The sequence below is a fragment of the Exiguobacterium sp. SH3S1 genome (assembly GCF_004337105.1).
GTDB lineage: Bacteria > Bacillota > Bacilli > Exiguobacteriales > Exiguobacteriaceae > Exiguobacterium > Exiguobacterium aurantiacum_A.
The window spans coordinates 168,237-214,817 of sequence record NZ_SJUW01000005.1 but is presented as its reverse complement, the minus strand read 5'-3'; the positions used below and the strand labels follow the sequence as shown (position 1 = coordinate 214,817).

The window sequence follows — 46,581 nt, the reverse complement described above, 5'->3', positions numbered from 1 at the left end:
AGATGATTTTACTCATGGATGCGTTCCCCCGTCTGAATGAATAGGTTCATTATATCGATTCGACCGCACACAAAAAACCCTGAATGAGCACTTTTTATCAAGTGTCTATCATTCAGGGTTCAGTTCACCGTTAAACGTCAGCGCTTTTTTTGCGGAATAAAAAAAGACGACCGCAGTCGTCTTCGTAGTAAGTCAACATTAACCTGGGATTCCACCGAAAATCAATGTTGCGACGCCGAAGAATCCAAAGACGAGCGCGGTGATTCCGGCAAACGCAAGTGGAAAGAATTGGCGTTTTTTGAATGAACGGGCCATCCCCCAAAGTGCAACAAGTGCTACGATGAGTGAAATCCATCCAAATGGCTCATACAAATGCATGACGAGTTCCCCCTTTATTATACGTCATGAAATTCATAAAAATTTCACTGAAATATCACTATTATTTTATCCGAAATAACACACGCTGTCGAGCAAAGGTTGCCACCGCTACAATTTTGCCACAATATCGTTTAGAATGGTTGTGGAGGTGTTTTAGATGAATATTGTAAAAATCACATCGGGCCTTGCCCAAGAGAACGGATACGTGCTCGAACAAGACGGAACGGTCGTTATCGTCGACCCGGGCACGGACGACCCGAAATTCTTTGAGGCGGTGGAACGTTTCGGCGGATTGAACGCCATTTTGTTGACGCATGCCCACTTTGACCATATCGGCGGAATCGACGCGCTGCGCGATCGCTATCCGGTGCCGGTCTATGTTCATGAAGCCGAGCGGTCATGGCTCGCCGACGGCGAAAAGAACGGGGCGGCGAAATTCCATCTTCCGCACTCGTCGATGCGACCGGCCGAACGGATTTATCAAGGTAAGAAGCTGGAGATTGGTGCGTTTACAATCGAGTTGCACCACACGCCGGGCCACTCACCAGGGAGTGTCACCTTGCACATCCCGAGCGAACGTGTCGCCTTTTGCGGGGACTTGATCTTCAAACAATCGGTCGGCCGGACCGATCTTTTCGGCGGCGACCAATCGACGCTCCTCGGGTCGATCGATCGGATGCGTCAATTATTGCCGGCCGAGACGGTGCTCTATTCAGGTCACGGACCGAAGACGACACTCGAAGCTGAAATTCGTTCAAATCCATTTTTTGAGCGGTGAACATAAAAAAAGATTGTCTCGACGAGAGACAATCTTTTTTACATTTGGAAGTTACTCCAATACGTGAAGACGACGAAGAAAACAGTCAAATAAGCGCCGAACACGTATACATACGTTTTTTCAGTCAGTTTCAAGTAGCCTAGTGCGACAAAGAAAATTGTTTGAGCTAAAAAGACAAGACCCATTACGACGAAGTCACCAGTATGTTCGCTACTGCTTTGATCTCCACCGAGTGCGCCCACGAAAGCCAGCGCCGCGATCAACCCAGTCCAAAAGCCTAGGACACGGAACATTCTCGCCATGTTAATCCCCCCATACGTACATTATTCCATTCTCATTCACTATTTTACCAACACATTCAGAAAAATGCTATGAAAACGTGTGAATTGAGCAAAATAATCGTGAAAAATATGTGAAATCAAGATGTTGTACAAAGTTGTACAAAAAACCAAAAAAAGTTGTACAAACTATGTACAAAGTACAGGATAGGTTGTATAATCAACTTACAAGCATTGAACGGAACAGGTTGTCAAATAAAAGGAGGCGCTGAAAGTGGCAAGTGAACTTATGTTTTATACGTATCCAAGCTGTACGTCGTGTCGAAAAACGAAAGCGTTTTTACAAGAGCAACAACTTGACGTGAACGAACGCCATATTTTCCGAGACGCTCCGACGGTAGACGAACTCTTGACGCTACTTGCACTTAGCGAAGACGGAGTCGATTCACTCCTAGCAACGAGAAGTCAAGCGTTCAAACAGCTCAACGTTGACGTCGATGAATTGAAACTGAGCGAATTGCTGAAGTTGATGAGCGAAAATCCGAAGCTGTTGAAACGCCCGATTTTGACAGACGGTAAAGAAGTTATTGTCGGCTACGACAAGGCGTCAATCGAGACGTATGCCCGCCGCCATGATTTGACTTCGGTAAACGTTTCATAAGACAAGTCCACTTTCCTAAGAGTGGGCTTTTTTTTATGCTCATTTATGAGGTGGGGACAATGAAACTGGTGATTGATCGATTGATTAAAGCGGCGCGACGGCTCGAGGCGAGCGATGTCCATTTCATGCCAGGCAAAGACGCCGTTATCGTACAGGCGCGTCACGGGACGTCGATCACAAAGCTTGAGACGATACCACGTCCAGACTACGAACGGCTCACATTACATATGAAATATTGGTGTTCATTGGCTGAAACGGATCATCGGGTTCCGCAATCCGGGATATATGATCGGAACGAAGAAATGATCCGGGTCACGTTTTTGCCGTCATTTACTGATGTGCTCATGTCATGGCGTCTGCCGAACGTCTCGTTCCAACTTCAAGAGTTGTTATCTGAAGTGGATGTGTTGCGTTTTCAAGGCATGGCTGAGCTGCGGCACGGCTTGTTTTTAATCGGTGGCGCGACCGGGGCCGGAAAAACGACAGTCCTCTATGCTTTTCTTGAAAGTTTGAAGAACCACCGGATCGTGACGATCGAAAACCCTCCCGAACAGCAATTGACAGGTGTGATCCAGCTCGAGGTGAATGTATTGGCAGGACTGGATCATAAACGTTTGTTGAAAGAAACGTTGCGAGCCGACCCGGATATCATCGTTGTCGGGGAGGTGCGGACGAGTGAAGAACTGCGTGTCGCGCATGATGCGGCACTGAGCGGACATTTGACGATCGCGACGTTTCATACGGCGAGTATCGAAGACGGTGAACGCCGTCTCGAACAGTTGATCGGCAAAGTAGAGGTGCCGCGCCATTGGTGTGTGTTGCAGCGGAGAGAGGAGGTGACTTGCTCATGGTCGATGTCCGTTCCAGTAGGGAGCTGAACACGATCCGGCGCTTCCTGCGACTGCAAGCACGAGGGGTCGGGTTGAAAAAGACGTTCGAGACGCTCGAGTTGCATGAGCGGGGGAAGCAAAAACAACTGATTCGTGTGATGCGGCAAAAGCTCGAGAGTGGTCTGGCACTCGCCGACGTGTTCTCTGAACTCGTCACGGATGCCCGCATGCGAGACATGCTTGTCACGGCGGAACGGGGACATCATTTCATTGAAGGTCTAGAACAAGTGCTTGCCTTATCGATGATGCGTCGAGGCCTGCAGCAAGAGTTAAAACAACTGGCGAGGTATCCGCTCGTCATCTTGACGATGCTTTTAGGGCTTGGTGCCATTTATGCGCTGTACATCTTTCCGAAATTGCTCTCGATGGTGCAGGTCGACGATTTAGACGGAATCAGCACCATCCTCTTGTCACGAGGTTTTTTCCCGGGCTTGTTCGTCGCGCTCATCTTGACGGGCGGCGGGAGCTATTGGGTCGTGAAGCGAGGCCGGTCCGTCCCGATCCAATTCGTCGAGCGGGGAAGACGACTGTATGTCACGTATTTGTTTGTCAGCGAACTGTCCTTACTGAGTGAAGGGCAAATTTCGGTGCGTCACGTCATCGAGCGTCTCTCTTATGGAGAAGGGGAAGTGGCGCAAATCGCCCGGCGCATCCATGACCGGATGTCTGGTGGAATCGAGTTGGAGGCGGCGGCCCGAGAGGAACGTCTGCTCGACCATGAAGTCGTCAGCTTGTTCGGGGTCGGGACGGTGAGTGGAGACCTCGGATTGATTATGGCGTTACATCGAGACTTGATCTTTGAAGAGATGGAACTGTATTGGAAGCAACTGATCGCCAAGACGGAGCCGCTTTTGTACGGCTTCTTGACCGTCATGGTGACGATGATGTTCTATACGATTTATTTGCCGGTCAAACTAATTATGGCCCAACTATGAGGAGGAGAATTATCGTGGCAAAATTCAAATCAGACTGTCAGGCAGAGCAAGGATTCACACTCGTTGAAATGGCGGCAGTCTTACTAATCATCTCGGTCTTGTTGCTGCTACTCGTCCCGTCTATGTCGGACGGGAAGTCACGGGCGGATAGCGTCAGTTGTGAAGGGAGCGTACGGATTGTCGAATCTGAAATCAATTTATATTATGCGGAACATAAGGCGTATCCAGAATCGCTCGCCGTCATCAAACGTGCTTCGACCGAGAACCCGCTCGAATATAGCTGTCAGTCGATGACGTACACGTACACGCCGAGCACAGGTGCGTTGGCGCTGAAATGAGACAAGGCGGCTATACGCTCGTCGAGATGGCTTGGGTACTCGTCGTCCTGTCGTTACTCCTTTTAGTGGCGACACCTACCGTCCGTTCGATGGACCGACTCGCGCTCATCGACTTCACGGAGGCGCTCGTCCAAGACATCGCCGAGGTCGGTCAGTATCCGTACGTGGCCGCCAATGAAAAATGTGTCCCGCGCTTGAGATGGTATATGAAAGAACGGCGGTATCACATCACGTGCGGGACGACGTCGATCACTTCAGGCATCGTTCCCGACGGTGTCGAGATGAGCCTGCCGACAACGAACGAAATCGTCTTTTCAAAGTCGGCGGCGACGTATGCCGGACAGTGGAAATTTTACACAGGCCAAGTCGCGGTCACGTTGAAGTTCAGGATGGGCACGTATGAGCCGGAGGTGATCCATAGTGGGGGAGGATGAGCAAGGCATCACGTTTTGGGAAGTTTGTTTAAGTCTAGCCCTCCTGCTCGGATGGGTCGGTGTGATTGCGCCGTTCGTTACGGCGGGTACGGAGCGGGTGGAGCGTCTCGAGGCGACGGTTCGGACTTATGAACGGCTTCAAGGGGAGGTGTTGCTTGATGCGGCCGATCCAAGCGGTGAAGTCGAAATTTGTGAACAAGACATATGTCTGCCGACGCTCTGAGGGTGGCTTCACGTTGCTCGAGATGACGTACACATTATTGTTGCTCCCCTTGTTCATCGGGCTACTCGTCCACTTTTTAGCGCTCGGGGAGGCGTTTTACGAACAACCGCGCGGTCAAGTGAACACGACACCACAACTCATCGTTCGCAAACTGTTCGATAGTCGTGACTGTCAGGTGCGAGAGGGTATCCTCGTCGGTACGTACGTTCGACCCGATGAGACGACGTGGACGTGGACGCTCAAACAGATCAATCGGAATTTAGTCATGGTAGGCGAAGAGGGAGGGAACTTGTTATTTATAAGAGGAATCGATGGTTATCGTGTCGAACCGTTAGGAAACGGCTACCGGATTCAGTGGACCGACTCGATCGGCCCTCGGGAGAAGTCCGTGATGTGCATGCGCGCGGGTTCTTCGTCATCTCTACGTTAGTCCTCTTGACGTGGCTATTAGCTGCAGCTTTGTTTTGGTATACTGATATCGAACGAAGCACGGAACGTCTGACGCTCGAAATTTTGGCGATTCGCTTCGAATCCCATCTCATGGTCGCCAAACATTCGTGCCGGACAGAAGCAGAGATCATCGTCAAACCGACCGGTACGATTTTCTGCCGACCGCTCGGGCCAGGTACGACGGAGGTCGAGATCCGGTTGAAGACGGGAGAAAAGCATAAAGAGGTGATTTATTTCGATGACTAGACCGTTTTACATCATCGGGTTTATGGGTACAGGTAAATCAAGCTTAAAACGATATCTTGAAAAATCGAATCATGTCATCGATTTGGATGAAGCGCTCGAACGGCATCTTGGAATGGGTTTATCTGTTTATTTCGCCCGACACGGTGAGAGCGCGTTTCGGGCCGAAGAGACGGCGATGCTTCGAAACGTTCATGCGGACTATATCGTGACAGGTGGCGGAATCGTCGAGCGCTCAGAAAATATCGAATGGATGCGACGGCATGGGCGCATCGTTGCCCTTGAGTTGCCGTTCGAACTGTGTTGGGGGCGTATTAAAGACTCGGACCGTCCGCTCGTGCAACTTGGTAAAAGGAGCGTCGAGGCGCTATACGAGCGCAGGCGTCCGCTTTACGCTTACGCCGATGTGACAATCGACGCCTCATTGAGCTCGGAAGCGATTGCTTGTGAACTAGATCGGTTGAAGGAGGAAGACAGATGATTTGGATTAATCTTGGTATTATCGTGCTCGCACTCGTCGGGCTAGGTGGATACGGATTTTTATTGTATCGGAACAAAATGAAGACCGATCTGCGCCGTGTGAAACGGTTGACGGAACGGTTTACGATTCGAATGAACGTGATTCAAGGCTTGGTCGGTGAGATCAAACAGCACATCGACACGGTCAACGCATCGGTGAAGCAAATGAAGGCTTATTCGGTTAAAGTGAAAGACGAGTCGCTCGAACTGAAACAGGCAACGGTCGGCCTTACGAAGGAAATTAAGCGGACCGCTGGAATCGATCGTTCAGGCGTTTCCACTGAGACTGAAATATGAAATAATGAGGATGAAAACGTTTTCGTTTTCAATCCTCTTTATTTTTGCCCATTTTTGCTAGGCAGCGCGTCAAAAAATTGATAGAGTGGAATAGAAAACGAAATATTTCATCAAATGCATTACTTACGTTCGGGATTGGGGGATATTATGGAGAAGTTAACGTTGAAACGTACGCCTTTGTACGACCTGATTTCTACGAAGGCGAAGATGGTGGATTTTGCGGGGTTTGAGATGCCCATCATGTTCTCGTCAATCAAAGAAGAGCATCAAGCGGTTCGGGAGCGGGTTGGTATGTTCGATGTATCGCACATGGGGGAAATTCGGATTGAAGGTCCGGACGCGTTCGAAAACGTCCAACGTCTTGTGACGAATGACGTCTCGAAGCTGAATATCGGGCAAGCGCAATACAACTTGTTCTGTTTACCTGACGGCGGGGTCGTCGACGACCTGCTCGTCTATCGGCTCGATGAAGACGCGTATTGGCTCGTCGTCAACGCCTCGAATATTGAAAAAGACGCGGCCCACGTCCGTCGATACGTATCAGGGGACGTCACTGTGACCGATGAATCGGATGCGTACGGTCAAATCGCGATCCAAGGTCCGATTGCAGAAACAGTACTCGGACGAATCACGGACTTACCGCTACATGAGATCAAGTTCTTCCGGTTTTTGAGCGGCGACGTTGCCGGTGTGCCAGCAATCATCTCGCGGAGCGGCTATACAGGTGAGGATGGGTTCGAAGTATACGCCCGGGCCGAAGACGTCGCGAAGATTTGGACTGCGCTCGAAGCAGAACAAGTGACGCCGTGCGGGCTCGGTTCACGTGACACGCTCCGTTTTGAAGCTTGTCTGCCGCTGTACGGGCATGAGTTAGACGAGACGGTGACGCCGTTCGAGGCCAACTTGAACTTTGCGGTCAAGCTCGATACCGACTTCGTCGGGAAAGATGCCCTCGTCAAACAAAAAGAAGATATTCCGCGCCGTCTGATCGGCTTGAAGCTACTCGGCCGCGGGATTGCCCGACAAGGTGCGCCCGTCTTGTTTGACGGCGAGACGATCGGCGTCGTCACGACGGGAACGATGCCGCCAACCGTTAACGAATCGATCGCTTGGGCCCGGATCGATCGCCGGTTTGTCGAACAATCAAACTTCATCGTCGAAGTTCGGGGCAAACAAATAGAAGCCGAACGTGTGCCGACACCGTTCTATAAACGTAAATGATACAGGGGGATTCAGAATGAACAGAATGGAATTTCGTTATTTACCGATGACCGAGCAAGACGAACGCGATATGCTCCAGACGATCGGTGTCGAATCGATCGAAGATTTGCTTGAAGATATCCCGGCCACGCTCCGGGAGACGGCATCGTTATCTGCCATCGGCGCTCCGCTCCCAGAAGTCGATCTCGTCCGCCACATGACGAAGCTTGCCGAGAAGAACCTTCACACGAAATCACATCCGAGTTTTCTAGGAGCCGGCATGTACGACCACTTGTCGCCAAGCGTCATGAACCATATGTTGCTCCGTTCTGAGTTTTACACGGCGTATACGCCGTATCAACCTGAAATTTCACAAGGTGAACTGCAAGCGATGTTCGAGTTCCAGACGATGATTTGTGAACTGACGGGGATGGACGTCGCCAACTCGTCGATGTATGACGGCATTACCGCACTCGCGGAAGCGACGTACCTCGCGAGCGCTCATACGAAGAAGAAACGTGTCATCGTCTCCGGTGCTGTTCACCCGGAAGCGAAAGACGTCATCCGCACATACGCGGATGGACCGGGACTTTCAGTTGAATATACGCATGTTGCGGCCGGCGTGACGGATTTGACGGACGTCGATTTGACGGACGCCTCGTGTCTCGTCGTTCAGTACCCGAACTTCTACGGTCGCGTCGAGGACTTGGCGACGCTCGCGAAAGCGGCCCATGATGCCGGTGCGCTCTTTGTCGTATCGAGTAACCCGCTCGCACTCGGTATTTTAGAGTCTCCTGGTGCGCTCGGTGCCGACATCACGGTCGGGGATGCCCAACCGTTCGGGATCCCACAAAGTTTCGGTGGTCCATCGTGTGGCTACTTCGCCGTCAAAAAGGCGCTCATGCGTAAACTGCCGGGTCGTCTCGTCGGTCAGACGGTCGACGAGGACGGGAAACGCGGCTTCGTCTTGACGCTACAGGCACGAGAGCAGCATATCCGCCGCGATAAAGCGACATCAAACATCTGCTCGAACCAGGCGCTCAACGCGCTCGCCGCCTCGATCACGATGTCCGCGCTCGGGAAATATGGGATTCGTGACATGGCCGTCCGCAACATTCAAACGGCCCACTATATGAAAGAGGCACTGAAGTCGGCCGGTTACCCAATCATCGACGAAGGACCGATGTTCAACGAGTTTGTCGTCGATTTCGGTATCGATGCCGAAACCGTGTCACGCCGCTTGCTTGACAATGGGATCATCGGTGGATTGCCGCTCGGAACGTATGATGCTGATCGTCAAACACAGATGTTGCTATGTGCGACCGAACTGCGCACGAAAGAAGAGATTGACGGATTTATTGAAGTGGTTGGGGGGACGAACTGATGCAACACGAACAAACGCTCATTTTTGAAGTGTCACGTGCCGGACGTACCGGTTACAACTTGCCGACACCGACCGTACCAGAAGTTGATATCGAGGCGCTGTTACCGGCGTCGATGATTCGTCATGAGGTGGCCGAACTGCCGGAAGTGTCGGAACTAGATGTCGTTCGTCACTATACGTCGCTGTCGACGCGGAACCACGGTGTCGATTCCGGCTTCTATCCGCTCGGATCATGTACGATGAAATACAACCCGAAAGTGAACGAAGATATGGCACGTCTGCCTGGGTTCGCCCACATCCACCCGCTCCAACCGATCGAATCGGTGCAAGGGGCGCTCGAGATGATGGTCGACCTTCAAGACCAGCTCGCTGAAATCACGGGGATGGACGAAGTGACGCTCCAACCGGCAGCCGGTGCCCACGGGGAATGGACCGGACTCATGTTGATCAAAGCGTTCCACCAGCATAACGGCGATATGAATCGGACGAAAGTACTCGTCCCAGACTCGGCGCACGGGACAAACCCAGCTTCGGCCGTCGTCGCCGGATTCGAGACGGTCACGGTCAAATCGGATGAGCGGGGACTTGTCGACCTCGCTGACTTAAAAGCGAAAGTCGGAGCCGACACGGCAGCGCTCATGCTCACGAATCCGAACACGCTCGGGTTGTTCGAGGCGGACATTCTTGAAATTTCCAAAGTCGTCCATGAGGCAGGCGGTAAACTGTACTACGACGGGGCCAACTCGAACGCGATTCTAGGGATCGCCCGTCCTGGTGATATGGGCTTTGACGTCGTCCACTTGAACTTGCACAAGACGTTCACAGGACCGCACGGCGGCGGCGGCCCGGGCTCGGGACCGGTCGGCGTCAAGCGCGACTTGATCCCGTACTTGCCGACACCGATCGTAAACAGAGCGGATTCAGGCTTTACGCTCGATTACGATCGCCCGCAGTCGATCGGACGCATCAAACCGTTCTATGGAAACTTCGGCATCAACGTACGCGCCTACAGCTACATTAAGACGATGGGCGCCGAAGGGCTGACGCGCGTCTCACGCGAAGCAGTGTTGAACGCCAACTACATGTTCGCCCGTTTGAAGGACGCGTTCGATGTGCCGTACGACACGTACTGCAAGCACGAATTCGTCTTGTCAGGTAAACGTCAAAAAGCACTCGGTGTCCGTACGCTCGACATCGCCAAACGATTGCTCGACTTCGGATACCATCCGCCGACGATCTACTTCCCGCTCAACGTCGAGGAGTGCATCATGATCGAGCCGACCGAGACGGAATCGAAAGAGACGCTCGACGCGTTCTGTGACGCGATGCTCCAAATCGTCAAAGAGGCAGAAGAGAATCCGGAGATCGTTCAGACGGCGCCGCACACGACGGTCATCAAACGACTCGACGAGACGCTCGCTGCCCGTAAGCCGGTATTGAAGTATGAGCGACGTCAACCATCGTCAATCAACTAAGCCACAACCCGCTCGCAATTCGCGAGCGGGTTTTTGATTTGTGCCAAGATGAGTGGTTGTGACGATTGTATGAACTAAAAAATGTCTTAAATGTGAATAGTTGAATAAGTGTGTGGACTTGAAACTATATAACTAGCAAACTAGTTATATAAAGGAGGTGATGAAGATGGAATGGGCTTTGAAAACAGACGAAGAACTTCGTGAATCCTTACGTATCTGTCAATTTGATGAGGAAGAGCTCGAGCGACAAGCCGCCTTCCATAAAGGGCTGGCAGATCCAACTCGGTTAAAGATCGTCCGCCTGTTAGGCATAGTCCCGATGTGCTTATGTGAACTGTCAAGCGCGCTCGAGATGCCGAACTCTACGTTGACACATCACCTCCGTTTGCTAGAGCGTGGTGAAGTCATTCGCTCGACACGCTTGGGACGGAACACCGTTTTTCAATTGATAGAGAAAGAAGTGGGTGAACATGTTTGATCGGATTGGAGACTTTATCGCATACGACGTCCTTGATCTAAGTGGCCGTTTCGGTGAAGCTGTACAATTTTTCGTGATGGACGTCGTGAAAATAACCGTGCTGATGAGCATTATGATTTTTGTGATCGGATATATTCGCAGTTATTTCCCTGTAGAAAAAGTTCGCGACTATTTGAGTGGCAAGCGGAAAATTGGCGGATATATTGGTGCCGCTGGTCTAGGCGTCTTGTCACCATACTGTTCCTGCTCGACGATCCCCTTTTTCATCGGGTTCGTGGAAGCGGGTATTCCGCTCGGGATGACGTTCACGTTTCTCATCACGTCACCGATTGTGAATGAAATTTCCATCGTCCTTCTCATCTCGATGTTCGGTTGGAAGATCGCGTTCTTATATGTATTTGCAGGGGTGATGGTCGCATTGTTCGCTGGCCTGCTAATTGAAAAGTTACATCTTGAAAAGTATGTGCAAGACTACGTATATCGCATCAAAAGTCAACAAGTCGCGGTCACGGTTGAATTATCACAAGCAGATCGTTTAGTGACAGCGCTCAATGGCGTCTATGAGACCGTAAAAAAAGTGGGGCCTTATTTACTGATAGGGATTGCGATCGCGGCAGGGTTTCACGGGTTCATACCGGCTGAGTTCATTATGCGTGTCGCAGGGGGAGATAACTGGTATGGCCCAATCATTGGAACGTTGATCGGGGTTCCGCTCTATTCCAATGCGATCGGGACGTTGCCGGTCATCGAAGTGCTCGTTGGGAAAGGAATGGCGATCGGAACGGCTCTTGCGTTCATGATGTCGACCGTCGCTTTGTCTGTACCTGAAGGTCTATTGTTGAGCCGGGTGTTGAAGAAAGAGCTCGTCATCATTTTCTTCGTCATTGTGACGTTAGGGATCATGATAATTGGTTACTTATTCAATTTTATACTATGAGGAGGAGTCGAACATGAACATAAAGATTTTAGGAACCGGGTGTCGCAATTGTAAGACGCTGGAGCAAAACGTCGTAGAAGCGTTACGGCTAACTGGAAAGACAGCGACGGTTGAAAAAGTGACGGATATCGAACAAATCATGTCATATGGAATTATGAGCACGCCTGGCCTTGTCGTCAATGAGGAAATTAAATCGGTAGGGACAGTTTTAACACCAAAGTCAATCGCTAAATTCTTTTGAACGTTCAATCAAACAAGCGTTGCCCCAACGAATGTTGGAGCAACGCTTGTTTGTGAGGGTCAGTCTTTTTTGACTTTCCCTTTCCAGTTTTTAAATCCGCCTTCAAGCATATAGATGTCGGTGTAGCCATTTTTCATGAGCAGTTTGGCTGCCTGGTTCGTACGTGACTTGCCTTGGCAGTACATGAGGATCGGTTGATCTTTCCGTAGCTCTTTCATCCGAAGTTTCATCTGGCCGACCGGGATATTACGGGCCCCGATGATATGGCCTCCCTTGTACTCATTCGGTTCACGGACGTCAATCAGTTGTCCTTTGCGGAGCGAAGCACGAAATTCTTCTTGTTTCATTTTTTTCAAACCACGAGCCGGCATGAAGCGCCAGACGATATATGCGATGAGCGCAGCCCAGAGGATGATGACGAGGATTGTTTCGATTCCCATTGATGTTCTTCCTTTCTTTATTAAGTTTCACCAACATTCATTATAAAGAATTTAAGGTCATGAGACAATGATTGACTAGACGATTTGCCCGTTCTGCTTTCGGTTTTACACGGGTTACGCTAAAATGGAGATTGGAGAACGGAACATAAGGGGAGGCTACGCCCATGCCGACACCGAGTATGGAAGACTACTTAGAACGAATCTACTTACTGATGGTCGAGAAAGGATACGCCCGTGTATCTGATATCGCCGAACATTTAGGGGTGCATCCCTCCTCAGTCACGAAAATGGTGCAAAAGTTAGACCGGGAAGGTTATTTGGTGTATGAAAAATACAGAGGCCTGATGTTGACGAATAAAGGGCAGAAGATCGGCAAGCGGCTCGTCGAGCGGCATACGATGCTCGAGTCGTTCCTACGGCTGATCGGGGTCGATGAAGCGCACGTCTATGAGGATGTTGAAGGCATCGAACATCATTTGAGCTCGAACACGCTCGACTGCATGACCCAATTCGTCGAATTCTTTGAAGACAAACCCGAGCTGATGGAGCAGTTTCGACAGTTTCAGGAACTAAATATGACACGCGATGAGTGAAATCGACCGCGATCCGATCGTCGAATCGGGTAGCGGTCTTTTTATGCACCTGAACCGAAAACCGAACATTAACATCATGTTATTGAATTAAAGTCTATTTTTAGGGTGATTGTATGATAGAATAGTTGCTGGATAGATAAATGAGGGGGTGACGGCGAACGATCGCCGAAAAATGAACATTCAAATCAAAGGGAAGTTATTTGATGAAGCACAGATCAAACAGCGCGTCGCTGAACTCGCGGAACAGATCGAACGTGATGCGGCCGGGACGCCGATCGTCCTCGTCCCCGTGTTAAAAGGTTCACTCGTATTCGCCGCTGATTTGATGCGACAGATGAAAGGAAGCGTCCAACTGGACACGGTCGCGACTTCGTCTTACGGGAAAAAGTCGGTCTCGAGCGGGAACGTCCAACTTCGGAAAGATCTCGACCTCGACGTCGAAGGGAAATATGTCGTCATTATCGAGGACATCATCGATACCGGTCAGACGCTCAAATTTTTGTGTCAGCATATGAAGCTGCATCAACCGGGAGAATTGAAAATTTGCACGTTGCTAGATAAACCGGCTCGTCGCCTCGTCCAACTTGACGCGGATTATGTCGGATTCGAGATTCCAGATGAGTTCGTCATCGGGTACGGTATCGACTACGCGGAACAATACCGCAACTTACCGTATATCGGATTTGTCGATACAGACTAAAAGGAGCGCCTCGAGAGGCGCTCCTTTTACATGTTCGCTTTCTTTTTCTTCTTGCCTTTTTTTCCTTCGATGACGGTCAGGTGAGGGGCATCGCTGCGATGGACGCTCGTACGTTTCGACAGTTTGGTCACGTTCGAGCCTGGTTTGGTGTTCTTTTTCTTAGCGGCCGCTGCGGAAGGTTTGACTTTGGGGCTATTGCCTGGTCGCGCCATCCGTTTTTTCGACGCTTGCGCGGTCTTCCGGTAACGCACGTCTTCGGCCGAAATTTTAGGAGCCATGAAGACCCGGTAAATCACGTAAAAGATTAACCCGAAAATACCGATGAAGAGCAACTGTCTGAACAATCGACCAGGATCGGTCGCTAACATATGTCCGACTCCGATGAAGCCCAAGATGAACACGATGGTCGCCGCGGTCGAGCCGATTCTTTGTCTGATCATGGTGTTTTCCTCCTCTTTATCCCTCTCTTTGGACGTCTGGTTGACCGAGCTCGGAACGTTCCCACGTCTCGAACGCTTCGATGGCGACGCGGATCTGTTCGTCGTTCGGTTCGCGCGTCGTTAGTAGTTGCAAGGAAAGTCCTGGTTTACCGAGCACGGATAAGAACCGATGCTCCCGGAAGCGATTGGTGAATTGAAGCACCTCGAACGAGATGCCGATGACGACCGGCAACAGCGCGATCCGGCTGACGAGCCGGACCCAAAGTGGGTCGATTGGGACGACCATATAGACGCCGATGCCGACAAAAACGGTGAACAGGATGAAGCTTGAACCACACCGATAGTGGAGGCGTGAGCTTGAACGGACGTTATCAACGGTGATCGGTCGTCCGGATTCGTAGCAGTTGATAACTTTATGCTCGGCGCCATGATATTGGAAGACGCGTCTGATGAGCGGGGTCAATGAAATCAAGTATAGGTAGCTGAGCAGTAATACTAGTTTAATTCCCCCTTCGAGCAGGTTTTGAATCACGTGACCGGACAGTGCGGGCACGTTTTGGAACATAGCGGCAAGGAGCGCCGGGGTGACGTTGAAGATCAATTTGCCGAAGATGTAAGAAATGACACCGACGATGGCGATCATGATGACCATGAGGATGTTTTGCTTTTGCTCTGGCTTCTCCGTGACGTCTTCGCTCGGGTCGACGTCATAGCGATCGCTCGCGAAGTTCATGTGGGCCGAGCCGTTCTTTAACGACTCGTATAAAGCGACGATGCCGCGAAGGAACGGGACTTTTTTCAACGATTGGACCCACGGGACGAGGAGTCGAGGCTGTTTGAACGTCTCGATCGATCCGTCTTTACGCCGGATGGCCGAGGCGCTCTCGGTGCGTCCTTGGAACATGACGCCTTCGACGAGTGCTTGACCGCCGACGGGGATCAACTGTTTATTTTTCATAGGTTCTCCTCGATTCTGACAAGTATATAGTTGAATTATAACGTGATTTGATCGAAAAACGAAACCTCAGGTGACGCGATTATCGCTCTTCGCATAAATTTGTTACAATAAGAAAGACTTGACGAATGAGGGGGAAGGCTTGTGCATATACTTGTCTTGAATGGACCGAATTTGAACTTGCTAGGTAGACGGGAACCGGATGTGTATGGGGATGTCTCGCTGAAAGGCTTGACGGCAGAACTGTTGCTCGAAGCACCGGGAGATGTTCGTCTCACGTTCATCCAGTCCAATCATGAAGGTGAGCTGATCGATGCGCTGCATGAGGCGTATGATTACGCGGGCGTCATCTTGAACGCCGGGGCGTATACGCATACGTCGATTGCATTGCGAGACGCGATTGCCGCTATTTCAGCCCCGGTCGTCGAAGTACATATCTCGAACGTGCATGCCCGTGAGTCGTTTCGTCACGAATCGAAACTTGCCGGTGTCTGCCTCGGCGTCATCAGCGGCTTCGGATTGACGAGCTATACGCTCGCGTTGCATGCACTCATCGAACATTGGAGGAATCGACATGATTGAACGCGTCAACAAGCTACAAGCTCAGTTAGAAATGAACGGGATCGATGGATTGCTCGTGACGAAACGAGAGAACATTCGTTACTTGTCTGGGTTTACCGGGTCGAGCGGGGTCATCTTGATCACAGCGAAGGCGGCGAGTTTCATCACGGACTTCCGCTATACCGAGCAGGCGGCTAGCCAAGTAACCGGTTATGACATCATCGAGCTCGAAACATCGCTCATCAAGTCGGTGTCTGACATCGCGAGCCGAGAAGGGGTGAAGCGTCTCGGGATCGAACAAGATGACATGACGGTCGGGACGTATCGGACGTATGAGAAAGAGGTAGCGGCTGAACTGGTCGAGACGTCAGGGATCGTGGAAAAGCTGCGCTTGATTAAGGACGAGGCAGAGATTAAGATAATGAAGGAAGCTGCGGCGATTGCTGATGCGGCGTTTGCCCACATCCAGACGTTCATTCGCCCGGGACGCACTGAGAAAGAAGTCGCCAATGAGTTGGAGATGTTCATGCGCGGCCAAGGTGCGGATTCGTCTTCATTCGATATGATCGTCGCTTCTGGTCATCGTTCGGCATTGCCGCACGGTGTGGCCAGTGACAAAGTCATCGAAGCGGGTGAACTCGTGACGCTCGACTTCGGAGCGTACTACAAAGGGTACTGTTCGGATATTACGCGTACGCTCGCAGTCGGCGAGATCTCAGACAAATTGCGCGAGATTTATGACACGGTGTTACGTGCCCAACTGGCAGGCGTGGAAGGGACTCGGGCCGGCATCACCGGCATCGAGGCTGACGCGTTGACGCGTGACGTCATCAAAGAAGCCGGGTACGGCGAGTACTTCGGCCACTCAACCGGTCACGGACTCGGAATGGAAGTACATGAGGCGCCAGGGTTGTCGTTCCGGTCTGACACGGTGCTCGAACCTGGGATGGTCGTCACAATCGAGCCTGGGATCTACATCGCCGGCATCGGTGGCTGCCGCATCGAGGATGATGTCGTCATCACGAAGGATGGAAATGTCCGTCTCACGCAGTCGCCAAAAGAGTTAATCACGATTGAGGCTTGAGTCTCAGCTCATTTTTAGGAGGAAATCACTATGGTATCAGTAAACGATTTAAAGACAGGGTTAACAGTCAAAACATCAGACGGGTCGATTTGGCAAGTCATCGAGTTCCAGCACGTCAAACCAGGTAAAGGCGCAGCGTTCGTTCGTACGAAAATGCGCAACTTACGTTCTGGCGCGATTCAAGAGACGACGTTCCGGGGCGGCGAGCGGGTCGAACGCGCTCACATCGAACGTAAAAAAATGCAGTATTTGTATCCGATGGGCGACACGTACGTCTTCATGGATACAGAGTCGTATGAGCAGCTCGAATTGACGGGCGAGCAAGTGAAAGCGGCGCTTCCGTTCATGCTCGAGAACATGGAAGTGAGCATCGCTGATTATAACGGTGAGATCCTCGGGATCGAACTTCCGACGACGGTCGTCTTGACGATCACAGAAGCTGACCCAGGTGTTAAAGGGGATACGGCGTCGAACGTCAAAAAGAACGCTACGGTCGAGACGGGCCATATCATTCAAGTCCCGCTCTTCATCGAGCCAGGTGAAAAAGTGACGGTCGACACACGTACCGGCGACTTCATGGGACGTTATAACGGGTAATACGAGCAGTGTCCATTCAAACGAATGGGCACTTTTTTTGTCGTTGCATTCACTGGTCTGACCAGTTATAGTAGAGTAGAGATTAGTACCAGGTATAAATAGGGGGTTATTTCATGCAAATCGATCACATTAAAGAGCTGATTGAACTGCTCGACCAGACGTCTATCCATGAGATGGAGCTCGAGACGTCCGAGTTCAAACTGTCATTAAAAAAAGAAACGGCGCAACAAATCGTCACGAGCACACCGCTTGCTCAACCGAGTACTGCTCCGTTATCTGCACCAGCCGTAGACGAGAGCGAAGCGCCTCAAGCGGAAGTGAGCAACTTACGTACCATCACATCACCGATGGTCGGAACGTTTTATTCACGCCCGGCCCCGGATAAAGACACGTACGTCAAAGTAGGCGACCGTGTCGAGACGGGTCAGGTCGTCTGTATATTAGAAGCGATGAAACTGTTCAACGACGTCGAGGCCGAAATCAGCGGGGAAGTCGTTGAAATCCTCGTCGCCGACGGCGATTTAGTCGAATATGGCCAAGCGCTCTTTAGCGTGAAGTGAGGGTGCTATGAAATTACTCATTGCAAACCGCGGCGAGATCGCGGTACGAATCATTCGGGCAGCCAAAGAAATGAATATCCCGACAGTCGCCGTCTTTTCGGAGGCGGATCGTGAGGCGTTGCACGTTCGTCTCGCGGACGAGGCGTATTGTATCGGGCCGAACCCGTCGAAAGACTCTTATTTGAATATCCCGAACATCTTGTCGGTCGCTTGTGCGGTCGATGCGACGATGATCCATCCGGGGTATGGATTTATGGCAGAAAATGCCGAGTTCGCCGAGATGAGTGAAGCGTGCGGGATCCAGTTCGTCGGTCCGAGCAGCTATGCGATTCGGAAGATGGGCATTAAAGATGAAGCGAAACGGACGATGATCGAGTCAGGTGTTCCTGTCGTCCCGGGATCGAGCGGTGTCGTGACGGATGATGAGGCGATTGAACTCGCTCGAGAAATCGGTTATCCGGTCATTATCAAGGCGACGGCCGGAGGCGGCGGACGCGGCATTCGTGTCGCTTTCGACGAAGAAGAGCTCATCAAAGGACTCGTCGCGACCCGTAAAGAAGCGAAACAAGCTTTTGGGAACGGTGACGTCTATTTAGAGAAATATATCGAATCGTTCCGTCACGTCGAGGTGCAAGTGCTCGCTGACCAGTATGGGAACGTCATTCATTTAGGAGAACGGGACTGCACGATCCAACGCCGGATGCAGAAACTGATCGAGGAGGCCCCGTCGCCTGCGATCGACGAGGCGACGCGTCAAGCGATGGGAGAAGCGGCCGTCAAAGCGGCGAAAGCGATCCAATACTCGAGCGCCGGGACAATCGAATTTATTTACGTCCCTGAATCGAACGAGTTTTACTTTATGGAAATGAACACGCGAATCCAAGTCGAGCATCCGGTCACGGAGATGATCACCGGCTTTGATCTCGTCCAAGCGCAACTTGAAGTCGCGCTCGGGCATCCGCTCGCCATCTCACAGGCCGATATCGTCTTTAGCGGTCATTCGATCGAATGCCGCATTAACGCCGAAGACCCGTTCACCGACTTCCGTCCGATGGCCGGCAAGATCGATCAATATATCGTTCCAGGAGGAATGGGGGTACGGGTCGACAGCGGCCTGTTCGCAGGCGCCGTCATCCCGCCGTTTTATGACTCGATGGTGGCGAAGCTGATCGTCCACGCCCCGACGCGCGAGGAAGCGATCGCGAAGATGCTCCGTGCCCTTGACGAGTTCACGGTGTCGGGTATTCATACGACGATTCCGTTCCATCAACAAGTCATGGCGCACGAACATTTCCGCAACGGTGCGTTCGACACGAAATTTGTCGAAAAAGAAATGATACTGACGAAATGAGTCGAACGAGGAAGCCCGAACATTATTTCGGTCTTCCTCGTTTTTTGTACTGAATTTGTGAGTGCTTTATGCTAAACTATCACAGTCAACAACCCGCCACTTAACGCCTTGACGGTCCGTTTGAGGTGGGGGCTTGCGTCCATCGAGGACTCGACGGCGCCTCTACCCTCGTAGAGTACGGTTACGCTCGTTCCTGCCCGGTAGTGCGGACGGCGCTCATGCGCCTCCTACCTTCGCGTGGCGGAACATCGGGACGGTTGACCTCGCCCCTTCCATGGGGGTCATGCTCCCGTGGCACCTGTACCGATGTGTTCGATGCCTTTCCGATGCAGGTTCATCGCGCCGACGCGGTCATCATTCGATCGGTACCGGCAGTTCTTGCATTGGAACGTGTGCAGCTTCTTGTCCCGGTTCGCCTTCTCGGTGTGCCCGCATGTCGGACAGGTCTGGGAGGTGTGTCTCGGGTCGACGACGATCACCTTCTGACCGTTCAGTGCGGCCTTGTACTCGAGCATGCGACGGAACTGGTAGAACGCCCACGACACGGAGACGTAGCGGTTTCTCGCCCGCACCTTCTCTGTGGCGGCATGGATGCCGGTCAGGTCCTCCAACACGAACAGCGTGCCCGTTCGACTTCGCCGACTTGTACCGAGCGATCACCGTCTTCATGACCGACTGGGCCATCTGGCTCTTCAGGCCGAACCGTTGCCGGAGCTCGGCATAGTGCGAGTCGTTGAGGCTCGCCTGGTTCAGGTCCCTCGTCTCGAAGACGTGTCCCGACAGCCAGTCACAAGCCGACCGGTATGCGTCCATCGTTGCCCTCAGGATAGCCGCTTGAGGGGGCGGGACGAAGAGTTGGACCTTCGCAGTGATGGTGGACATTGGGTTCACCGCCTTTCACTAGAGATAATATTTTTTTCCCGTAGAGAACAGTTTACAAACGAACAACCGGAGAGGATGGGCAAGAGATGAGGCCGGTATCGATAGCGACGTTGTCTGCCAAAACGGACATGCGTGATTCAGTCCCGGCGGCAATTTCTCCCCCACTTATCGTCGGGCTGTGCCCGGAGCACGATTGAAGTAGGGGTATCCTTGCCGATTAAAGATGAAAGCAAGCAAAAGGAGAGTATCTGAATGAAACGTCATGAAGCACGGGAAAAAGCGATTCAAACGCTTTTTCAAATCGAAGTATCAAAACTTGAGGTAGACGAGGCTATCGAATTTGCCCTTGATGGCATGGACTCTGATCCATTCTACGAACAACTCGTCGTTGGAACGTTGGAGAAGAAAGATGAGATTGACGAATTGCTCATCGAAAACTTGAAAAACTGGAGACTCGACCGTCTCGGAAATGTCGAGCGGACGATTCTCCGCATGGCGACGTACGAGTTGCTCTACGTCGAGACGATTCCGGACAAAGTCACGATCAACGAGGCGGTCGAACTCGCCAAATCGTTCGCCGATGAAGAAGCGGCCAAGCTCGTCAACGGCGTGCTCGGTAACATCATTAAAGCGTAAGCGAAGACAAGCACACGGTCTGTTAAACAAATAGAGAAGACACCACACCAACTACAGAGAAACCTAAGACAATGGGGGATGAGAGAGATGGCAGTAGTGATCGACGGGAAACAAATCGCAGCATCGTATCGGGAAACGTTGAAAGAACAGGTGACGGCTCTTCGGTCACGAGGGATCATACCGAAATTAAAAGTCGTTTTAATCGGGAATGACCCGGCGAGCCACAGTTATGTTCGCGGGAAAGAGCGGGCGGCCGAAGAGATTGGCATCGACTCGCAAATACTTCGATTTGATGAAGACATGACTGAGGCAGAGTTACTAAAGCTGATTGATTTATTGAATGACGATCATGAGGTGCACGGGATTCTCGTCCAACTTCCGTTACCGAACCATATCGATGAATCCCGCGTCATCATGCGGATTTCTCCAGAAAAAGACGTCGATGGCTTCCATCCGGAGAACGTCGGCAAAATGATGCTCGGATTGAATACTTTGTTGCCATGTACACCGCACGGGATCTTGCATCTTGTCAAAACGCAGACCGATCTCGTCGGGAAGCATGTCGTCGTCGTCGGGAGAAGCCAGATCGTCGGCAAACCGGTCGGCATGCTGTTTTTGAACGAGTCAGCGACCGTCACGTATTGCCATTCGAAGACGGCTGACCTCGGAGCGATGACGAGACAGGCCGATATTTTGATTGTCGCGGTCGGACGGGCCGGACTCGTCACGGCCGACATGGTCAAACCAGGTGCGATCGTCATCGACGTCGGTGTCAACCGTGTCGACAATCGCCTCGTCGGGGACGTCGACTATGAAGGCGTCCGTGACGTCGCGAGCGCCATCACGCCTGTTCCTGGCGGCGTCGGACCGATGACGATCACGATGCTCATGCATAACACGGTCGAGGTCGCTTCGCGTGGCTAATCCGATTCAAGTGTCCGAAGTCGTCCGTTACGTCAAACGACAGCTTGACGACGATCCGATTTTACAACAAATCGCGGTCGTCGGTGAGATCTCGAACTTTAAACGTTACGCTTCGGGTCATTGCTATTTCACGTTGAAAGATGAGGCGTCTCGCATGAAAGCAGTCATGTTTTCACGTGACGCCAGAACACTCACGTTCGAACCGACAGACGGGATGAACGTCGTCGTCATCGCTCGCGTGACGATGTACGAGGCGACGGGTGACGTTCAGCTGTACGTTGAACTGATGCGTCAAGACGGTGTCGGTCTATTGTTTGAACGTTACGAGGCGAGAAAGCGCGAACTCGAAGCGAAGGGGTGGTTCGACGCGGAACGGAAGCGTTCGCTCCCGGCCTTCCCTGAACGGATTGGGATCATTACGTCCCCAAAAGGTGCTGCCTTGCACGACATCGCGACGACACTGCGGCGCCGGGCGCCACACGTAGCCATCACGTTCGCGCCGGTTGCCGTCCAAGGTGACTTGGCGGCCCCGCAAGTAGCGAGTGCGATTCGCTGGATGAACGAACGGACGGACTGTGACGTCTTGATCGTCGGCAGGGGCGGTGGCTCGATCGAGGAACTGTGGGCGTTCAACGAAGATATCGTCGTTGAAGCGATTTACAACTCGACGATTCCGGTCATTTCGGCCGTCGGTCACGAAACCGACTTCACGCTTGCCGATTTCGTCGCCGACTTACGTGCGGCCACACCGACGGCTGCGGCGGAACTCGCGACGGCGACGATCGATGCGCAGCGAAAAGACGTCGAGCGTTTGACGATGCAGTTGCAGCGTTCCGTCACGAATCAAATGACAGCTGTGCGCGACCGGCTCGAACGGGCGGCGAACAGCTACGGGTTGAAGTCGCCGCGGTTCACGCTCTCACAAAAGCGGGACCGGTTCGCTCAGGCTGAGATCCGTCTCGAGCAAGGTGTCACCAAACAACTGACGTTCGCCCGCCATCGTCTCGCTCAATCGCAGCAGCGGCTCGATGTCCGGAATTTGGCTCGGGCACTGCGGACGAACGATGAACGGTACCGTCAATTTGAAGGACGACTGAACCGGATCCGGCCGCTCGAACGGCCGACCGAACGCTTTACCGCGCAGGCCGGCAGGTTGCATGCGGTCAGCCCGCTCGCGGTCCTATCCCGAGGCTATACGCTTACCGAGCAAGACGGGACGTACGTGAAAGATGTCAAACAACTACATGACGGAGTCGTGACGATCCGTTTCCGTGACGGTCATGCCGTCGCGGAAGTGAAGGAGAGACATTATGGCGAAGAAACAAGAAGAACAGACGTTTGAGACGGCGCTGGCCCGACTCGAAGACATCGTGGCGAAACTTGAGACTGGAGAAGTCGCGCTTGAAGAAGCGATGACGCTCTACGAGGAAGGTGTTCGTCTGTCGGCGCTTTGTCAGTCAAAATTGACGGCTGCCGAAAAGAAAATGGACGAAATTTTAGAACTGGACGGTACGCTCCGTGACAAAGGAGGCGCCGTATGAGTCAGTTGATGCTCGATGAGTGGAAACGTGCGGTCGAACAGGCGATGAGTCGTCTCGTTGACGACGCGGCCATGCCGAAGCGACTGTTCGAAGCGATGACCTATTCATTAGAGGCAGGTGGGAAACGGATTCGTCCGGCCCTTCTTTACGCCGTCCTAGATACATACGGCCGACCGATTGAACTTGGTCACGAAGCCGCCGTCGCACTCGAGATGGTACATACGTATTCACTCATTCATGACGATTTGCCGGCGATGGACGACGACGATGTCCGCAGAGGCCGTCCGACGAACCATCGCCAGTTTGATGAAGCGACCGCGATCCTTGCGGGCGATGCGCTCTTGACGGACGCATTTCAGGTGATCACCCGCACGGACGCCGCGCCTGAAAAACTAGTGAGTTTGATTTCACGGTTCAGCGAGGCGGCCGGTAGCGCCGGGATGGTCGGTGGACAGCTAGACGACATGTTAGCCGAGAAACGACAACACGTATCGCTCGAGACGCTTCAGTCGATTCATGCCCGCAAGACCGGGGCGCTGCTCGTCTATGCGCTCGAAGCAGGCGCGATTTTGGCCGATGCGTCCGCAAGCGACCAAGCGGCATTGAAGCGTTTCGGAGCGCATCTCGGTGTTGCGTTCCAAATCCAAGATGACATTTTAGACGTCGAAGGCGACGAGGCGTTGATCGGGAAGCGCGTCGGTTCGGATGAAGGGAACGATAAATCGACGTATCCGAAGCTGCTCGGTCTTGACGGTGCGAAACAAGCGCTCGCTCAGGAAGTCGCGCAAGCTGAAGCTGCGCTCGCCGAACTGTCGGTCGCTTCACCTCGTTTGCATGAGCTACTTTACTTTGTCGTCAAACGCAATCATTGACTTTAGGTGACACGATGAGCACATCGTGTCACCTTTGTTTTTCTGTATGTATAGCATATATGGACACATTCTTGTAAAATGTAAGGTACGAATCAGTAATACGACAGGAGAAAGGATGGTCATCATGGACCTGACATCCATTCAAGACCCGTCATTTTTAAAGAAAATGTCGGTGACCGAGATCGAAGCGCTTGGCGCAGACATCAGACGGTTCTTGATTGAAAAATTGGCAGAAACGGGAGGGCATCTCGGACCGAACCTCGGCGTTGTCGAGTTGACGCTTGCCTTGCACCGTGTATTTGACAGCCCGAAAGATCAACTCGTATGGGACGTGGGGCATCAAGCCTATGTCCACAAAATTTTAACGGGACGGACGAACCAGTTCGACACGCTTCGCCAGTATAATGGCTTATGTGGGTTTCCGAAGCGCTGTGAGAGCGAGCACGATGTATGGGAGACGGGGCACAGTTCGACCTCGTTGTCGGCGGCAATGGGGATTGCCATCGCCAACGAGCTAAAAGGGCGAGCGAATGATCGCGCCATCGCCATCATCGGAGACGGTGCTCTCACGGGCGGAATGGCGCTCGAAGCACTCAATCACATCGGGGCCGAGAAACAAAACGTCATCGTCATTTTAAACGACAATGAAATGTCGATCGCGCCAAACGTCGGGGCGATGCATAATATGCTCGGCCGGATGCGCGCGTCACGTAAACTGAAGCATGCCCGCGAGGAAGTCGAAGCGCTCATCAAGCACATCCCGATTGTCGGAAGTTCGCTCGAACGCAGTGGCGAACGAGTCAAGTATATGTTGAAGTCGGCACTCATACCGGGTACGTTCTTCGAAGAACTTGGCTTCACTTACTTTGGACCGACGGACGGTCACGATTTGAAAGATTTGCTCGAGACACTCGAGTATGCGAAAAAAATTGATGGACCGGTACTCGTCCATGTCATCACGAAAAAAGGCAAAGGCTATCGCCCGGCCGAACTAGACGGCATCGGGACGTGGCACGGTCTCGGACCGTACAAGATTGAATCTGGTGAAGTCATTAAAGGGAAAGTCAAAGGACCGAGTTATTCAAAAGTCGTGGCCGAAACGATCACGAAAGTCGCGGAGACGGATGAGCGTGTGACGTTGATCACGCCAGCGATGAGCGTCGGTTCGAAACTGGACTGTTTCAACAAGCAATTCCCGGAACGCATGTTTGACGTCGGCATCGCCGAGCAACATGCGGTCACGCTCGCCGGAGGTCAAGCGACACAAGGTCTCAAACCGGTCGTTTCGATTTATTCGACGTTCTTCCAGCGCGCATATGATCAGCTCGTGCACGATATTTGCCGCCAAAACTTGAACGTCGTCTTCACGATTGACCGGTCGGGCCTTGTCGGCGCCGACGGGGAGACGCACCAAGGCGTGTTCGATATCGCCTTCATGCGCCATGTGCCAAATATTCGGATTTTGATGGCGAAAGATGAGGAAGAATTGCAACATCTCGTCTACACGGCGTTAAAATACGATGATGGACCGATTGCTGTGCGGTTCCCGCGCGGAGAAGGCATCGGTACCCCGATGAGTGAGACGTTGCGTGAACTTCCGCTCGATGAGTGGGAAGTCGTGGCTGACGGGACGGACGTGGCCATCTTGACGTTCGGGCCGCAAGTGCAAGATGCGCTAGAAGTGAGAACGCTCCTCGAAGGACAACGGAGCGTACGGGTCATCAACTGCCGTACGATCAAACCGCTCGACGATGCGATGCTTACCGCGCTCTATGAGGAAGGCATCCCGCTCGTCACGCTCGAAGAGGCCGTTCTTGCCGGAGGATTCGGAAGCAGCGTGCTCGAGCATGCGAGTGATGCGAGACAGTTCCCGCGCGTCCTTCGTCTAGGGATTCCGGACCGTTATATTGAACATGGCGCGGTCAATCAACTGCTAGAAGAAATCGGGCTCAGACCGTCTCAAATCGCGGAATCGGTAGAGCAGTTCATTCAAATGACAAATCGACAGAATGTGTGAGGAATTATGGAAAAACGAAATAAAACAAGATTAGATGTATTGCTCGTCGATCGCGGGTTAGCGGAGACGAGAGAGAAAGCGAAACGGGCCGTCATGGCCGGAATCGTTTACAGCGGGACCGAACGGCTCGATAAAGCCGGCGATAAAGTGTTTGACGACATCCCGCTCGAAGTCAAAGGGCAGACAATGCCTTACGTCGGCCGTGGCGGGCTAAAGCTTGAAAAAGCACTCCAAGTGTTCCCGCTCGACGTCTCCGGGCGTATCGGGATCGATATAGGCTCGTCGACGGGTGGTTTTACCGACTGTGCCCTTCAAAACGGGGCGACGCAAATGTATGCGGTCGACGTCGGTTACAATCAGTTGGCTTGGAAGCTTCGGAGCGACGAACGCGTCGTCGTCATGGAACGGATGAACTTTCGGCACGCGACGAACGAGCAGTTCCCGATTCAACCCGACTTTGCGACGATTGACGTCTCGTTCATCTCGCTTCGGCTGATGATTCCGCCGTTAAAACAAATTTTAAAACCGGACGGTGTCGTCATGGCGCTCATCAAGCCTCAATTTGAGGCCGGTAAAGCGGATGTCGGAAAAAAAGGCATCGTTCGGGACCGGTCGATTCATGAACGCGTCGTCAATGAGATGGTCCACTACTTCGCATCTGAAGGGTTCTGGGTCGAAGGGCTCGACTTCTCGCCGATCACTGGCGGTGACGGCAATATCGAATTCTTGCTGTTCGCCCGTTACACAGGGATCGGTGGGGTCGAACCAGCTCTCGACGTGTCAGCGGTCATCGACAAGGCACATACTCAACTGAAGAAAACCGTATGAACAGCTGCAGACGATTTGTCTGCAGCTGTTTTTGAAGGTGGTTGCTCACCATATCTTTCCTTTTCAACCTTGGAATGGTAGACCTTTTTTCGCCAATACTTTAGAATGATACTGTATATGTGAAACGAAAAATGAGGTGTCAGGTTGTATGAACAAAGGACAACGATTGATTAAAATTCGAGAGATCGTTACGAATCGTGAAATTGAGACCCAAGATGAACTCGTGGACGAACTCCATCGGTCTGGTTACCCAGTGACGCAGGCGACAGTGTCGCGTGACATTAAAGAACTTCATCTCGTCAAGGTGCCGCTCAATGACGGCCGCTATAAGTATAGTCTGCCGGCCGACCAGCGCTTCAACCCGTATGGCAAGATGAAACGGATACTCGGCGACAGCTTCGTCTCAGTCGACTCGGCCCAAAACTTGGTCGTCATGAAAGTGTTGCCCGGTAATGCGGACGCGATCGGCGTCTTGATTGACCACTTGTCATGGGATGAATTGATCGGGACAGTGTGCGGGGATGATACGATCTTGATGATTGCACGGGATGAGGACCAGGCGAAGCAGATCATCGAACGACTACTCGGAATGTTATGAGGTGAATTATCAGATGTTAGCAGAACTATCGATCAAACAATTTGCGATCATCGATGAATTGAACGTCACGTTCAAGCGCGGGATGACCGTATTGACCGGAGAGACGGGGGCGGGAAAATCAATTCTCTTGGATGCGATCGGACTGCTCGTCGGAGGACGAGGTTCGAGTGAATTCGTGCGTTACGGTCAAGATAAAGCGGAAATCGAAGGGCTGTTCGTCGTCGAACCCGATCACCTGATCATCGAGGCGGCGACGCAGTACGGAATCGAGATCGAGGAAGGGACCGTCATTTTGCGCCGTGATTTACATAGTAGCGGCAAGAGTGTGTGTCGTGTCAACGGCAAAATGATGCCGCTGTCGACGTTGCGTGAGTTGGGACGTCTCTTGGTCGATATTCATGGACAACACGAGCACCAACATTTGATGGATGCCGAGCACCATCTCGGCATATTGGACAGTTTCGGCGAAACGGATCTGGCCCCGTTGTTAGCGCGTTATCACGAGACGTACACCGATTGGAAACGTGTCGCTGATGAACTGAAACGACTCAGCCAGAGCGAGCAGGAATTGGCCCAACGAATGGACTTATTATCGTTTCAAACGAATGAAATCGACGCGGCCGAGCTCAAAGTCGGGGAAGAGCAGGCGTTGACTGAAGAACGGAACGAACTTGCAAACTTTGAACGGATTCATCAGCACGTCCGCTTGTCCTACGACGCCGTTGCGGACGAGGGGAAAGGGATTGATCAAATCGGCATCGCGATGCGGGAGATGGAGGAAGGTTCGGCGCTCACGGCGTCACTTGCGCCGATGGCCGAGACGATCTCGAACGCGTACTTCCTGCTTGAAGACGCCAAGTTCCAATTGCGCGACCAACTCGATTCGCTTGAATTTGATCCGATCCGGCTCGATGAGATTGAAACGCGCCTCGCGTTGTTCCAACAATTAAAACGGAAATACGGGGCGACGATTGACGACGTCATCACGTACGGAGAAAAAATCACAGAAGAGTTAAAAACGATGACAAATCGGGAAGAACATCTTCAAGAAATAACAGATCGACTCGACAGACTCGAACATTTGATGCGTTCGGCCGGCCTCGAGTTGTCGGCAGCAAGGAAACGAGCGGCCGGCGAGCTTGAGAAGGCGATTCAGCGTGAGTTGAAAGAGCTCTACATGGAGAAGACGAAGTTCGAGGTCCGGTTCAAAGAAGTGTCGTACAAGACGGACGGGCTCGATCAAGTCGAATTCTATATGATGACGAACGTCGGAGAGCCGTTCAAGCCGCTAGCGAAAGTCGCCTCGGGCGGAGAGCTGTCACGGGTCATGCTCGCGTTAAAATCGATTTTCTCAAGGACGGTCGGTGTCGCGTCAATTATCTTTGACGAAGTCGATACGGGTGTCTCGGGACGGGTTGCCCAAGCGATGGGGGAGAAGATTTTCCGCTTGTCGGTCGGTTCACAAGTGCTTTGTATCACGCATTTGGCCCAAGTGGCCGCCATGGCGGATCATCACTTGTATATTACGAAGACCGAGACGGACGAACGGACGAAGACAAACGTCGCCGCGCTTAACCATGAGGACCGCATCGATGAACTCGGAAGAATGATTGCCGGTGCGCAAATGACCGATCTGACGAAACAGCATGTGGAGGAGCTACTTGATATGTCCCTCCAATTAAAACGGAAGTTTATCGAAGGAGTGTCTTAATTGATTACATTATGCATTGCGGACGACAATCGTGAAATCGTCGACTTGTTGACTCGACAACTTGAGTCCGAGTCCGACTTGAAAGTCGTAGGGACCGCTTTCGACGGCGAAGCATGCTTAGACGTCGTCAAGACACACCAGCCGGACGTGCTACTGCTAGATATCATCATGCCGCATCTTGACGGGATCGGTGTGCTAGAACGGCTTCAAGTAGACTTGCCGCACACGAAGCCGGAAGTGATCATGCTCAGCGCTTTCGGGAAAGATGAAGTCACGAAACAGGCCGTTCAACTGGGTGCTTCTTATTTCTTGGTCAAACCGTTCAACATTCAACAACTGATCTCTAAAATCCGCGAGCTGGCCGCGGGTTCAAGCCGCGAGTTCGAGCCGATGTCGCCAGAAGAACTCGACATCTCGCTCTTGTTGCAACAGCTCGGCATCTCGCCGCGGATCAAAGGGTTTAAGTATATCCGCCAAGCGGTCGTCTATGTGAGGGAGCGGCAAGAACTTTTAGGGTTGATCACAAAGGAATTGTATCCGATGATCGCCAAAGAACATGAGACGACGTCGTCTCGGGTCGAGCGGGCGATGCGTCACGCGATTAAGACGGCTTGGGAAAACGGGATGCGGGATCACGAGATGTTTGACGGTCGTCCAGAGCGAGAGCGCAGCCCGAAAAACTCAGAATTTATTTCGTATTTCGTCACGTACCAATCGTTCAAACAACAATGAAGGAGTCAGGGGAATCCCCCTGATTTCTTTTCTTTTTTTATAAAGAAAGCGCTTGCATTTTTGATGATTCTTGTTATAATAAAGGTGTACCAAGTTACTTGGACGAGCGTCAGATGAACGCTTTCTAACATGTTCCGGAACAGGTTAGAGCAAGAAATCATCTCGGCTCGCTATCCGTTAATAGCTCAGAGGTGCGAACGACATCTCAAATCGTTATTGTTCCGACGAGAGGTCGCGACATTCGCTCATTTGCGAGACGATTCCGACATCGGTTCGAAGCTAGGGACCCATGTCAGGGTAAAACGAATCGTTCAGTTGACCAAAAGGAGTGTTGTCAATCGTTGAACATCTCATGGCAAGCGTTCGACTTCACAATGGATGGTTGGACATGACCCGATGAACATTTGTTAGTAACTCGAATGAGTACGTTTCCGTTCACGCAAGACGGCAGTTACTAATTTCTTTCAAACTTCTTCATTAAGAAGACCATTGGATCTCATGTCAAAGCAGTATAGCAAGTCTGAAAGGAGATCATCCGTAGTGATCACAATTCAATATGAATAAAAAGGTTCCGCACTTGAAATGAAGTCAAGTTAGGGAACCTTTTTTTGTGTGTTCAAGAATCTATTCGTGGGACTTTTCCTGTCTTCTTGTCGCGATTAAAGATATACCCTGCAACGAAACCGATACCGCCCATTGCCAGTAACAGACCGAACGTTCCTTGCAACATCGATGCTGCAGCAACCGACTCAATCCATGTGAACGGGGCACTCGTTTTTAAAAAGAAGCTGTCACGTAAAAGCTTGATGCCGTAGACACCGAATAGGCCTGGGATGATTAGGATCAGAAGCGCGATCGCACGCATAGTATCTCCTCCTTTTCCACTCATTATTTTAACAGAAAACGAGAGCGGAAACACTGCCTTTTTCGAAGAGTTGCGAAAAGGAAGGCGGTTGAGTAGCATGAATATAGATTAGGAAAATTGGGGGATTTTAAAAATGAATAAACGATTGTTGATTGTCGGAGCGGGGAAAGGCGGGACCGAGGTGCTCAAGATGCTCCTTGATTCCCCGCTCGTCACCGTCGCTGCCGTCATCGACTCGGACATAGCAGCAGAGGGGTTGAAGCTAGCACGGAGTTGGGGAATCCAGACTTCGAGCGATTGGCACGCGTGTGCTGACAAAAAAGTCGACTTTGTGATCGAGACGACCGGACAGAGCGAGACGTTCGTTGAACTGAAGGACCATTTTTCGGAGGCGGTCGTGCTACCAGGCGAGTTTATCCGGATCGTCGTCGAGCGGCTGAAGCAGAACCAACAGATGCTCGAAGCGATCATCGACTGTACGAGCGAGGCGATCTCGGTCGCCGACCATAACGGGAATACGATTTTAATCAATCCGTCCTATACCCGCCTGACCGGATTTAAAAAAGAAGATGTCGTTGATAAACCGGCGACGGCAGACATTGGAGTGCAGGAGAGCGTGCACTTGAAAGTTTTATCGACTGGTCAAGGCGTACGTGATATTCGGATGCAGATCGGGGCGACGCGCCGAGACATCCTCGTCAACGCCGAACCGATTGTGGTCGAAGGGAAGCTGCGCGGTTCCGTCGGCGTCATTCGCGACGTGTCCCAAATCCGGGCGTTGCGTGATGAGTTGAAGGAAGCGAAGACGCGGATTCGCAACTTGGAGGCGAAATATCAATTTACAGATATCATTGCGACGAGCGAAGCGATGCGCTTCGTCATCGAACAAGCCCGCCTAGCGGCACTCACGCCGGTCACCGTGCTCATACGCGGCGAGTCCGGCACCGGCAAAGAACTGTTCGCCCACGCCATCCACGGCGAATCGCCGCGGAAGTTTAAAAAGTTTGTCCGGGTCAACTGTGCAGCCATCTCGCCGACGCTGTTAGAGAGCGAACTGTTCGGGTATGAGGATGGTGCGTTCAGCGGGGCAAGGCGCGGCGGGAAAGTTGGCTATTTCGAGGAGGCGGACGGCGGATCTTTGTTTTTAGACGAGATTGGCGAACTCCCGGTCGACGTTCAAGTCAAGCTACTCCGGGTCCTCCAAGAACATGAAGTCGTTCGAGTCGGGGGCACGAACGCGATCCCGGTCGATGTCCGGATCATCGCGGCGACGAACGCGAACTTAGAACAGAAAGTGGCGGACGGGACGTTTCGCGAGGATTTATATTATCGGATCAACCGGATGCCGATCCACATCCCGCCGCTCCGTGACCGACTTGAAGAGATCGAGCCGCTTTGCGAGCGGATTATCCGTAAACTGAATCAAGAGTATGGTCGACTCGTCCATGGGGTCGATCAAGCTGCGATTGAACTATTAAAGAGTCAATACTGGAAAGGGAACGTCCGTGAGCTTGAGAATGTGATCGGCCGGGCGATGATTTATATGGCGAGTTCTGAGCAATGGATCGCTCCCCATCACCTTCAACTATCGACACGGACCGTCACGGCGCGATCAGTCGAAGCCGTATCGCTTCAAGACGCCGTCGCTCGCTATGAACGAGACTTGATCGACCGGGCGATCGCTGAAGCGGACGGGAACAAATCAGAAGCAGCGCGGCGGTTACACATCTCGATCCGGACGCTGTATAATAAACTTGAACGTCTGCAGTAATATGCATGCATAATTCTGCTTACTATGCAATGTATTGCAGGGTGACCCTTCGTTTAAAGCGCTTTCAAAAGCGGAAGCAAACTTGCATAATATAAAGTGTAGACAGGTTAGGGGGGACAACGATGAACTTTGACAGGATGCTTGAACGGGCAAAACGGTTAGATGGATGTACCGTGTCGATTGCCGGGGCGGCCGACGTGGAAGTGATCCGCGCCGTCAAGCTTGCGACCGACCATGGATTGTCACGATTTATCCTATTCGGGGATGCCCGGGAGATTAAACGCTTGTGTGATGAACATGACATTGCCGAGTCGACGATCGATATTTTACACGTCAAGGGAGAAGCCGATATCGCCAAACGAGCGACGCTCGCGGTTCGCAACGGTGAGGCTGATGTCCTCATGAAAGGAATGGTGTCGACATCGATCTTCATGAAGGCGGTGCTCAGCCGGGAGGCGGGACTAAGGACGAATCGCACGCTAAGCCACGTCGCCTTGTTCCAAATTCCAAATCGGGAGCGGTTGATCGGTGTGACCGACGCGGCGATCCATATCGCTCCGACGCTCGAAGAGAAAGTCGATATCATTCATAATGCGGTCGGCGCGATGCGAGATATCGGTTACGAGTTGCCACGTGTCGCTGCAATCGCGGCAGTTGAAGTGGTCAATCCGCAAATGACCGCGACGACCGACGCCGCGCTCCTTGCCCAGATGAACCGGCGCGGCCAAATCAAGGGTTGCGTCGTCGATGGACCGCTCGCACTCGACAACGCGGTCGACATGATTGCCGCCAAACAAAAAGGGATCGCTAGTGAAGTGGCCGGACAAGCCGACTTGTTGCTCGTCCCATACATAGAGGTCGGCAACGTCCTTTATAAATCGATCATGTACTTCGCCGGGGCCAGCGTCGCGGCGATCGTCGTCGGGGCCAGTGCCCCCGTCGTCTTGACGAGCCGGGCCGATACGGCCGAGGCGAAACTTTATTCGCTCGCGTTCGCGCTACTGCACGCTAAAAAATAAGTGATGACCCAGGAGGAATAAAAAATGATGGAAACAAACATGGAACCACGCTTTCGAATTTTTGACGTATTGCAGGCTGAAGACTATGAGCAGATTGTATTTTGCCAAGATCAAGCATCAGGCTTGAAAGCGATCATCGCGATTCATGATACGACGCTCGGACCAGCCCTCGGCGGACTGCGGATGTGGAATTATACATCAGAAGAAGAAGCGCTCACAGACGTGCTACGTCTCGCCAAAGGGATGACGTACAAGAATGCGGCGGCGGGACTCAACCTCGGCGGCGGGAAAGCCGTCATCATCGGGAACGCGAAGACGGACAAATCGGAAGCATTGTTCCGTGCCTTCGGCCGTTACGTCCAGTCGCTCAGTGGTCGCTACATCACGGCTGAAGACGTCAACACGACTGTCGCCGACATGGACTTCATCCATATGGAGACCGACTACGTGACGGGCGTCAGCCCAGCGTTCGGCTCGAGCGGCAACCCGTCTCCTGTTACCGCGTACGGTGTCTATCGCGGCATGAAGGCTGCCGCGAAGTGGAAGTTTGGTTCCGACTCGCTCGCCGGCAAGACGGTCGCCGTTCAAGGTGTCGGGAACGTCGCCTATAATTTGTGCCGCCACTTGCACGAGGAAGGCGCACATCTGATCGTCACGGACATTAACGAAGACGCGCTCAAACGGGCCGAGACGGACTTTGGCGCGACAGTCGTCAAACCGGATGAGATTTATGCGGTCGAGTGTGACATCTTCGCGCCATGTGCGCTCGGTGCGGTCATCAACGATGCGACGATCCCGCAACTGAAAGCTCAAATCGTGGCCGGTGCGGCCAACAACCAACTCGCTGAAGACCGTCACGGCGACGTGTTAGAGGAGCGAGGTATTCTTTACGCACCAGACTTCGTCATCAACGCAGGCGGTGTCATCAATGTGGCCGATGAGCTTGAAGGGTACAACCGCGAGCGGGCCATGAAGAAAGTCGACTTGATTTATGACAACATGCAGCGTGTATTCGAAATCGCTGAACGGGACGGGGTACCGACTCACGTCGCGGCAGAGAAGATGGCCGAAGAGCGCATCCAGATGATGTCGCGCTCGCGCAGCCAGTTCTTGAAAGTCGAAAAAAGCCTGTTAGGTGGGCGCTAATATGACGAGACAGCTCGTTCTAGCGATCAATCCGGGATCGACGTCAACGAAAGTCGGTTTATTTGAGGGCTCAGACGAAATTTTGTCGAAAACGGTCCGCCACGGAGAAGATGTCACAGGATTGTCACTCCCGGAACAATTGCCTCACCGGGAGCAAGAAGTACGGGACTTGTTAATTGAATCGGGCATCGCCGGCGAATCGTTGTCGGCGATCGTCGGTCGCGGCGGACTGCTCGCCCCAATGACTTCGGGGACGTATGCCGTCAATGAACTCATGCGCGAAGATCTTACGAGTGGGCGCTACGGCGTGCACGCATCCAACTTGGGCGGCTTGATCGCCTATAAGCTCGGAGAATTATTTCAAGTACCGAATTTTATCGTCGACCCGGTAGTCGTCGACGAGATGCATGACTTCGCACGAGCGACGGGCATGCCAGAAATAAATCGACGGAGCATCTTCCACGCCTTGAATCAAAAAGCCGTGGGCAAGCGCTTCGCCGCAGAAAATGGAAGCGATTACAACGAGCTCAACTTGATTATCGCGCATCTCGGGGGCGGCATCACGGTCGGGGCGCACGCGTCCGGGAACGTCATCGATGTGAACAATGGACTCGACGGCGACGGTCCGCTCGCACCGGAACGAGCCGGCTCGATTCCTGTTGGACAGGTAGTAGAACTATGTTATAGTACCAGGTATAATAAAGACGATATGAAACAGAAAATCGTCGGTCGCGGTGGATTGTATGCGCACCTCGGGACGGTCGACGCCATCGAGATCGAAGACCGGATGGCGGCAGGTGACGATAAGGCCGCACTTCTCTATGAGACGATGGCGTACCGAGTCGCCCAAGAGATCTCCAAGCACGGGGCCACGCTGTCAGGGAACGTCGATGCCATCATCTTGACGGGCGGGATCGCCTACTCGGATTGGATGACCGGGAAGATCAAAGACCGGGTCGGCTACTTGGCACCCGTCCACGTCTATCCGGGTGAGGATGAATTGAAGGCGCTCACGGAAGGGGCCCTCCGGATCATCCGGCAAGAAGAAGCTGTAAAAGCATATGAGGGGGATACACATGGCACGAGAATTTGATGTCATCGTCATCGGCGGCGGACCTGGTGGTTACGTCGCCGCGATCAAAGCGGCGCAGGCCGGTAAGCACGTCGCGATCGTCGAGGCGGAAAAACTAGGCGGGACATGTCTACATAAAGGCTGCATCCCGACAAAAGCGCTCTTGAAGGCAGCGCACGTCTATCAAACGGCGAAACATGGCGAAACGTATGGCGTAGAAGTCGGGACGGTCACGTTCAACATGGGACGGGCACAAACGTTCAAACGAGAGCTCGTCTCCGGCCTTGAGAAAGGCATCGAGCACTTGATGAAGCAAGGGAAAATCGAAGTGTTCCGCGGCAAAGCCTCGATCTTGGGACCGAGCATCTTCTCGCCCCAACCGGGAACGGTCGCGGTCGAGGATGAAACCGGCGAGTCGGAGCTGTTGTTGCCGAACCAGTTGATCATCGCGACGGGATCGATCCCCCGGGAGCTCCCAGGGTTGCCGTTCGATCATGAGCGCATCCTCAATTCAGACGACTTGCTCCAGTTCGAGCAGTTGCCGACGTCCATCGCCATCATCGGAGGCGGCGTCATCGGCGTCGAATGGGCGTCGATGCTGATCGACCTCGATGTCGACGTGACGCTGATCGAGGTCGGCGAACGTCTGTTACCGCTCGAAGACAAGGCCGTCTCGCGAGAAGTCGAGCGACTGCTCAAGAAACGCGGCGTGCGTGTGAAGAAAAATGTGACGGTCGACCCGGAACGCACGACCGTGTCAGCGGACGATGTCGCGCTCGCGGTCGGCGACGAAGAGATCACGGTCGACTGTGTGCTCGTCTCGATCGGTCGGATCGCGAATACGGAAGACCTCGGGCTGCAGAACACGTCGATCATCGTCGAGAACGGCGTCATCCAAGTCGACTCGCAATATCGGACGAAAGAACGTCACATCTTTGCGATCGGCGACTGCATCGGAAAACTCCAGCTCGCCCACGTCGCGTCAGCTGAAGGTGTCAAAGCGGTCGAAGCGATTCTCGGTCAAGAACCGACACCGCTCGACTACAACGTCATCCCGCGCTGTGTATATGGTGTACCCGAAGTCGCATCGGTCGGATTGACCGAAGAGGCGGCAAAAGCAGCGGGACACGTTGTCAAGACGGGGACGTACCGTTTCAACGGTCTCGGGAAAGCCCGGATCGAAGGACAGGCCGACGGATTCGTCAAGCTGATCTCAGATTCGGACACTGACGACCTGCTCGGAGTGCACATCGTCGGACCGAAAGCGACAGAACTGATCACTGAAGGCGGGCTCGCCCTCGTCTTGAACGCGACGGCTTGGGAGATGGGTCAGCTCGTCCACCCGCACCCGGCACTGAGCGAAGCATTCCAAGAAGCGGCGCTCGCCGTGGACGGGTTACCGATTCACGCCTAAGGAGGAAACAGAAAATGGAACAAATGACTGTGAATTCATATGAAGAGCTCGGTTTGTCGAAACAAGACCTCACCGCGATGTTTGAGACGATGGTCCGGGCCCGTAAAATCGATGAACGGATGTGGAAATTGAACCGAGCCGGGAAAATCCCGTTCGTCGTCTCGTGTCAAGGACAAGAAGCGGCCCAAGTCGGGGCGGCGTTCGCCCTCGAGAAAGGGACCGACTACATTCTCCCATACTACCGGGACGTCGCCGTCGTCTTGCATTTCGGTCAGACGGCGCGTGACTTGATGTTGTCGGCGTTCGCCAAAGCGGAAGACCCGAACTCGGGCGGCCGGCAAATGCCAGGTCACTTCGGCTCGAAACAACTTCGCATCGTGACGGGGTCGTCTCCGGTGACGACGCAAGTACCGCATGCGGTCGGTGTCGCACTCGCGGCCAAACTGAAAAAAGAAGAGCTCGTCACGTTCGTATCGTTCGGTGAAGGCTCGTCGAACCAAGGGGACTTCCACGAAGGGGCAAACTTTGCCGGCGTGCATAAGCTTCCGGTCATTTTGTTCTGTGAGAACAACAAGTACGCGATCTCGGTACCGCTGTCGAAGCAACTCGCTTGCGAGCGCGTCTCGGACCGGGCGAAAGGATACGGGATGCCAGGAGTGACGGTTGACGGGATAGACCCGATCGCCGTCTACGTCGCCGTGAAAGAGGCCCGCGCCCGCGCACTCCGCGGAGAAGGGCCGACGTTGATCGAGGCGGAAGTCGAACGGCTCGTGCCGCACTCGTCGGATGATGATGACAAGGCGTACCGCTCGTCAGAAGAACTCGCCGAACTGAAAAACCGCGACGGGATCCAGTTGTTCCGGAAGCGATTGCTCGAAGATGGCGTCGCAACCGAGGCCGAACTCACAGACATCGAGACGAAAGTCGACGTCGAAGTGAACGAAGCGACGACGTACGCCGACAAGGCGCCTTATGCGTCACCGGAATCGACGATGGACCACGTGTACGAGGGGGATAACTGATGAAAACGTTTATTGAAGCGATCAACGAAGCAATCCATGAAGAGATGGAACGCGATGAGAACGTGTTCGTGCTCGGTGAGGACGTCGGCGTCCGCGGTGGTGTCTTCCGGGCGACGCAAGGCTTGATTGAAAAGTATGGTGAGGACCGTGTCATCGATGCTCCGCTCGCTGAAAGTGCGATCGCAGGCGTTGGGATCGGTGCGGCCATGTATGGGATGCGGCCGATCGCCGAGATGCAGTTCGCCGACTTCATCATGCCGGCCGTCAACCAAATCGTGTCCGAGGCGGCGAAAATCCGTTATCGCTCGAACAATGACTGGACGTGCCCGATGGTCATCCGGGCGCCGTTCGGGGGCGGGATCCATGGCGCGCTCTATCATTCACAGTCGGTCGAGGGCATGTTCAACTCGACGCCTGGTTTGAAAGTCGTCATCCCGTCCGACCCGGTCGACGCCAAAGGACTGCTCAAGGCGGCGATCCGTTCGAACGATCCTGTCCTCTTCTTTGAGCATAAACGGGCGTACCGCTTGTTAAAGGCGGACTTACCGACTGACGACTATACGGTCGAGATCGGCAAGGCCGCCGTCAAACGCGAAGGCGACGACGTGACGATCATCACGTACGGCCTCTGTGTCCATATGGCCCAAGAAGCCGCGAAGACGCTCGAGGCGGAAGGGATCAGCACGCATATTTTGGATTTACGCACGGTCTATCCGCTCGATCAAGACGCGATCGTCGAAGCCGTTAAGAAGACGGGTAAAGTCCTGCTCGTGACCGAAGACAACAAAGAAGGTAGCATCATCGGGGAAGTTGCAGCCATCATCGCCGAGAAAGCGCTGTTTGAACTCGATGCGCCGATCGAGCGCTTGGCAGGGCCGGACGTGCCGGCGATGCCATACGCGCCACCGATGGAGAAGTATTTCATCGTATCCCCTGAAAAAATTGCGGAGCGGGCCCGTCAGCTCGCTGCGTTTTAAGGAGGGGTCTCATGGAACAGACAATCAAAATGCCACAACTCGGGGAAAGTGTGACCGAAGGGACGATCACGACATTCCTCGTCAAGCCGGGCGACCGGGTCGAAGAGTATGAACCACTCGCTGAAGTCATGACCGATAAAGTGACGGCCGAGATCCCGGCGACGAGTGCTGGGATCATTAAAGAGCTGTTGATTGGTGAAGGCGATACCGTTAGCGTCGGAACACCAGTCTTGACGATGGAAGTCGCAAGCGCTACCGATGAGCCCGCCGAAGTGACAACTGAAGACACGAAGCAGCCGGAACAGGCTGCGGTCGTCGCGACCGTTCCTGTTTCCGCGCCGCCGCGTAATAGAAGCGCGAACGGGCGTTTCTCACCGGCCGTCATCCGTCTCGCGAGTGAGAACGATATCGATTTGGATCAACTCGACGGCTCAGGACTCGGTGGCCGGATCACGCGGAAAGACGTCCTTCGTTACTTATCGGAAGGTCGTCCGCGCCAACCGGAACCGGCGACGCAAGTACCGGTCCAAGAGACGATGACGCAAGTGAAGCTCGATGTGCCAGAAACCGTCACGAAACCGTCCGTCGCGCCAATGACCGCATCGACACCGAATGAGTCGTCAGACCGCATCGAGATGATCCCGACGGCGGGTGTCCGTCAAGCGATCGCGAGCAACATGGTCCGCTCGAAGCACGAGGCACCGCACGCGTGGCTCATGATCGAAGTCGACGTGACGAACCTCGTCGAGGCGCGCGCCAAATTGAAAGATGAGTTCTTCGAACGGGAAGGCGTCAAGTTGACGTTCATGCCGTTCTTCATGAAGGCGGCGGTCGAGGGTCTGAAGAAACATCCGATGATGAATTCGGAGTGGGCCGGGGACCATATCAAAGTCCATAAAGATATCCATCTATCGGTCGCCGTCGCGGCGAACGATGCGCTCTACGTCCCGGTCATCAAGCATGCGGACGAGAAGAATATCAAAGGGCTCGCCGTCGCGCTTCAAGACGTCGCCGGCCGTGCCCGCGCGAACCGTTTGAAAGCCGACGAGATGCGCGGCGGCACGTTCACGATCAACAATACGGGTGCTTTCGGCTCGATCCAATCGGCCCCGATCTTGAACTACCCGCAAGCGGCGATCCTCTCGGTCGAGTCGATCGTGAAGCGTCCCGTCTGGGTGAACGGTATGTTCGCGGCACGCGACATGGTCAACTTGTGCATGTCGGTCGACCATCGCGTCCTCGACGGTCTCGTCGCCGGACAGTTTTTACAGGCGATCAAACAGTCGCTCGAATCAATCGACCCGAACACGTACACGCTTTATTGAGCCAAAAAGGAGCCACGGACACATGTCCGTGGCTCCTTTGGTTAAATTGACCGTTCAATCAATGACTCGATGTCGCGGCGAATGCGTTCGGGCGAAGATAAGTCGGCCTGTGAGTAGCTGAGCCGATGTGTCGACTCATCGGTCCCGGTTAAGTCGGCGAATAGACTGCCTAAACTATGAACGCTCTTGTCGACTTGGATCAACAAGTCGAGGTTCGTCTCGTCTTGGAGCAAGATGACCTCGAGTTCGTCGAGCCGACGTCCGAAACTTGTGCCGTTCGGCGAATACTCGAGCTCTTGAGCAATCGGGAGTCGTCCCGAGCGCTGTCTGGCCGGCAGCATCTCGGTATCGGCTTTTTTCAAGCGGAAACCGATATCGTCGAGCACGTCGAGGATGACTTGCTGCTGCCGATTCGGTTTGACGAGAATCGAATCCTCGTCTTTCGGGTCGACCGCTTGGGCGATATCGAGGCCGGTCTCGATCCATGTCTTCGACTGGCTGACGGAGATCGGTGTGTTGAACGGCACCTCGATCGTGAACGGGATCTCTTTCACTTCGTCCGGTCCGATCATGAACGGCGCCTCGTTCAACAAGATTTTTTCGATTGTGAACGTCGAATACGTCGTCTTGTCGTTGACCTCGTGCTTGTAGAGCGTATTGAAGAAAATGTAGATACGGTCGACCGATTGTTCGACGTTGCCGCCTTTGATGTGGACGACCCCGTCGAGCGTACCGCCGGGAACACAACTGTTCTCCGCAAGGCGCGTATCGACGGTCGCGGCCCCGATTCCAATCGATGAAAGTAACTTTTTAAACATATAATGATCCTCCTTTGACGTTTGCACGTGTTCGTGTAATAGTATGTACGGATGCACGTTTAAAAAGTTTCGAAACTACTTAAAAAAAGGATGAATCAAGTGGAATATACAGATTTGATGGAACGGCTCAACGGTCTGATCGAAGATGGGGAGCTCGTGACGGCGACAATCAGTCAACCACGTCAAAAATCGAGCGATTTACGCCGGGTGAAACTGAAGCCGGTATTGTTGAAAGATGAGTACCACATACAGTTTGAATACCAATTTGAGCGCGTCATGAAACATAAAAACTTACGTACGGAAGAAGCGATCGCAGAGCTTGGACAGCTGCTCGAAAACTTTCGGCAAGGACAGTTTCAGCTGAAAGCGACCGAGCTCCATTTTCAACTCTCGAAAAAGTTTAAAGTGACGTATAAAGAGCGGCCAACGGACGTGAAGCAAGTGAAACTGACGCACAACCGCGAAAAGCAGTACGTGCTGCCGGTCGATGAGCCGGTCCCGTTCCTGATTCGCCTCGGCGTCCAGTCGGCAGATGGGAAAGTGAAGCGTCAGAAGTACGATAAGTTTAAACAAATCAACCGGTTCCTCGAGTTCATCGAGGATTCGATCAAATACCTCCCGACCGACCGGACTGTCCGGATTCTCGATTTCGGGTCGGGCAAATCGTATCTGACGTTCGCCTTGTACCATTTCTTGCATGAGATGAAAGGGTATGACGTACACATCACCGGGCTCGATTTGAAGAAGGAAGTTATCGAGGAGTGCGCCGGAATTGCCCGCGACCTCGGCTATGAACGGCTCGAGTTTCTCGTTGGGGACATTAATGAATTTGAAGGCGAGTCGGCGGTCGATATGGTCGTCACGCTCCATGCCTGCGACGTCGCGACCGACATGGCGCTCGCGCGAGCGGTCCGCTGGGGGGCGAAAGTCATCTTGAGCGTGCCGTGTTGCCAGAAAGAACTGAACCGGCAACTCGAGGCGCCGAGCCTCGACGTCATGCTTCAACACGGCCTCGTCAAGGAACGGTTCGCGGCGCTCGCCACCGATTCGATCCGGGCCGAACTGCTCGGTCTCGTCGGCTATGAAGCGCAGTTGCTTGAATTTATCGATATGGAACATACACCAAAAAACATTTTGATCCGCGCCTATTTAACGAACCGTGAAGCGACCGAAGAGCAGCGCGTCCGCTACAAAGCGTTCAAGTCATTACTCGGCGCGGACCCGTTCCTTGAAGGTCAGTTGAGCGATAGACTTGTCCTAACCGATCCACAAGACGTAAAATAAAGAAGATAAGACGAAAGTCGAAAGGGGAAACAATATGGATTTTCAATTATACTTTCAAGATGTAGTCGAACAGGCACGCAATGAAGTACGGGCAGCAGGATACACCGAACTGACGACACCGGAAGAAGTCGATGCGGCACTGAAAAAAGAAGGCAAGACGCTCGTACTCGTCAACTCGGTATGTGGTTGCGCCGGTGGGATCGCTCGTCCGGCCGCGGCCTATGTGAACAAGATGGAAGGCACGAAACCGGATCAGTTCGTCACTGTCTTCGCCGGGCAAGACCGGGAAGCGACGGACCGGGCTCGTGAGTATTTCGAAGGGTACGCCCCGTCGTCACCATCGATCGCGCTACTCGAAGATGGAAACATCGTCACGATGGTCGAACGGAGCACGATCGAGTCGTCGACGGCTGAAGAGCTCGTCGAACAGTTACAGACGTTGTTCGATATTTATTACGCGTAATCAATGTGTGGGCGCAAAGGCTTTGCCTTTGCGCTTTTCCTTAAGAAGGGATCGATCGAATGGAACCAGTCGTTAAAATCATGAGTGAGGCGGAATATGCGATCGCCTTGTCGCGAGGTGAGATCAACGAAGAATCGCTCCAAACCGAAGGATACGTTCGTTGCTGCACCCCGCAACAGATCAGTAAAGTCGCGAGGCGCCACTATCACGGGGAGCGGGTCGTGCTCGTCTCATTCCATATTAGCCGCCTCGGCAGCTTGCTCCACTACGAGCTAGATGAGGACGGAGATCGCTATCCGCACGTATATAGCGCCATCCCGATCACGTCGGTAAAACGGGTTCAACCTTATGGGTCGACAGATAACGGTACGGTCACGTATTTCGCTTACGAGCGGATGTGACCGTATTTTTTTTGGATTTTATGCATGAATATACTTTACAATTAATAATTATGTGTATATAGTGGTTGAAGAACAAGTCAGACATATGAAGAGCGGAAGAACTATTGAGACAGAAAGACAAATATGTCATAATTTTGTTAAAGTTCTGACAATTCCATCTTATTGAAAAGGGGAAAATGAACATGAAAAAAAGTTTTCTAGCATTATGTATCGCAGCACTGGCTGCATTTTCGGTCGCCTGTGGCGCCGACGTCAATGAAGGCGGGTCATCGTCGACGAATGAGGAAGACGACAAAGTCCTCGTCATGGGGACGAGCGCGGATTACTTCCCTTATGAGTTCGTCGATACGGCGAGCGGTGACGAGATCGTCGGATTCGATATCGACATCGCCAAACAAGTGGCCGACAACATGGGCTATGAATTGAAAATTGAAGATATGGATTTCGGTAGCTTGCTCGGGGCATTGAACGCTGGACGTGTCGATTTCGTCATGGCGGGCATGACGCCGACTGAAGAGCGGAAAGAGAACGCTGATTTCACAGATATTTACTTTACGGCGAAAAACTTGATTCTATCAAAAGGCGACGCGATTCAAACGCTTGAAGACCTAGACGGGAAACAAGTCGGCGTCCAGCTCGGTTCGATCCAAGAAGGGATTGCCAAAGACCAGATCCCTGGTGCGGAAATCGTCGCCTTGAACAAGATCCCTGAGATCATTCAAGAAATCAAGACAGGCCGCATCGACGCAATGGTCATCGAAGACACGGTCGCGAAGAAGTACCTCGACCAAGACAGCGAGCTATCGACGTTTGAAATCGTTGACGAAGAAGAAGCCGGCTCGGCCGCGGCTTTCCGAAAAGACGATGAGCTCCGCGATCAGTTCAACGAAGAGTTGAACAAATTGATCGAATCAGGAGAAATCGAGAAGTTAGCTCAAAAATGGTTCGAAGAAGAAGCAGCACCAGCTGAATAATTATGGATCAAGGCTGACTGAAAACATCAGTCAGCCTTTTTTAGGAGGAACTTATAATGGATTTTAGTCGGATTTATGATTCTATGCCGTACATTCTTGAAGGGATCCCGGTCATGTTCCAAGTCGTGCTCGTCTCGGCGCTGTTCGGGATCACGTTCGGTGTCGTCGTGGCCACGTTCAAGATCGTGCCGAACCGTCTCGTCAACTTCATCGGACACGCCTACACGGCCGTGTTCCGGGGAACACCGCTCATCTTGCAACTCGCCATCATCCACTTCGGCTTGCCGCAGTTGACGGGCTTTATCACGACACCTTATCAATCGGCCGTCATCGCCTTCTCGCTCAACTCGGCGGCGTACATCTCGGAGATCATTCGGGCCGGGATTCAAGCGGTCGACAAAGGCCAGTGGGAAGCGTCTGACGCACTCGGTGTCCCTTACGTCAAACAGCTGCGCTCGATCATCTTGCCGCAGGCGTTCAAAAACATCTTGCCTGCACTCGTCAACGAGATGATCACGCTCACGAAAGAGTCGGCACTCGTCTCGACGGTCGGCGTCCTCGATATTATGCGCCGGGCCCAAATCGTCGGAGGACAGAAGGCGATCTACTTCGAACCGCTCCTGTTCGCCGGTGTGATATACTTTACGATAGTAATGGTGTTGACATACTTTGGTCAACGTCTTGAAAAACGGTTAAGAAAGAGTGATGGCAGATGATACAAGTAAAGGATTTATACAAACAGTTCGGTGACCTTGAAGTGTTGAAAGGGATTACGACTTCGATTGAAAAAGGAGAAGTCGTCGCCGTCATCGGTCCGTCGGGTTCCGGTAAGTCGACGTTCTTACGTTGTTTGAACATGCTCGAAGTGCCGACAAGCGGAACGGTCAGCGTCGCCGGATACGAGTTGACGAAAAAAGGGGCCAACGTCTCGAAGGCACGGCAAAATATCGGGATGGTGTTCCAACAGTTCAACTTGTTCCCGCATATGAACGTGCTCGACAACTTGACGTACGCACCGATCAACGTGTTGAAAGTCAGCAAGGCTGAAGCGATCGAACGAGCGAAGACGTTGCTCGAGCGTGTCGGATTATCGGAGAAGATCGATGCTTATCCGAGTCAGTTGTCAGGCGGACAAAAACAACGTGTCGCGATCGCCCGGGCGCTTGCCATGGAGCCGAACGTCATGCTGTTTGACGAGCCGACGTCGGCGCTCGACCCAGAGATGGTCAATGAAGTGCTCGACGTCATGAAAGGACTCGCCGATTCAGGGATGACGATGGTCGTCGTCACGCACGAGATGGGCTTTGCCCGTGAAGTGGCTGACCGTGTCCTGTTCCTTGATGAAGGCATCTTGATGGAGGAAGGCAAACCGGCCGACCTGCTCCTCAACCCGCAGACGGACCGGGCCAAACGGTTCTTAGAAAAAGTCTTGTGATGACACGTTCCATCTGACACTAGAAAGGGAGGGTTCGAATGAAGATCACTTACTATGGCCATGCGACAGTCCAGCTCGATATCGACGGGATGAGCGTCTTGATCGATCCGTTTTTGACGAGTAACCCGCATACAGACGTCGACCCGGCGACATTGAAAGTAGACTACATCTTGTTGACGCACGCGCATTTCGATCATATCGAGGACGTCGAACTGATCGCAAAGAAAACGGGCGCGACGATCGTCGCGACACATGAACTCGCGACCTATTACGAGAAAAAAGGCTATTCGGTCCACGGCATGAACATCGGGGGCGGGTATTCCTTCCCGTTCGGCCGTGTCACGATGACGCAGGCGTTCCACAGCTCGAGCCTTGACATGGGCGACGTCCCGGTCTATATGGGGATGCCGGGGGGCTTCATCATCGAGACGAAC

General features: G+C 52.9%; 56 protein-coding genes and 1 pseudogene (1 of these 57 cut by a window edge). 49 read left to right on the top strand and 8 right to left on the bottom strand.

The features are described from left to right. Positions 1-198: 198 nt before the first annotated feature. Positions 199-378: a DUF2759 domain-containing protein gene (locus tag EVJ26_RS07940; protein WP_070327033.1), complete on the bottom strand. Its 180-nt coding sequence runs from the start codon at positions 376-378 to the stop codon at positions 199-201. Between the two features lie 157 nt (positions 379-535). On the opposite strand from EVJ26_RS07940, the gene EVJ26_RS07935 reads away from it, so the two are divergent. Continuing rightward, a complete protein-coding gene (locus EVJ26_RS07935; protein ID WP_131470198.1) occupies positions 536-1,156 on the top strand; it encodes an MBL fold metallo-hydrolase in 621 nt (206 codons plus the stop codon). A 38-nt stretch (positions 1,157-1,194) separates the two neighbouring features. Here the strand turns inward: EVJ26_RS07935 and EVJ26_RS07930 are convergent, their stop codons facing one another. Continuing rightward, on the bottom strand, positions 1,195-1,458 hold the full coding sequence (locus tag EVJ26_RS07930) for a DUF2626 domain-containing protein (RefSeq protein ID WP_070327035.1): 264 nt from the start codon (positions 1,456-1,458) through the stop codon (positions 1,195-1,197). Positions 1,459-1,723: 265 nt separating this feature from the next. Here EVJ26_RS07930 and EVJ26_RS07925 point away from each other — a divergent pair, with 265 nt between their 5' ends. The 16 genes from EVJ26_RS07925 to EVJ26_RS07850 all read left to right on the top strand — a co-directional run bounded on the left by EVJ26_RS07925 (position 1,724) and on the right by EVJ26_RS07850 (position 12,139). Then, positions 1,724-2,095, top strand: a complete 372-nt coding sequence (locus EVJ26_RS07925) for a Spx/MgsR family RNA polymerase-binding regulatory protein (RefSeq protein WP_016510368.1) — start codon at positions 1,724-1,726, stop codon at positions 2,093-2,095. A gap of 59 nt (positions 2,096-2,154) precedes the next feature. Further along, the gene (locus EVJ26_RS07920; protein WP_236634047.1) at positions 2,155-2,973 is read left to right on the top strand and encodes an ATPase, T2SS/T4P/T4SS family; all 819 of its coding nucleotides are present in this window, start codon (positions 2,155-2,157) and stop codon (positions 2,971-2,973) included. Further along, positions 2,943-3,920, top strand: coding sequence for a type II secretion system F family protein (locus tag EVJ26_RS07915; RefSeq protein WP_131470197.1), 978 nt, complete (start codon positions 2,943-2,945; stop codon positions 3,918-3,920). Before EVJ26_RS07920 ends, EVJ26_RS07915 begins: the two co-directional genes overlap by 31 nt. 14 nt (positions 3,921-3,934) lie before the next feature. After that, positions 3,935-4,258, top strand: coding sequence for a prepilin-type N-terminal cleavage/methylation domain-containing protein (locus EVJ26_RS07910; protein ID WP_131458756.1), 324 nt, complete (start codon positions 3,935-3,937; stop codon positions 4,256-4,258). After that, positions 4,255-4,692 carry a prepilin-type N-terminal cleavage/methylation domain-containing protein gene (locus EVJ26_RS07905; RefSeq protein WP_131458757.1) on the top strand — a complete coding sequence of 146 codons (438 nt, stop codon included), beginning with the start codon at positions 4,255-4,257 and terminating at the stop codon, positions 4,690-4,692. Before EVJ26_RS07910 ends, EVJ26_RS07905 begins: the two co-directional genes overlap by 4 nt. Further along, positions 4,679-4,915, top strand: a complete 237-nt coding sequence (locus EVJ26_RS07900; protein ID WP_131470196.1) for a hypothetical protein — start codon at positions 4,679-4,681, stop codon at positions 4,913-4,915. The genes EVJ26_RS07905 and EVJ26_RS07900 overlap by 14 nt, the downstream gene beginning before the upstream one ends. Continuing rightward, positions 4,851-5,345, top strand: coding sequence for a hypothetical protein (locus EVJ26_RS07895; RefSeq protein WP_161567613.1), 495 nt, complete (start codon positions 4,851-4,853; stop codon positions 5,343-5,345). Before EVJ26_RS07900 ends, EVJ26_RS07895 begins: the two co-directional genes overlap by 65 nt. Next, positions 5,309-5,611: a hypothetical protein gene (locus tag EVJ26_RS07890; RefSeq protein WP_131470194.1), complete on the top strand. Its 303-nt coding sequence runs from the start codon at positions 5,309-5,311 to the stop codon at positions 5,609-5,611. The genes EVJ26_RS07895 and EVJ26_RS07890 overlap by 37 nt, the downstream gene beginning before the upstream one ends. Next, on the top strand, positions 5,604-6,089 hold the full coding sequence (locus EVJ26_RS07885; protein ID WP_236635531.1) for a shikimate kinase: 486 nt from the start codon (positions 5,604-5,606) through the stop codon (positions 6,087-6,089). Before EVJ26_RS07890 ends, EVJ26_RS07885 begins: the two co-directional genes overlap by 8 nt. Further along, a complete protein-coding gene (locus tag EVJ26_RS07880) occupies positions 6,086-6,424 on the top strand; it encodes a hypothetical protein (RefSeq protein ID WP_070327043.1) in 339 nt (112 codons plus the stop codon). The genes EVJ26_RS07885 and EVJ26_RS07880 overlap by 4 nt, the downstream gene beginning before the upstream one ends. A gap of 147 nt (positions 6,425-6,571) precedes the next feature. After that, positions 6,572-7,645, top strand: coding sequence for a glycine cleavage system aminomethyltransferase GcvT (gcvT, locus tag EVJ26_RS07875; protein ID WP_131458760.1), 1,074 nt, complete (start codon positions 6,572-6,574; stop codon positions 7,643-7,645). Positions 7,646-7,670: 25 nt separating this feature from the next. Next, positions 7,671-9,008: an aminomethyl-transferring glycine dehydrogenase subunit GcvPA gene (gene gcvPA / locus EVJ26_RS07870; protein WP_070327904.1), complete on the top strand. Its 1,338-nt coding sequence runs from the start codon at positions 7,671-7,673 to the stop codon at positions 9,006-9,008. After that, entirely contained in the window at positions 9,008-10,483 is a 1,476-nt protein-coding gene (gene gcvPB / locus EVJ26_RS07865) for an aminomethyl-transferring glycine dehydrogenase subunit GcvPB (protein ID WP_131458761.1), read from the top strand. The genes gcvPA and gcvPB overlap by 1 nt, the downstream gene beginning before the upstream one ends. Positions 10,484-10,649: 166 nt before the next feature. Continuing rightward, entirely contained in the window at positions 10,650-10,961 is a 312-nt protein-coding gene (locus tag EVJ26_RS07860; RefSeq protein ID WP_236634048.1) for an ArsR/SmtB family transcription factor, read from the top strand. Then, on the top strand, positions 10,954-11,898 hold the full coding sequence (locus EVJ26_RS07855; RefSeq protein WP_131458868.1) for a permease: 945 nt from the start codon (positions 10,954-10,956) through the stop codon (positions 11,896-11,898). Before EVJ26_RS07860 ends, EVJ26_RS07855 begins: the two co-directional genes overlap by 8 nt. 13 nt (positions 11,899-11,911) lie before the next feature. Then, a complete protein-coding gene (locus EVJ26_RS07850; protein WP_131458867.1) occupies positions 11,912-12,139 on the top strand; it encodes a thioredoxin family protein in 228 nt (75 codons plus the stop codon). A 59-nt stretch (positions 12,140-12,198) separates the two neighbouring features. On the opposite strand, the gene EVJ26_RS07845 is transcribed toward EVJ26_RS07850, so the two are convergent. After that, entirely contained in the window at positions 12,199-12,579 is a 381-nt protein-coding gene (locus EVJ26_RS07845; protein WP_016510373.1) for a rhodanese-like domain-containing protein, read from the bottom strand. 164 nt (positions 12,580-12,743) lie between these two features. On the opposite strand from EVJ26_RS07845, the gene mntR reads away from it, so the two are divergent. Together mntR and hpt are read left to right on the top strand one after the other, a co-directional pair. After that, positions 12,744-13,172: a transcriptional regulator MntR gene (gene mntR / locus EVJ26_RS07840; RefSeq protein WP_070327049.1), complete on the top strand. Its 429-nt coding sequence runs from the start codon at positions 12,744-12,746 to the stop codon at positions 13,170-13,172. A 172-nt stretch (positions 13,173-13,344) separates the two neighbouring features. Beyond that, positions 13,345-13,872: a hypoxanthine phosphoribosyltransferase gene (gene hpt / locus EVJ26_RS07835; protein WP_131458866.1), complete on the top strand. Its 528-nt coding sequence runs from the start codon at positions 13,345-13,347 to the stop codon at positions 13,870-13,872. A 26-nt stretch (positions 13,873-13,898) separates the two neighbouring features. Here hpt and EVJ26_RS07830 read toward each other — a convergent pair whose 3' ends face one another. Both EVJ26_RS07830 and EVJ26_RS07825 read right to left on the bottom strand, forming a co-directional pair. Beyond that, positions 13,899-14,312, bottom strand: a complete 414-nt coding sequence (locus EVJ26_RS07830) for an SA1362 family protein (RefSeq protein ID WP_016510385.1) — start codon at positions 14,310-14,312, stop codon at positions 13,899-13,901. 16 nt (positions 14,313-14,328) lie between these two features. After that, positions 14,329-15,270, bottom strand: coding sequence for a DUF1385 domain-containing protein (locus EVJ26_RS07825; protein WP_131458865.1), 942 nt, complete (start codon positions 15,268-15,270; stop codon positions 14,329-14,331). A 141-nt stretch (positions 15,271-15,411) separates the two neighbouring features. Between EVJ26_RS07825 and aroQ the strand changes: the two genes are divergently transcribed. From aroQ to accC, 5 genes are all read left to right on the top strand, one after another. Then, the gene (gene aroQ, locus EVJ26_RS07820) at positions 15,412-15,849 is read left to right on the top strand and encodes a type II 3-dehydroquinate dehydratase (RefSeq protein WP_070327052.1); all 438 of its coding nucleotides are present in this window, start codon (positions 15,412-15,414) and stop codon (positions 15,847-15,849) included. Next, positions 15,845-16,912 carry a M24 family metallopeptidase gene (locus tag EVJ26_RS07815; RefSeq protein WP_070327905.1) on the top strand — a complete coding sequence of 356 codons (1,068 nt, stop codon included), beginning with the start codon at positions 15,845-15,847 and terminating at the stop codon, positions 16,910-16,912. The genes aroQ and EVJ26_RS07815 overlap by 5 nt, the downstream gene beginning before the upstream one ends. Before the next feature lie 30 nt (positions 16,913-16,942). After that, positions 16,943-17,509, top strand: coding sequence for an elongation factor P (efp, locus tag EVJ26_RS07810; protein WP_070327053.1), 567 nt, complete (start codon positions 16,943-16,945; stop codon positions 17,507-17,509). A 113-nt stretch (positions 17,510-17,622) separates the two neighbouring features. Next, positions 17,623-18,069, top strand: coding sequence for an acetyl-CoA carboxylase biotin carboxyl carrier protein (gene accB / locus EVJ26_RS07805; RefSeq protein ID WP_131458864.1), 447 nt, complete (start codon positions 17,623-17,625; stop codon positions 18,067-18,069). Positions 18,070-18,076: 7 nt separating this feature from the next. Further along, positions 18,077-19,420: an acetyl-CoA carboxylase biotin carboxylase subunit gene (gene accC / locus EVJ26_RS07800; RefSeq protein WP_131470193.1), complete on the top strand. Its 1,344-nt coding sequence runs from the start codon at positions 18,077-18,079 to the stop codon at positions 19,418-19,420. Between the two features lie 281 nt (positions 19,421-19,701). On the opposite strand, the pseudogene EVJ26_RS07795 reads toward accC, so the two are convergent. Further along, positions 19,702-20,302 (bottom strand): annotated as a pseudogene (locus EVJ26_RS07795) (zinc ribbon domain-containing protein). A gap of 252 nt (positions 20,303-20,554) precedes the next feature. Here EVJ26_RS07795 and nusB point away from each other — a divergent pair. The 10 genes from nusB to spo0A all read left to right on the top strand — a co-directional run bounded on the left by nusB (position 20,555) and on the right by spo0A (position 30,161). Continuing rightward, positions 20,555-20,938 (top strand): transcription antitermination factor NusB, encoded by a 384-nt coding sequence (gene nusB / locus EVJ26_RS07790; protein ID WP_131458862.1) that lies wholly within the window; start codon positions 20,555-20,557, stop codon positions 20,936-20,938. Between the two features lie 87 nt (positions 20,939-21,025). Further along, positions 21,026-21,862: a bifunctional methylenetetrahydrofolate dehydrogenase/methenyltetrahydrofolate cyclohydrolase FolD gene (folD, locus tag EVJ26_RS07785; protein ID WP_131458861.1), complete on the top strand. Its 837-nt coding sequence runs from the start codon at positions 21,026-21,028 to the stop codon at positions 21,860-21,862. Then, the gene (gene xseA / locus EVJ26_RS07780; RefSeq protein ID WP_131458860.1) at positions 21,855-23,204 is read left to right on the top strand and encodes an exodeoxyribonuclease VII large subunit; all 1,350 of its coding nucleotides are present in this window, start codon (positions 21,855-21,857) and stop codon (positions 23,202-23,204) included. The genes folD and xseA overlap by 8 nt, the downstream gene beginning before the upstream one ends. Beyond that, positions 23,173-23,403 (top strand): exodeoxyribonuclease VII small subunit, encoded by a 231-nt coding sequence (gene xseB, locus EVJ26_RS07775; RefSeq protein ID WP_016510387.1) that lies wholly within the window; start codon positions 23,173-23,175, stop codon positions 23,401-23,403. Before xseA ends, xseB begins: the two co-directional genes overlap by 32 nt. After that, positions 23,400-24,275 carry a polyprenyl synthetase family protein gene (locus EVJ26_RS07770; protein WP_131458859.1) on the top strand — a complete coding sequence of 292 codons (876 nt, stop codon included), beginning with the start codon at positions 23,400-23,402 and terminating at the stop codon, positions 24,273-24,275. Before xseB ends, EVJ26_RS07770 begins: the two co-directional genes overlap by 4 nt. A gap of 124 nt (positions 24,276-24,399) precedes the next feature. Beyond that, entirely contained in the window at positions 24,400-26,292 is a 1,893-nt protein-coding gene (gene dxs, locus EVJ26_RS07765) for a 1-deoxy-D-xylulose-5-phosphate synthase (RefSeq protein WP_070327906.1), read from the top strand. A 6-nt stretch (positions 26,293-26,298) separates the two neighbouring features. Then, positions 26,299-27,120 (top strand): TlyA family RNA methyltransferase, encoded by an 822-nt coding sequence (locus tag EVJ26_RS07760; RefSeq protein WP_131467854.1) that lies wholly within the window; start codon positions 26,299-26,301, stop codon positions 27,118-27,120. Between the two features lie 148 nt (positions 27,121-27,268). Next, on the top strand, positions 27,269-27,718 hold the full coding sequence (gene ahrC / locus EVJ26_RS07755) for a transcriptional regulator AhrC/ArgR (RefSeq protein ID WP_016510386.1): 450 nt from the start codon (positions 27,269-27,271) through the stop codon (positions 27,716-27,718). Between the two features lie 13 nt (positions 27,719-27,731). Further along, entirely contained in the window at positions 27,732-29,429 is a 1,698-nt protein-coding gene (gene recN, locus EVJ26_RS07750; protein WP_131467856.1) for a DNA repair protein RecN, read from the top strand. After that, positions 29,430-30,161, top strand: coding sequence for a sporulation transcription factor Spo0A (gene spo0A, locus EVJ26_RS07745; RefSeq protein ID WP_084812906.1), 732 nt, complete (start codon positions 29,430-29,432; stop codon positions 30,159-30,161). A 616-nt stretch (positions 30,162-30,777) separates the two neighbouring features. On the opposite strand, the gene EVJ26_RS07740 is transcribed toward spo0A, so the two are convergent. Further along, complete coding sequence (locus EVJ26_RS07740; protein WP_131458857.1) at positions 30,778-31,026, bottom strand: DUF2627 domain-containing protein; 249 nt, start codon at positions 31,024-31,026, stop codon at positions 30,778-30,780. Between the two features lie 133 nt (positions 31,027-31,159). On the opposite strand from EVJ26_RS07740, the gene EVJ26_RS07735 reads away from it, so the two are divergent. The 8 genes from EVJ26_RS07735 to EVJ26_RS07700 all read left to right on the top strand — a co-directional run bounded on the left by EVJ26_RS07735 (position 31,160) and on the right by EVJ26_RS07700 (position 40,772). Next, positions 31,160-32,797, top strand: coding sequence for a sigma 54-interacting transcriptional regulator (locus EVJ26_RS07735; RefSeq protein WP_131458856.1), 1,638 nt, complete (start codon positions 31,160-31,162; stop codon positions 32,795-32,797). A 122-nt stretch (positions 32,798-32,919) separates the two neighbouring features. Further along, positions 32,920-33,816 (top strand): phosphate butyryltransferase, encoded by an 897-nt coding sequence (gene yqiS, locus EVJ26_RS07730; protein WP_201738348.1) that lies wholly within the window; start codon positions 32,920-32,922, stop codon positions 33,814-33,816. A gap of 24 nt (positions 33,817-33,840) precedes the next feature. Then, positions 33,841-34,962 carry a Glu/Leu/Phe/Val family dehydrogenase gene (locus EVJ26_RS07725; RefSeq protein ID WP_070327065.1) on the top strand — a complete coding sequence of 374 codons (1,122 nt, stop codon included), beginning with the start codon at positions 33,841-33,843 and terminating at the stop codon, positions 34,960-34,962. A 1-nt stretch (position 34,963) separates the two neighbouring features. Next, positions 34,964-36,055, top strand: a complete 1,092-nt coding sequence (gene buk, locus EVJ26_RS07720) for a butyrate kinase (protein ID WP_131470192.1) — start codon at positions 34,964-34,966, stop codon at positions 36,053-36,055. Next, positions 36,039-37,448: a dihydrolipoyl dehydrogenase gene (lpdA, locus tag EVJ26_RS07715; protein ID WP_131458854.1), complete on the top strand. Its 1,410-nt coding sequence runs from the start codon at positions 36,039-36,041 to the stop codon at positions 37,446-37,448. The genes buk and lpdA overlap by 17 nt, the downstream gene beginning before the upstream one ends. A 23-nt stretch (positions 37,449-37,471) precedes the next feature. Beyond that, complete coding sequence (locus EVJ26_RS07710; protein ID WP_070327907.1) at positions 37,472-38,470, top strand: thiamine pyrophosphate-dependent dehydrogenase E1 component subunit alpha; 999 nt, start codon at positions 37,472-37,474, stop codon at positions 38,468-38,470. Beyond that, positions 38,470-39,447, top strand: coding sequence for an alpha-ketoacid dehydrogenase subunit beta (locus tag EVJ26_RS07705; protein ID WP_070327068.1), 978 nt, complete (start codon positions 38,470-38,472; stop codon positions 39,445-39,447). Before EVJ26_RS07710 ends, EVJ26_RS07705 begins: the two co-directional genes overlap by 1 nt. Positions 39,448-39,458: 11 nt before the next feature. Further along, the gene (locus tag EVJ26_RS07700) at positions 39,459-40,772 is read left to right on the top strand and encodes a dihydrolipoamide acetyltransferase family protein (RefSeq protein WP_131458853.1); all 1,314 of its coding nucleotides are present in this window, start codon (positions 39,459-39,461) and stop codon (positions 40,770-40,772) included. 41 nt (positions 40,773-40,813) lie between these two features. Here EVJ26_RS07700 and EVJ26_RS07695 read toward each other — a convergent pair whose 3' ends face one another. Beyond that, complete coding sequence (locus EVJ26_RS07695; RefSeq protein ID WP_131458487.1) at positions 40,814-41,590, bottom strand: sporulation protein; 777 nt, start codon at positions 41,588-41,590, stop codon at positions 40,814-40,816. 99 nt (positions 41,591-41,689) lie between these two features. On the opposite strand from EVJ26_RS07695, the gene EVJ26_RS07690 reads away from it, so the two are divergent. The 7 genes from EVJ26_RS07690 to EVJ26_RS07660 form a co-directional block, all read left to right on the top strand. Continuing rightward, positions 41,690-42,874, top strand: a complete 1,185-nt coding sequence (locus EVJ26_RS07690) for a class I SAM-dependent methyltransferase (protein ID WP_070327071.1) — start codon at positions 41,690-41,692, stop codon at positions 42,872-42,874. Positions 42,875-42,908: 34 nt separating this feature from the next. Beyond that, entirely contained in the window at positions 42,909-43,337 is a 429-nt protein-coding gene (locus EVJ26_RS07685) for a BrxA/BrxB family bacilliredoxin (RefSeq protein ID WP_070327072.1), read from the top strand. A 59-nt stretch (positions 43,338-43,396) separates the two neighbouring features. Next, positions 43,397-43,738 (top strand): DUF952 domain-containing protein, encoded by a 342-nt coding sequence (locus tag EVJ26_RS07680; protein ID WP_131458485.1) that lies wholly within the window; start codon positions 43,397-43,399, stop codon positions 43,736-43,738. 182 nt (positions 43,739-43,920) lie between these two features. After that, positions 43,921-44,712 (top strand): transporter substrate-binding domain-containing protein, encoded by a 792-nt coding sequence (locus tag EVJ26_RS07675; RefSeq protein WP_131458483.1) that lies wholly within the window; start codon positions 43,921-43,923, stop codon positions 44,710-44,712. A 56-nt stretch (positions 44,713-44,768) separates the two neighbouring features. Then, positions 44,769-45,428, top strand: coding sequence for an amino acid ABC transporter permease (locus EVJ26_RS07670; protein WP_201738347.1), 660 nt, complete (start codon positions 44,769-44,771; stop codon positions 45,426-45,428). Further along, positions 45,425-46,147, top strand: a complete 723-nt coding sequence (locus EVJ26_RS07665) for an amino acid ABC transporter ATP-binding protein (protein ID WP_070327076.1) — start codon at positions 45,425-45,427, stop codon at positions 46,145-46,147. Before EVJ26_RS07670 ends, EVJ26_RS07665 begins: the two co-directional genes overlap by 4 nt. A 38-nt stretch (positions 46,148-46,185) precedes the next feature. Continuing rightward, on the top strand, positions 46,186-46,581 hold the 5' portion of the coding sequence (locus EVJ26_RS07660) for a metal-dependent hydrolase (RefSeq protein ID WP_131470191.1). It continues 279 nt past the right edge of the window; only the first 396 of its 675 coding nucleotides appear in the window; it begins with the start codon at positions 46,186-46,188; its stop codon lies off the right edge, out of view.

Bases quoted from the DNA above. Each gene is read 5' to 3' on its own strand.
- EVJ26_RS07940 (WP_070327033.1), bottom strand. From the start codon at position 378: ATGCATTTGTATGAGCCATTTGGATGGATTTCACTCATCGTAGCACTT.
- EVJ26_RS07935 (WP_131470198.1), top strand. From the start codon at position 536: ATGAATATTGTAAAAATCACATCGGGCCTTGCCCAAGAGAACGGATAC.
- EVJ26_RS07930 (WP_070327035.1), bottom strand. From the start codon at position 1,458: ATGGCGAGAATGTTCCGTGTCCTAGGCTTTTGGACTGGGTTGATCGCG.
- EVJ26_RS07925 (WP_016510368.1), top strand. From the start codon at position 1,724: ATGTTTTATACGTATCCAAGCTGTACGTCGTGTCGAAAAACGAAAGCG.
- EVJ26_RS07920 (WP_236634047.1), top strand. From the start codon at position 2,155: ATGAAACTGGTGATTGATCGATTGATTAAAGCGGCGCGACGGCTCGAG.
- EVJ26_RS07915 (WP_131470197.1), top strand. From the start codon at position 2,943: ATGGTCGATGTCCGTTCCAGTAGGGAGCTGAACACGATCCGGCGCTTC.
- EVJ26_RS07905 (WP_131458757.1), top strand. From the start codon at position 4,255: ATGAGACAAGGCGGCTATACGCTCGTCGAGATGGCTTGGGTACTCGTC.
- EVJ26_RS07895 (WP_161567613.1), top strand. From the start codon at position 4,851: ATGCGGCCGATCCAAGCGGTGAAGTCGAAATTTGTGAACAAGACATAT.
- EVJ26_RS07885 (WP_236635531.1), top strand. From the start codon at position 5,604: ATGACTAGACCGTTTTACATCATCGGGTTTATGGGTACAGGTAAATCA.
- EVJ26_RS07880 (WP_070327043.1), top strand. From the start codon at position 6,086: ATGATTTGGATTAATCTTGGTATTATCGTGCTCGCACTCGTCGGGCTA.
- gcvT (WP_131458760.1), top strand. From the start codon at position 6,572: ATGGAGAAGTTAACGTTGAAACGTACGCCTTTGTACGACCTGATTTCT.
- gcvPA (WP_070327904.1), top strand. From the start codon at position 7,671: ATGGAATTTCGTTATTTACCGATGACCGAGCAAGACGAACGCGATATG.
- gcvPB (WP_131458761.1), top strand. From the start codon at position 9,008: ATGCAACACGAACAAACGCTCATTTTTGAAGTGTCACGTGCCGGACGT.
- EVJ26_RS07860 (WP_236634048.1), top strand. From the start codon at position 10,650: ATGGAATGGGCTTTGAAAACAGACGAAGAACTTCGTGAATCCTTACGT.
- EVJ26_RS07855 (WP_131458868.1), top strand. From the start codon at position 10,954: ATGTTTGATCGGATTGGAGACTTTATCGCATACGACGTCCTTGATCTA.
- EVJ26_RS07850 (WP_131458867.1), top strand. From the start codon at position 11,912: ATGAACATAAAGATTTTAGGAACCGGGTGTCGCAATTGTAAGACGCTG.
- EVJ26_RS07845 (WP_016510373.1), bottom strand. From the start codon at position 12,579: ATGGGAATCGAAACAATCCTCGTCATCATCCTCTGGGCTGCGCTCATC.
- mntR (WP_070327049.1), top strand. From the start codon at position 12,744: ATGCCGACACCGAGTATGGAAGACTACTTAGAACGAATCTACTTACTG.
- hpt (WP_131458866.1), top strand. From the start codon at position 13,345: ATGAACATTCAAATCAAAGGGAAGTTATTTGATGAAGCACAGATCAAA.
- EVJ26_RS07830 (WP_016510385.1), bottom strand. From the start codon at position 14,312: ATGATCAGACAAAGAATCGGCTCGACCGCGGCGACCATCGTGTTCATC.
- EVJ26_RS07825 (WP_131458865.1), bottom strand. From the start codon at position 15,270: ATGAAAAATAAACAGTTGATCCCCGTCGGCGGTCAAGCACTCGTCGAA.
- efp (WP_070327053.1), top strand. From the start codon at position 16,943: ATGGTATCAGTAAACGATTTAAAGACAGGGTTAACAGTCAAAACATCA.
- accB (WP_131458864.1), top strand. From the start codon at position 17,623: ATGCAAATCGATCACATTAAAGAGCTGATTGAACTGCTCGACCAGACG.
- accC (WP_131470193.1), top strand. From the start codon at position 18,077: ATGAAATTACTCATTGCAAACCGCGGCGAGATCGCGGTACGAATCATT.
- nusB (WP_131458862.1), top strand. From the start codon at position 20,555: ATGAAACGTCATGAAGCACGGGAAAAAGCGATTCAAACGCTTTTTCAA.
- folD (WP_131458861.1), top strand. From the start codon at position 21,026: ATGGCAGTAGTGATCGACGGGAAACAAATCGCAGCATCGTATCGGGAA.
- xseB (WP_016510387.1), top strand. From the start codon at position 23,173: ATGGCGAAGAAACAAGAAGAACAGACGTTTGAGACGGCGCTGGCCCGA.
- EVJ26_RS07770 (WP_131458859.1), top strand. From the start codon at position 23,400: ATGAGTCAGTTGATGCTCGATGAGTGGAAACGTGCGGTCGAACAGGCG.
- dxs (WP_070327906.1), top strand. From the start codon at position 24,400: ATGGACCTGACATCCATTCAAGACCCGTCATTTTTAAAGAAAATGTCG.
- EVJ26_RS07760 (WP_131467854.1), top strand. From the start codon at position 26,299: ATGGAAAAACGAAATAAAACAAGATTAGATGTATTGCTCGTCGATCGC.
- ahrC (WP_016510386.1), top strand. From the start codon at position 27,269: ATGAACAAAGGACAACGATTGATTAAAATTCGAGAGATCGTTACGAAT.
- recN (WP_131467856.1), top strand. From the start codon at position 27,732: ATGTTAGCAGAACTATCGATCAAACAATTTGCGATCATCGATGAATTG.
- EVJ26_RS07740 (WP_131458857.1), bottom strand. From the start codon at position 31,026: ATGCGTGCGATCGCGCTTCTGATCCTAATCATCCCAGGCCTATTCGGT.
- EVJ26_RS07735 (WP_131458856.1), top strand. From the start codon at position 31,160: ATGAATAAACGATTGTTGATTGTCGGAGCGGGGAAAGGCGGGACCGAG.
- yqiS (WP_201738348.1), top strand. From the start codon at position 32,920: ATGAACTTTGACAGGATGCTTGAACGGGCAAAACGGTTAGATGGATGT.
- EVJ26_RS07725 (WP_070327065.1), top strand. From the start codon at position 33,841: ATGATGGAAACAAACATGGAACCACGCTTTCGAATTTTTGACGTATTG.
- buk (WP_131470192.1), top strand. From the start codon at position 34,964: ATGACGAGACAGCTCGTTCTAGCGATCAATCCGGGATCGACGTCAACG.
- lpdA (WP_131458854.1), top strand. From the start codon at position 36,039: ATGGCACGAGAATTTGATGTCATCGTCATCGGCGGCGGACCTGGTGGT.
- EVJ26_RS07710 (WP_070327907.1), top strand. From the start codon at position 37,472: ATGACTGTGAATTCATATGAAGAGCTCGGTTTGTCGAAACAAGACCTC.
- EVJ26_RS07705 (WP_070327068.1), top strand. From the start codon at position 38,470: ATGAAAACGTTTATTGAAGCGATCAACGAAGCAATCCATGAAGAGATG.
- EVJ26_RS07700 (WP_131458853.1), top strand. From the start codon at position 39,459: ATGGAACAGACAATCAAAATGCCACAACTCGGGGAAAGTGTGACCGAA.
- EVJ26_RS07695 (WP_131458487.1), bottom strand. From the start codon at position 41,590: ATGTTTAAAAAGTTACTTTCATCGATTGGAATCGGGGCCGCGACCGTC.
- EVJ26_RS07685 (WP_070327072.1), top strand. From the start codon at position 42,909: ATGGATTTTCAATTATACTTTCAAGATGTAGTCGAACAGGCACGCAAT.
- EVJ26_RS07680 (WP_131458485.1), top strand. From the start codon at position 43,397: ATGGAACCAGTCGTTAAAATCATGAGTGAGGCGGAATATGCGATCGCC.
- EVJ26_RS07675 (WP_131458483.1), top strand. From the start codon at position 43,921: ATGAAAAAAAGTTTTCTAGCATTATGTATCGCAGCACTGGCTGCATTT.
- EVJ26_RS07670 (WP_201738347.1), top strand. From the start codon at position 44,769: ATGGATTTTAGTCGGATTTATGATTCTATGCCGTACATTCTTGAAGGG.
- EVJ26_RS07665 (WP_070327076.1), top strand. From the start codon at position 45,425: ATGATACAAGTAAAGGATTTATACAAACAGTTCGGTGACCTTGAAGTG.